General features: G+C 60.3%; 40 protein-coding genes (2 of these 40 cut by a window edge). 16 read left to right on the top strand and 24 right to left on the bottom strand.

Annotated features, from left to right (window positions below):
* Positions 1 to 6279: the 5' portion of a type I polyketide synthase gene (locus PMI07_RS18865; RefSeq protein WP_007753446.1), read on the bottom strand. 273 nt of this gene lie to the left of the window's left edge; only the first 6279 of its 6552 coding nucleotides appear in the window; it begins with the start codon at positions 6277 to 6279; its stop codon lies off the left edge, out of view.
* Positions 6280 to 6732: 453 nt separating this feature from the next.
* Here PMI07_RS18865 and PMI07_RS18860 point away from each other — a divergent pair, with 453 nt between their 5' ends.
* The 3 genes from PMI07_RS18860 (at position 6733) to PMI07_RS18850 (ending at position 13454) form a co-directional block, all read left to right on the top strand.
* Positions 6733 to 11202: a MupA/Atu3671 family FMN-dependent luciferase-like monooxygenase gene (locus tag PMI07_RS18860; protein WP_007753447.1), complete on the top strand. Its 4470-nt coding sequence runs from the start codon at positions 6733 to 6735 to the stop codon at positions 11200 to 11202.
* A gap of 3 nt (positions 11203 to 11205) precedes the next feature.
* The gene (locus PMI07_RS18855; RefSeq protein ID WP_007753448.1) at positions 11206 to 11856 is read left to right on the top strand and encodes a 4'-phosphopantetheinyl transferase superfamily protein; all 651 of its coding nucleotides are present in this window, start codon (positions 11206 to 11208) and stop codon (positions 11854 to 11856) included.
* 401 nt (positions 11857 to 12257) lie between these two features.
* Complete coding sequence (locus tag PMI07_RS18850) at positions 12258 to 13454, top strand: glycosyltransferase family 2 protein (RefSeq protein ID WP_007753455.1); 1197 nt, start codon at positions 12258 to 12260, stop codon at positions 13452 to 13454.
* A 42-nt stretch (positions 13455 to 13496) separates the two neighbouring features.
* On the opposite strand, the gene PMI07_RS18845 is transcribed toward PMI07_RS18850, so the two are convergent.
* The gene (locus tag PMI07_RS18845) at positions 13497 to 15086 is read right to left on the bottom strand and encodes a GMC family oxidoreductase (RefSeq protein WP_007753456.1); all 1590 of its coding nucleotides are present in this window, start codon (positions 15084 to 15086) and stop codon (positions 13497 to 13499) included.
* Positions 15087 to 15537: 451 nt separating this feature from the next.
* Here PMI07_RS18845 and PMI07_RS18840 point away from each other — a divergent pair, with 451 nt between their 5' ends.
* Entirely contained in the window at positions 15538 to 16881 is a 1344-nt protein-coding gene (locus tag PMI07_RS18840) for an exopolysaccharide biosynthesis polyprenyl glycosylphosphotransferase (RefSeq protein ID WP_245277191.1), read from the top strand.
* Between the two features lie 24 nt (positions 16882 to 16905).
* Here the strand turns inward: PMI07_RS18840 and PMI07_RS18835 are convergent, their stop codons facing one another.
* From PMI07_RS18835 to epsE, 6 genes are all read right to left on the bottom strand, one after another.
* A complete protein-coding gene (locus PMI07_RS18835; protein ID WP_007753458.1) occupies positions 16906 to 18144 on the bottom strand; it encodes a decarboxylase in 1239 nt (412 codons plus the stop codon).
* Entirely contained in the window at positions 18144 to 18377 is a 234-nt protein-coding gene (locus PMI07_RS18830) for a phosphopantetheine-binding protein (protein WP_007753459.1), read from the bottom strand. The genes PMI07_RS18835 and PMI07_RS18830 overlap by 1 nt, the downstream gene beginning before the upstream one ends.
* The gene (locus PMI07_RS18825; RefSeq protein ID WP_007753461.1) at positions 18374 to 20011 is read right to left on the bottom strand and encodes an AMP-binding protein; all 1638 of its coding nucleotides are present in this window, start codon (positions 20009 to 20011) and stop codon (positions 18374 to 18376) included. The genes PMI07_RS18830 and PMI07_RS18825 overlap by 4 nt, the downstream gene beginning before the upstream one ends.
* Before the next feature lie 27 nt (positions 20012 to 20038).
* The gene (locus tag PMI07_RS18820) at positions 20039 to 20668 is read right to left on the bottom strand and encodes a serine acetyltransferase (protein ID WP_007753462.1); all 630 of its coding nucleotides are present in this window, start codon (positions 20666 to 20668) and stop codon (positions 20039 to 20041) included.
* Complete coding sequence (locus tag PMI07_RS18815; RefSeq protein ID WP_037087508.1) at positions 20665 to 21711, bottom strand: glycosyltransferase family 61 protein; 1047 nt, start codon at positions 21709 to 21711, stop codon at positions 20665 to 20667. The genes PMI07_RS18820 and PMI07_RS18815 overlap by 4 nt, the downstream gene beginning before the upstream one ends.
* Positions 21712 to 21854: 143 nt before the next feature.
* On the bottom strand, positions 21855 to 23096 hold the full coding sequence (epsE, locus tag PMI07_RS18810; RefSeq protein ID WP_007753464.1) for an exopolysaccharide biosynthesis GT4 family glycosyltransferase EpsE: 1242 nt from the start codon (positions 23094 to 23096) through the stop codon (positions 21855 to 21857).
* A gap of 346 nt (positions 23097 to 23442) precedes the next feature.
* Between epsE and PMI07_RS18805 the strand changes: the two genes are divergently transcribed.
* From PMI07_RS18805 to PMI07_RS18790, 4 genes are all read left to right on the top strand, one after another.
* The gene (locus PMI07_RS18805; protein WP_024163924.1) at positions 23443 to 24702 is read left to right on the top strand and encodes a polysaccharide biosynthesis/export family protein; all 1260 of its coding nucleotides are present in this window, start codon (positions 23443 to 23445) and stop codon (positions 24700 to 24702) included.
* Between the two features lie 53 nt (positions 24703 to 24755).
* Positions 24756 to 26243 (top strand): hypothetical protein, encoded by a 1488-nt coding sequence (locus PMI07_RS18800; protein WP_007759861.1) that lies wholly within the window; start codon positions 24756 to 24758, stop codon positions 26241 to 26243.
* A 67-nt stretch (positions 26244 to 26310) separates the two neighbouring features.
* Positions 26311 to 27096, top strand: coding sequence for a hypothetical protein (locus PMI07_RS18795; RefSeq protein ID WP_007759860.1), 786 nt, complete (start codon positions 26311 to 26313; stop codon positions 27094 to 27096).
* Complete coding sequence (locus PMI07_RS18790; RefSeq protein ID WP_007759859.1) at positions 27096 to 28085, top strand: glycosyltransferase family 2 protein; 990 nt, start codon at positions 27096 to 27098, stop codon at positions 28083 to 28085. Before PMI07_RS18795 ends, PMI07_RS18790 begins: the two co-directional genes overlap by 1 nt.
* A gap of 27 nt (positions 28086 to 28112) precedes the next feature.
* Here the strand turns inward: PMI07_RS18790 and PMI07_RS18785 are convergent, their stop codons facing one another.
* Complete coding sequence (locus PMI07_RS18785) at positions 28113 to 29072, bottom strand: glycosyltransferase family 4 protein (RefSeq protein WP_348626246.1); 960 nt, start codon at positions 29070 to 29072, stop codon at positions 28113 to 28115.
* A gap of 549 nt (positions 29073 to 29621) precedes the next feature.
* Between PMI07_RS18785 and PMI07_RS18780 the strand changes: the two genes are divergently transcribed.
* Positions 29622 to 30575: a glycosyltransferase gene (locus PMI07_RS18780; RefSeq protein WP_037087621.1), complete on the top strand. Its 954-nt coding sequence runs from the start codon at positions 29622 to 29624 to the stop codon at positions 30573 to 30575.
* A gap of 38 nt (positions 30576 to 30613) precedes the next feature.
* Here the strand turns inward: PMI07_RS18780 and PMI07_RS18775 are convergent, their stop codons facing one another.
* Complete coding sequence (locus PMI07_RS18775) at positions 30614 to 32188, bottom strand: O-antigen ligase family protein (RefSeq protein ID WP_007759856.1); 1575 nt, start codon at positions 32186 to 32188, stop codon at positions 30614 to 30616.
* 325 nt (positions 32189 to 32513) lie between these two features.
* Between PMI07_RS18775 and PMI07_RS18770 the strand changes: the two genes are divergently transcribed.
* Positions 32514 to 34034, top strand: a complete 1521-nt coding sequence (locus PMI07_RS18770; protein ID WP_007759854.1) for a hypothetical protein — start codon at positions 32514 to 32516, stop codon at positions 34032 to 34034.
* A gap of 739 nt (positions 34035 to 34773) precedes the next feature.
* On the opposite strand, the gene PMI07_RS18765 is transcribed toward PMI07_RS18770, so the two are convergent.
* The 4 genes from PMI07_RS18765 to PMI07_RS33715 form a co-directional block, all read right to left on the bottom strand.
* Positions 34774 to 36114, bottom strand: coding sequence for an HlyD family type I secretion periplasmic adaptor subunit (locus PMI07_RS18765; protein WP_007759851.1), 1341 nt, complete (start codon positions 36112 to 36114; stop codon positions 34774 to 34776).
* Positions 36115 to 36124: 10 nt separating this feature from the next.
* Positions 36125 to 38164, bottom strand: coding sequence for a type I secretion system permease/ATPase (locus PMI07_RS18760; RefSeq protein WP_024163922.1), 2040 nt, complete (start codon positions 38162 to 38164; stop codon positions 36125 to 36127).
* A 126-nt stretch (positions 38165 to 38290) separates the two neighbouring features.
* A complete protein-coding gene (locus PMI07_RS18755; RefSeq protein ID WP_007759847.1) occupies positions 38291 to 40303 on the bottom strand; it encodes a hypothetical protein in 2013 nt (670 codons plus the stop codon).
* Positions 40304 to 40422: 119 nt separating this feature from the next.
* The gene (locus PMI07_RS33715; RefSeq protein ID WP_024163921.1) at positions 40423 to 42111 is read right to left on the bottom strand and encodes a hypothetical protein; all 1689 of its coding nucleotides are present in this window, start codon (positions 42109 to 42111) and stop codon (positions 40423 to 40425) included.
* A 554-nt stretch (positions 42112 to 42665) separates the two neighbouring features.
* On the opposite strand from PMI07_RS33715, the gene PMI07_RS18735 reads away from it, so the two are divergent.
* Positions 42666 to 43562, top strand: coding sequence for a response regulator transcription factor (locus PMI07_RS18735; protein ID WP_245277190.1), 897 nt, complete (start codon positions 42666 to 42668; stop codon positions 43560 to 43562).
* Complete coding sequence (locus PMI07_RS18730; RefSeq protein WP_007752509.1) at positions 43504 to 44037, top strand: hypothetical protein; 534 nt, start codon at positions 43504 to 43506, stop codon at positions 44035 to 44037. Before PMI07_RS18735 ends, PMI07_RS18730 begins: the two co-directional genes overlap by 59 nt.
* A gap of 14 nt (positions 44038 to 44051) precedes the next feature.
* Here PMI07_RS18730 and PMI07_RS18725 read toward each other — a convergent pair whose 3' ends face one another.
* The 4 genes from PMI07_RS18725 to PMI07_RS18710 form a co-directional block, all read right to left on the bottom strand.
* On the bottom strand, positions 44052 to 44318 hold the full coding sequence (locus PMI07_RS18725) for a hypothetical protein (protein WP_007752506.1): 267 nt from the start codon (positions 44316 to 44318) through the stop codon (positions 44052 to 44054).
* Positions 44319 to 44563: 245 nt separating this feature from the next.
* A complete protein-coding gene (locus PMI07_RS18720; RefSeq protein ID WP_007752503.1) occupies positions 44564 to 44839 on the bottom strand; it encodes a hypothetical protein in 276 nt (91 codons plus the stop codon).
* A 666-nt stretch (positions 44840 to 45505) separates the two neighbouring features.
* The gene (locus tag PMI07_RS18715; RefSeq protein WP_007752500.1) at positions 45506 to 47341 is read right to left on the bottom strand and encodes an ABC transporter ATP-binding protein; all 1836 of its coding nucleotides are present in this window, start codon (positions 47339 to 47341) and stop codon (positions 45506 to 45508) included.
* 29 nt (positions 47342 to 47370) lie between these two features.
* The gene (locus PMI07_RS18710) at positions 47371 to 48567 is read right to left on the bottom strand and encodes an aminotransferase class V-fold PLP-dependent enzyme (RefSeq protein WP_007752496.1); all 1197 of its coding nucleotides are present in this window, start codon (positions 48565 to 48567) and stop codon (positions 47371 to 47373) included.
* Positions 48568 to 48663: 96 nt separating this feature from the next.
* Here PMI07_RS18710 and PMI07_RS18705 point away from each other — a divergent pair, with 96 nt between their 5' ends.
* Positions 48664 to 49491 (top strand): IclR family transcriptional regulator, encoded by an 828-nt coding sequence (locus PMI07_RS18705; RefSeq protein WP_007752495.1) that lies wholly within the window; start codon positions 48664 to 48666, stop codon positions 49489 to 49491.
* 10 nt (positions 49492 to 49501) lie between these two features.
* Here PMI07_RS18705 and PMI07_RS18700 read toward each other — a convergent pair whose 3' ends face one another.
* The 5 genes from PMI07_RS18700 to PMI07_RS18680 form a co-directional block, all read right to left on the bottom strand.
* On the bottom strand, positions 49502 to 50014 hold the full coding sequence (locus PMI07_RS18700; protein ID WP_037087499.1) for a RidA family protein: 513 nt from the start codon (positions 50012 to 50014) through the stop codon (positions 49502 to 49504).
* A 19-nt stretch (positions 50015 to 50033) separates the two neighbouring features.
* Positions 50034 to 51242 carry an amidohydrolase/deacetylase family metallohydrolase gene (locus PMI07_RS18695; RefSeq protein WP_007752493.1) on the bottom strand — a complete coding sequence of 403 codons (1209 nt, stop codon included), beginning with the start codon at positions 51240 to 51242 and terminating at the stop codon, positions 50034 to 50036.
* On the bottom strand, positions 51243 to 52115 hold the full coding sequence (locus tag PMI07_RS18690; RefSeq protein ID WP_007752490.1) for an ABC transporter permease: 873 nt from the start codon (positions 52113 to 52115) through the stop codon (positions 51243 to 51245). It abuts the gene before it with no gap.
* Positions 52115 to 53056: an ABC transporter permease gene (locus PMI07_RS18685; RefSeq protein ID WP_007752488.1), complete on the bottom strand. Its 942-nt coding sequence runs from the start codon at positions 53054 to 53056 to the stop codon at positions 52115 to 52117. The genes PMI07_RS18690 and PMI07_RS18685 overlap by 1 nt, the downstream gene beginning before the upstream one ends.
* Positions 53057 to 53140: 84 nt before the next feature.
* Positions 53141 to 54667 (bottom strand): ABC transporter substrate-binding protein, encoded by a 1527-nt coding sequence (locus tag PMI07_RS18680; RefSeq protein ID WP_024163920.1) that lies wholly within the window; start codon positions 54665 to 54667, stop codon positions 53141 to 53143.
* Between the two features lie 298 nt (positions 54668 to 54965).
* Between PMI07_RS18680 and yghU the strand changes: the two genes are divergently transcribed.
* From yghU to PMI07_RS18665, 3 genes are all read left to right on the top strand, one after another.
* Complete coding sequence (gene yghU, locus PMI07_RS18675; RefSeq protein ID WP_007771438.1) at positions 54966 to 55835, top strand: glutathione-dependent disulfide-bond oxidoreductase; 870 nt, start codon at positions 54966 to 54968, stop codon at positions 55833 to 55835.
* A 78-nt stretch (positions 55836 to 55913) separates the two neighbouring features.
* Entirely contained in the window at positions 55914 to 57071 is a 1158-nt protein-coding gene (locus PMI07_RS18670) for a fumarylacetoacetate hydrolase family protein (protein WP_024163919.1), read from the top strand.
* A gap of 74 nt (positions 57072 to 57145) precedes the next feature.
* A complete protein-coding gene (locus PMI07_RS18665; RefSeq protein WP_007774275.1) occupies positions 57146 to 57391 on the top strand; it encodes a DUF982 domain-containing protein in 246 nt (81 codons plus the stop codon).
* A 40-nt stretch (positions 57392 to 57431) separates the two neighbouring features.
* Here PMI07_RS18665 and PMI07_RS18660 read toward each other — a convergent pair whose 3' ends face one another.
* Positions 57432 to 57671, bottom strand: partial view of an efflux RND transporter permease subunit gene (locus tag PMI07_RS18660; RefSeq protein ID WP_024163918.1) — the 3' portion only. Its footprint extends 2862 nt past the window's final position; only the last 240 of its 3102 coding nucleotides appear in the window; the start codon falls outside the window, past its right edge; the stop codon is at positions 57432 to 57434.

Raw genomic sequence — 57671 nt, 5'->3', positions numbered from 1 at the left:
GAACACGGCCGGCTTCGGCCGGAACAGGGTGACCGCCCCCGCATATGGCTTCACCTGGTATTGATGAGCCGCACGCCTGAACGCCACTTCTATTCTCTCGTTGTTGAAATGCTCTGTCGAGCCTACCTGGTGCTCGGCCTCCTGCTTGGCGCGGCCGTCCATCCTGTCGCGCAGACGGTCCTGGAGATACTTGGCAAGGTAATTGGCCTTGTGACGGCGGATATCCTGGAGTTTCATGCTGACACGATCCCGTAGATCCAGCCCCGGCTGCCGCGGCAGAGGCGTGTCCAGCATCACCACATGGGAAACCTCTTCTCCCGCCTCCTGAAGTTGCCGGGCCATCTCATAGGCGGTTATGCCGCCGCCCGAATATCCGGCGAGGAGATAGGGACCATTCGGCTGCACCGAGCGGATTTCGGCGATGTAATCGAGCGCCATTTCCTCGAAAGTCGCATGCGGCTCGTGGTCGCCGTAAAGTCCGCGTGCCTGCAATCCATAGACCGGCCTGTCCGCCCCCATGGTCATCGCCAGATGGCGCAGGTTCAGGATATTGCCGAACATCCCGGCGCAGATGAACAGCGGCACCGCCTTGGCGTCCTTGCCCGGATTCATCAGCACCAGATGAACCGGCTTTGCCGTCGTCGTCGGCGCATTCGCCTTGGTTTCGGACCCTGCGGCTTCCCCACCATCCGGCAGTTCGGCGGCGATCCGCTCGGCACATTGGGCAATGGTCGGCGCCTCGAACAGCGTCGAGATCGGCAGGTCGAGCGCATATTGCTTCTTGATCATCCGGAACAGGCGAACCGCAATCAGCGAATGCCCGCCCATGTCGAAGAAGCTGTCGTGGATGCCAACCTTGGCAATGCCGAGGAGCTCCCGCCAGTAACCGGCCAGCGTTTCCTCGACCGGATTGCGCGGCTCGACGAACTCGTTCTCGAGGTCCGGCCTCTCGAAATTGTCGCCGGAGGGCGTCGCGGTTTCGGCAGAGGCAGCAATCCATTCCCGCAGCGTCTCGAGATCGATCGAACTGATGATCGGCTGAGGTTCGGATGTGGCGAGCGCACGTTGCAGCGCCGAGAAGCCTTCCGCCGGGAGGATGCCGTTGCGCACCTGGGTGCCCAGCTTCAACATCGCCGGAGAAAGGGCGGCCTGCTTCGCTTTGGCGGCAGCCGGCGCATCCGCTTGGGATGCGACACCGAGCGCAAGATCGTTTTCCAGCCGGCGCATGACGAATTTCTCGGCTTCGAAGACAACATTGCCGTAAGGATCGGTGATCGTAACGTCGAAGGCCGCATAACCCTCGCCAAAATCGCTGCTGTCGGCGAGCCTGACGATACTGACGACTTCCGCCGGCAGCGGTTTATGAAGGACCACCCGGCCATAGGTTGCCGGAGCCCAAAGCGACGTCTCGGCGTCATAGTCCTTGGCGAGTTCCATGGCAAAGCCCGTCGCTATGTCGAGCAGGCCAGGATGCAGCAGAACGCCTTTCGCCAGATCGTCGGCAAACGATGGATCCAATTTCAGTTCTGCAATCGCCTTGCCGTTTCCGATCGCCATGGAGCGCAGAACCGCCCAGCGAGGGCCGAAGCGGATGTGTTTCTCCTGGACCGCACGAAGCGCGCTGCCGCCTCCGGCAACCCGCGTCTCATCGCATGCAGAGGCGGTAGCAGCGATATCGACGGTCTCGCGCCTCCGTTGCGGTTGTGGCTTGAGGACAGCTTCGGCGTGCTTGACGAACAGCGCATCCTCGCCGTCCGCCGGGCCTGCCAGAACGACGACGCGAAAATGTTCCGCAACCGGCTCCAGCCGGATACGAACGGCTTTCGTCTCTCCGTCGTTAAAGACAAGCGGTCTCAGGAATACGAGGTCCGCCACTTCCGCTTCGAACGGAAGTCCGTATTCCCGAGACGCTTGGGTAATCAGTTCCAGATAGCCGGTGCCCGGCATGACCGCCTGGCCGGAGAGAAGCCGATGTTCGTCGAGCATCCATTCCGTCTCAGGGCTGACCAGGGCCTCGAGCCACGGCAGTCCGGTCTCATCCTCTTTCCAGTTCTGGAAAAAGGGACCCACCGCCGGTCCGGCAACGGGCGTGATCCAGTCGTCATCTCCGGAATTGCCGAGCGCTCGTGCCGCCAGGCCGACCCCGTTCCAGACGCCCCAATGCAGCGCGACGGTGGCTCGGTCGGTGCGATGCGAACGGCTCTGCGCGAAGGCGTTGAGATAGGCGTTGGCGGCGACGTAATCGACCTGCCCTGCCCGCACCACGTCGGTGCTGGTGGAGGAAAACATCAGGAAGAAATCGAGCGCCACGGTTTCGAAAGCTGCATCCAGCACGGTGGTGCCGAGTACTTTCGGCGTCAGAACCCTGTCGATGCTATCGCGTGTCTTGGTCTGGATCAGGCCGTCATCGACCGTGCCGGCCGCATGGAGGACGCCGTTGATCTCCCCGAAGCGGGAAAGCGACGTCTCCACCGCCCGGCTCATCTGCTCCGGATTGCCGACATCGCCGATGAGGTAAAGAACTTCCGCGCCCCTGTCTTCGAGCCTCCGGATCGCCGAGATCGCCCGCCGGACGCCGTCATGGCCGTGGGTGCGATCGTAGAACGCCCACTCGGCTCGCGGCGGCAGGACAAGGCGGCCCACAAGTACGATCCGCGCGCGGAACTGGCCGGCGAGCTCGTCGGCAAGTGCCAAAGCGACGTCGCTCAAGCCGCCGGAGAAGAAGTAGACACCGCCCTGGCGTAGTTTCGCCTGCTCGGGTGATACGTCTTTCAATGGCATCCGTTGATGAACTTGCGACCAGCGCCGCCCCTTGCGGTATGCGACGATTTCCGATCCCGGCGTCGCATGCAGATCTTCCCAGAGCTGCTCGATCAACGCCGCCGGTTCTGCGGCATTCTTTTTCTCACTCCGCCCCGTCACACGGGTCAAGGCGAAACGTTTGCCATGCCGCTCGGCCTCGGGCGGCAGATCGATATCGATCACCCTGACCGTCGCGCCGGCCATCTCCTTCGGCAGCACCAGTCCGGGGCCCAGAACGGTCGCCTTTTCGGGATAGGGCAAGGGCTCGCCCGAGACCTGCTGCATGCCATTGCTGATGACGGTGAAATGCATTTCCGGAACGCTGGCTGCATCACCCAGCGCCTGGGCGAGATGCAGCATGCTGTCGAAACCGCATTCCTGGTTTCGATGGAAGAAATTCGAGCCCGGTCGGAAGGTTTCCGCCTGCGTCAGCAGCCACATATGCACGATGCGCGACGGCAGGCCGCCATCGCCGACAAGTCCGGCGACGAGGGCATCATATCCGGCGCGGCCCAATTCCGGGCAGAGCATATAGTCCTCGGCGCTGCGGCGAATGAAGGCGTCGCCCAAGGAGACCGTGACGACACGATGCCCCACGTTCCTCAGCGCATCGACCAGCTTCTGTCCGGCCCCGGTCTCGTCGAGGAAGAAAAGCCAGGATTGCGCTTCTTTCTCCCCACCGATTTCATAATCGGCCAGCGTCTGTTTCCAGGAAGGGCGATAGCCCCAGCGTGCAATGTCGGGTTCCTTCGAAAGGACGGGTTCGGCGTTTTTGCCTTTTTCGTTCGCTCCGGCGAGATCGATGAAGAAGCGCTTGTGCTGGAACGGATAGGCCGGCAGCCTGACCCGACGCGGCGAACGGCCCTGCCAGAGACGGTCGATATCGACATCGAGGCCGGTCGCCCAGGCACGCCCGACGGCAGAGAGGAAATAAAGCCGGTCGTCGCCAGTCTCGTCGGGATGCGGCAGGCTGTTGATCACCTGGTTTGCGGGGATCGACCCCTGCGCCTTCGTCAGTGACGACAGAACACGCCCGGGACCCACTTCAATGTAGATACGTCCCGGTTCCGTCGAAAGCGCCGCCATGCCGTTCGCGAAATAAACGGTCGAACGAAGGTGACCGACCCAATACATCGGATCGGTCGCCTCTTCGGCGCTCAGGGGCAAGCCCGTACGGTTCGATAGGATCGGAATTGCCGGGGCGCGGAGAGTAATGTCGCGCAAAAAGGCCTCGAATGCTTTCAGGATGGGCGTGACCAGCCGCGAATGGGCAGCGATGTTGATCGGCACACGCGTCGCATCAATACCTTGCCTCGCCAGGAATTCCCGGAAGAGGTCGAGATCCTCATTGAGGCCCGACACGACGCAAAGCGACGGCGCATTCACCGAAGCGATGTCGAGCGATGTCGGCAGGAGTTCGGAAAGCTTGTCGTGATCGAGCGGCACACTCATCATGCCGCTCGGCCGGATCGTCTCGAACAGTTTTCCACGCAGGTGCACGAGATTGACGGCATCCCTGAAGGACATCACCCCGGCAATGCAGGCCGCGGTGTTTTCGCCCATGGAGTGACCGATCAACGCCTTCGGCTTCACGCCCCAATCCATCCAGAGACGCGCAAGGCCGACCTCGGTGATCAGAATGGCCGGAAGCTGGAGCGAGGGACGGAGAAAGGTTTTTGCAGCCGCGGCGGAATTTTCGTCCAGCCAGGTCGCGCGGATCTCCTTCGCCGCATCGACCGGCAGATGGGAAAGCCCTTCCTCGACGATCCGCCGGAATGTCCGGTCCTCTTCGTAGAGCCGTTTCGCCATGCCGACATACTGGGCACCCCCGCCGGGAAACAGGAAAATGGCGCCCGCATTGTTCGGGACGTGCTGATGGACAAAGCCGCGGCTGCCGGGATTGGCAAGCGCGGTGACGGCGTCCTCCCGGCTGCGGACAGCCAGTACCATGCGATGGTCGAAATGCTTGCGGCCATGCTGCAGCGTATAGCTGACGTCATCGAGCGAAAGACCTGGCTGGGCAGACATCGCCAATCCGAGCCGCTCGGCCGCCTGGTCGATCGTCTTGCGCTGACGGGCCGACAGAAACAGCAGCATGGGATCGGAATCGGCACCAGTCTGCGCGTCGCCCTCAGTCGCATCGGGCACGTAGCGGGTCGGCGCCTGCTCGATGATCGCATGCGCATTGGTACCGCCGACGCCGAGCGAGTTGACCGCCGCCCGGCGAGGGCCGGGCGCATGCGGCCATTTCACCAGCTTGTTGTTGACCCGGAACGGGCTTCTTTCGAAATCGATCGACGGATTGGGGCGCTCGAAGCCGAGCGTCGGCGGAATCTCGCCCTCGTTGACGGCAAGCGTCGCCTTGATGAGACCGACGACGCCGGCTGCCGTATCGAGATGGCCGATATTCGATTTGACGGATCCCACATGACAGAAGCCGGTCCGGTCGGTGCTCTGCCTGAAGGCCGCCGTCAGCGCCTCGATCTCGATCGGGTCGCCCAGGAACGTGCCGGTGCCATGGCACTCGACATATTGAATAGTGTCGGCATCGACGCCTGCGAGCCCTTGAGCCTCGAGAACCGCCTCGGCCTGCCCACTGACGCTCGGCGCGAGATAACCCGCCTTGCTGCTGCCGTCGTTGTTGACGGCCGTGCCCTTGATCACCGCATGGATCACATCGCCATCGCGCAACGCATCCGAAAGCCGGCGAAGCACGACCACCCCGACGCCGCTGCCGAAAATGGTCCCGGCCGCACGATGATCGAAGGGCCGGCAGTGCCCGTCAGGCGAAAGGATCTCGCCCTCCTGGAACGTGTATCCGCGGCGATGCGGGAACTCGATCGTCACGCCGCCCGCAAGCGCCATGTCGCACTCCCCGGAAATCAGGCTCTGGCAGGCGTAATGGACCGCGACCAGCGACGTGGAGCAGGCGGTCTGCACGTTGACGCTCGGGCCGCGCAGGTCGAACGTAAACGAGGCGCGCGTCGCCAGAAAATCCTTGTCGTTGCCCGTGTGGCGCAACAGGAACATGCCCACCTGGTCGACCAGGTTGCGGTTGCTGCAGACGTTGAAGTAGAAATAGCTCCCCATGCCGCAGCCGGCAAAGATCCCGACCGGGCCGGGCTGATTGTTCGGCGTCCGGCCGGCATCCTCCATGGCTTCCCAGGCACATTCCAGGAAATGGCGGTGCTGGGGATCCATGATCGCCGCCTCCTTCGGGTTTAGGCCGAAGAACTCCGCGTCGAACATTTCCATATCGGGCAGGTCGGCGCCGCGGGGAACGTAATTGGGATGGTGGAGCCGCTCGGGATCTTCGCCTTCGGCGATCAGGTCTTCCGGTGAAAACGTGCGGACCGATTCCACACCGTCACGCAGGTTTTGCCAGAATTCCGCGACATTACGCGCACCCGGCACTCTCAAAGCCATGCCGACGATTGCAATATCGCTGGCACAGACCTGGTTGGACCCCTCAAGCATCGACACCGCCCTAACCGGCGGAGGTCAGCCCCTGACATCACCCCAATGAGCCATGAGCCTCGTTCCGCTTCCCATTGAAATCCGCGAGCGCAAACCCGCAGGTTCAATGTGCTTCCAGCCCGGAGGCAATCGCAATTACTCCTTTGGAAGCCATCATCATCCGTATGGGGGAGCGACGGGTACGGCCTGCGATTCAGGCTTAGGCGCGATCATCCTCATGGGTGGCCCGGCGCATGTTGAGTTTTACACCGCCCCCCGTTTCTATCGAAGTGCCTGGAACAGCAACGAGTGGGGACAAGCTTTATGGGCGAATTGAAGTGTGTTTTGATCGGTGGCGGATTATTGCTGGTTCAATGCGCTGAAATTCTGCGAGGGCGGGGACATAGGATCCAGGCCATAGCGACGTCGAACGGATCGGTCCGAAACTGGGCAGAGGCCCACGAGATTCCGGTCATGGCACCCGAGGGCGACTACGCCGGCAAGCTGACCCGATACGATTACGACTGGCTCTTCAGCATCGCCAATCTGAAAATGGTACCCGACCCGGTTTGGCAGCATGCGCGCATCGGCGCCGCCAATTTCCATGACGGCTTGCTGCCGGACATGGCCGGCCTCAACACACCCGCCTGGGCCATCCTCGAGGGCCATAATCGGCACGGCGTCACCTGGCACGCGATCACCGGAGGGATCGACGAAGGCGATATCTACGTGCAGCAGCGTTTCGAGATCGACGCGGACGAGACCGCCCTGACGCTGAATACGAAATGTTTCGAGGCCGGGATCGCGACCTTCTCCGACATGCTCGGCGATATCGAGCGCGGCACCTTGAACCCGCGCCGCCAGGATTTCGCAACCCGCACCTACTACGAACAACTCAAGCGCCCCGCGGCCGCTGGCACGCTCGATTTCACCGCCTCGGCAAGCGAGCTTTCGCGCCTGGTGCGCGGCCTGGATTTCGGCCCGACCTATCTCAACCCGCTAGCAACGCCCAAGGTCCGGTTCGGCAATCACGTCTTCACCGTCAGGAACCTTCGCGTCCTCGACGGCGAACTGAACGGTGAACCAGGCCTCGTCCTGTCGGTGGGCGCCCATGGCGTGACGGTCGGCACCGCAGACATGCCGGTTCTGCTCGAAGCCGTCCGCAAGGATGGCGTCAGGCAGATCGCCCTTTCCTCGGTGCTGCGTCCCGGCGACCGGCTGCCGCTGATGAACGGCCTGGAAAAGGACACACTGTCGCAGGCAATTTCCGCCCTTGCGCGGCATGAAGGCTTCTTTCGCCGCGCGCTCGAAACCTGCACCGATATCGCACTACCCTATGTGAAAGCACCCGAAGCCGGCCAAATGCCGGACATTCGCAGCATCCCGCTGCTCCTTTCCGGACAGCTTTCCGGGCGGGAGCGCGTCGCCCTGACGGCCGCCTTCCTGATCCGTCTTTCCGGTCAACCGACATTCGACCTCGCTTATGCCAACGACAGGATGGCGGACCTCGGTGCCCGCCATCCCGGTTATTTCGCGAAATCCATTCCCCTGCGGATCGACGCCACGGGGCAAGTCTCGGTTGATGACCTGCTCGGGCATGTCGATCGTTCGTTGAAAGCGCTGGACGAGCGCCAGGGATATTGCCGCGATCTTGCGGACAGGTATCCCGGCCTTGCAGCGCCCCAGCTGACGATCGGCGTCGCTGACATTTCCAATCCGGCGCTCGCCGACGGGATCGATGGTTGCGCCCTGACCTTCCGGCTCGGAGAAACCGGGGGCGACCTCATCTACGACCGGGCACGCATTGATGAGCGGCAGGCGCAGGATCTGGCGACGGCATTTGCGATACTTGCCTCCGCCTTCGAAGACCGCACGACGCTGCTGCAGGACCTGCCCCTGATGTCGAATGCGGACAGGAACATGGTCCTCTTCGACTGGAACCGGACAGAGCGCCCATACGAAACGGCCGCCTGCGTCCACCAGCTTATCGAGCGGCAGGTCGATCGGACACCGGATGCGGAAGCTCTGGCATTCCACGGCCGCTCCCTCTCCTATCGCGAAATGGACGAGCGGGCGAACCGCATCGCACAGGCGCTCGTGAGCCAGGGCGTCGGCCCGGACGTCACCGTCGGCCTCTACCTGCCACGTTCGCTCGACCTGGTCGTCGGCGCGCTTGCGATCATGAAGGCGGGCGGAGCCTATATTCCGCTCGACCCGCATTTCCCGGCCGATCGCCTTGCGTTCATGATCAAGGACAGCGGTGCCAAACTGGTCCTGACGGAGCGGCGGCTGGCAAAATCCGAGACGCTCGATGGTACCAACTTCCTGTGTGTCGAGGATATCCTGAGAAATCAGGCTACAGCGGACCGGCCAACAAGCGACGTGACTTCCGCCAACCTCGCCTATGTCATCTATACGTCGGGCTCCACCGGCCTTCCGAAGGGCGTGATGCTGGAGCATCGCAACGTCGTGAATTTTTTCGCCGGCATGGACGAACGGGTGCCGAACACCGCGGATCGTCGCAATGTCTGGCTGGCGGTCACCAGCCTTTCCTTCGATATCTCGGTTCTCGAACTCTTCTGGACGCTTGCCCGCGGCTTCAAGGTCGTCGTCCATTCGTCGGAAGTCATCGAGGCCAAGGCGAAGGGCATGTCTTCCGCCGGGAGAGGTACCAATCTGGATTTCGGCCTCTTCTACTGGGGTAATGACGGCGGATCCGGTCCGGACAAATATCGGCTGCTGATCGAAGGCGCGAAATTTGCCGATGCGAACGGCTTCGATTCCGTCTGGACGCCGGAGCGCCATTTCCACGCGTTCGGTGGTCCCTATCCGAACCCGGCGGTCACCGGCGCAGCCGTCGCCGCGGTCACCAAGAACCTTTCGATCCGGGCTGGCAGCTGCGTTCTGCCGCTTCATCATCCCGCGCGTGTCGCCGAGGAATGGGCGATTATCGACAATCTCAGCAACGGTCGCGTCGCCCTCGCCTTCGCCTCCGGCTGGATGCCCGAAGACTTCGTGCTCCGGCCGGAAAACGCGCCGCCGAAGAACAAGGCGAGCCTGACCCGCGATATCGAGGTCGTCCGCAAATTGTGGCGCGGCGAGAGCGTCGATTTCGACTTCGGCACCGGCACAGTCGCGGTCGTGACCCAGCCGCGGCCGGTCCAGAAGGAACTCCCTGTCTGGCTGACCACCGCCGGCAATCCGGAAAGCTATCGGGAAGCCGCTCGGCTCGGCGCCAACGTGCTGACCCACTTGCTCGGCCAGTCGGTCGACGAACTTGCGGAAAAGATCCGCATCTACAGGCAGACGCTTGCCGAAACCGGCCGCGATCCGGCTGATTATAAAGTCACGTTGATGCTGCATACGCTGATCGGTGAAGACCGCAACGAGGTGCGGGATCTGGCACGCGGCCCGATGAAGGAATACCTGCGCAGCGCGGCTGCCCTCATCAAGCAATACGCCTGGGCGTTTCCGGCATTCAAGAAACCGCAGGGCATCGCCCAGCCGATGGATATCGACCTCCAGTCGCTCGCGCCAGACGAGATGGATGCCATCCTGGAATTCGCGTTCCTGCGCTATTTCGAAGACAGCGGCTTGTTCGGCACGATCGAGGATGCGCTGGAAAGGCTGGATCAGGTCAAGGCGGCCGGCGTCGACGACATTGCCTGCCTCATCGATTTCGGCCTGGCCGACGATATCGTCCTGGAAAGACTTCCACTGCTGGCCGAAGTGGTCAAGACGAGCAAGAACCCCGTCAGCGAAGAAACCGGAGACGGTTTTGCCGAGGAGATCCGCAAACACCGCGTCACTCATCTCCAATGCACGCCCTCGATGGCCCGCATGTTCATGATGATCGACGAGGATCGCGCCGCTCTGAGCGACGTCCGGCATCTCTTCCTGGGCGGCGAGGCGCTGCAGGGCTCGCTTCTTGCAGCCTTGCGAACCGTCACCGATGCGACGATCGAGAACATGTATGGCCCGACGGAAACGACGATCTGGTCTTCGACCTTCACGGCCGGCCCATCGACGGGCGTCGTGCCGATCGGCCATCCGATCGCCAACACCCAGCTCTATGTGCTCGACAACGCCAACAATCCGGTGCCACCCGGCGATGTCGGCGAACTTTATATCGGTGGCGACGGCGTTGCCCGCGGATATCACAACCGCGAACAGCTCACCCGCGAACGCTTCCTGCCCAACCCGTTCATGGAGGGCCGGATCTATCGGACCGGCGACCTTGCACGCTTCGACCGGAACGGCGTCCTGCATTTCCTCGGCCGCACCGATCATCAGGTCAAGATCCGCGGCCATCGCATCGAGCTCGGCGAGATCGAGGCGCGGATCGGCACATTCGCCGGCATCCGCGAAGCCGTCGTGGTCGCGCGCAAGGACAATCCCGGCGACGTGCGCCTGGTGGCCTATATCCGCACCGACGGTACCACCATCTGCGAACAGGAGCTGCGGGCTTATGTCGCCGAGGCTCTGCCCGATGCGATGATACCATCGCATTTCGTGACGATGGAGGCGTTCCCTCTGACACCCAACGCCAAGGTGGACCGCAACAAGCTGCCGGCCCCGATGGAAAAGGTCCAGGCGCCGCCGGCGACGTTCATCGAGCCATCCAGCAATCTCCAGCGGGACATCAGCGAGGTATTCGCCCGCGCGCTTGGTATCGACAAGGTCGGCATATTCGACAACTTCTTCGCGCTTGGGGGGCATTCGCTATTGGCGGTCCAGGTCCATCGCGAGATGAAGGCGAAGCTGGCACCGGATCTGACGATCACCGACCTCTTCCGTTTCCCGACTGTCGCTCTTCTTGCGGACCATATTTCCGGCAAGGGGAAAGCCGAGATCCAGTTGAGCCGGGCGTCCGAGCGCGCCGCCTTGCGCCGCAACGCGATGGAACGGCGACCGACGCTGGTCCGCGTGGAGACGAAGGTCTAGCCGATGCTGCTAGAGGGCCTATTCGACCCTTCCGTTTCGGTCGCCGAGTCCGACCTTCTCGGCGATGTCTCGAAGCTTTATCCCGAAGAGAGAAGCGCCATCGTCAATGCGGTGAAGAGCCGGCAGCAGGAGTTCACCGCCGGGCGCGCCTGCGCCAGGCAGGCCATGGCCCATCTGGGCCTGCCGCACATGGCCATACCGGTGGGATCGGACCGCGCCCCGATCTGGCCGGACGGTATCGCCGGCAGCATCAGTCACTCCACCACCCGCTGCGTCGCAGCCATCGGCCGCCATTCGGACGGCATCAAGGCGCTCGGCCTCGATCTGGAGGAAGCGTCGCCGCTCGACGATACCTATGCACAGGAAATCTGTACGCCCCGCGAGCGGCAGTGGCTCAATCGACAACGATGGGGCATTCGGGGCCAGTTGGTGAAAGCGATCTTCAGTGCCAAAGAATGCACCTACAAGTGCCAGTACGGCCTGACGCGAACCATATTCGGCTTCGAGGCCATTCGCATCGAGCTGAACCTGGCGGATGGGCACTTCGCCGCCTATTTCGAGATCGACGTCCCGCCCTTCAAGACCGGTGACCGGCTTGTGGGGCAGATCCGGCTGCGCGAAGGATATGTCGTCGCCGGCATGATCATCCGCTGAAAGCGCTCAGCAGATCAAACGGCGCGCCCGGGATTTGGCGTCTGCCGGCCTCGTTTGGTGCCGCACTTCATCCGGCAGGGCATCAATGGCGGCGCCATGGACAACCTCTTTCCAGTCAGTGTCATTGTGAGGCAGAAGGCCAACGATCAGCCGCCGTGTTTTGCACGTAACCAGCTGCATTCATTCAATAATTGCATGATGGAATCGTATTGGCCGCAAATATCCGGCTTCAATTGACCCACTTGGCATCAAATGGGCGTAGACACGCTCGAGGTGGCTCTACCTGCCCCAAAATAGGATGAGCCCGCGCTCACTCGAACGGTGTAGCGTGGTCAGCTTAGAACGCTCCGCCCTGCCGCTATGATTGACCACTTGAGACGCCATGTCGAAGGGGTGAAATCATGCTACAGGACATACTGAGCTCTGCAGCGTTACTATTGTCCGTTGTTGTTTTCATTCCAACTGTCTTCTTCACGATCGAATGTCTTGCCGGAAGCATCCGCGGGCGGGGGGCGCCGCGACGTCAGAACGGGCGGCGGCCGCAAGTCGCGGTTCTTGTTCCGGCACATAACGAAGAACTCCAGATTGTCGATACCCTGCGGAGCATTCAAAGCCAGATGCGCGAGGGCGACCGGCTGATCGTCGTGGCGGACAATTGCAACGATCTCACCGCGTCGCTGGCGCGCGAAGCGGGCGCAGATGTCATTGTACGGTATGATCCGGTCCGCCGCGGCAAGGGATACGCGCTCGATGCCGGCGTCAGGTATCTCAGCCTGCTGCCGCCGGATGTCGTCATCGTCGTCGATGCCGATTGCTGGCTGGAACCGGGAGCGCTCGACAATCTCGCCCATATGGCCGCAGCAACGAACAGACCTGTGCAATCCCGCTACCTGATGGTCGCTCCGCCGGACGCAAGCATCAATCTTGCCGTGTCCGAATTCGCTTTCCTTCTCAAAAACCGGATCAGGCTTCTGGGCTTGGCGAAACTCGGGCTTCCCGCGCAATTGACCGGATCAGGGATGGCATTCCCCTGGGCCATTCTGCGGGACGCTTCGCTTGCGAACGGCAATCTGGTTGAAGATATGAAACTTGGACTGGACCTTGCGAAAGCCGGCTATGCTCCGCTTTTCTGTGATGCCGCAGCGGTCAGCAGCAGGTTTCCCTATTCGAAGAAGGGTCTCGAAACACAGTCTTCCCGATGGGATGCAGGCCGCTTCGCACTGACGGCCTTCCTTCTCTCCACTCTGCTCGACATCAACACCTTCCGGAACCGTGCCTATCTGGCACTGGTCGTCGACGCACTGATACCGCCGTTGACATTGCTGGCAGCGCTTCTGCTGCTCGCATTGTGTCCGGCAGTTCTTCTTGCCACCGCCGGAATTGCGATCTCGCCGCTGGTGGTCTCGGCCATCAGCATCCTGGCATTCGACACCGCGCTTTCGATGGCATGGTGGCGCCATGGCAGGCGCACGCTTCCCCTGCATACACTGGCAGACGTTCCGGCATATATCTTCAGGAAGCTGAGGCTCTATCCGCGCCATATCCTCGAAATCGGCGGAGCGGCCTGGATCAGAACCGACCGAAACAGGGTTCACTGATCGGCGGTCCGGTAAGGGCGCAGCCCCTTCGGAGGGCCTGGGTCAGGATACGGGGTCCGCGGCAAGGTCAGCCTGTGATCGGCTCTCCTTTGTCGCGGACAATTTCTGAGCGATATGCTCTCCGACACGCAAGGCATTTGCCGCAACCGTCAGGCTTGGATTGGCCCCTCCGCTGGTCGGGAAGAACGATGCATCGACCACATAAAGGTTGTCCAGGTCATGCGCGCGGTTGTTGACATCCAATACGGCAGTGGAGGGATCCGGCCCGAAACGGCACGTCCCACAGGCGTGGCCGTAGTTGAGATTGACTTCGGAACCGAACATCATCATCCGGTGCCGCTTGAATGCCTTTCGATACAGTTCACGGAACGCCTGCATGCGTTGCCGCAACTCGTTGTGAACCGTGTATTCGAAATAGATGCTGCCGGGCTCTTTCGGATCGGGCTTCACGCGGTTTTCGGGATAGGGCAGATCCTCGAGAATAGAAGTGAATATCGTTGCATTGCCGGAGATGAGAGCACCGATCATCGCCGGGATCCGCATCAGAGGCTTGAGCGGCTTCAGCCAGATCCAGCCATGCTGGTCGATCAGGGATTTCAGGAAGTGAAGCACGTTGCTGGCGGTCGCGGTCAATCCCGTGGATTGGATGACACCCAGCTTAAGGCCCTGATACTCATAGAAATCGCGAAGACCGATCGACTTTCCTGGCTCGGAAACACGGGTTCTGCCACGCGGCCAGACCGCAAAGAAGTCGGACGCGTGGAACATCAGGTTGCGTCCCACGAGATCAGACGTGTTTGCAAGGCCGTTGGGCCAGAACTCGTTGGTGGAATTGAGGAGCAGCAAGGGCGTTGAAAGCGCACCGGCGGCGAGAACATAGAGCTTTGCGACGATCGCCAGCTCCTTTCCATTCCTCCGGCAGGACAGTTGCTTGACCGCCTCGTCATCGGCCGAGACTTTTTCCACGTTGCATTGATCGATGATCGTCGCATTGCCCGTCGCGAGCGCCGGTTCGATGAATGCCCGCCGTGCATCCTGCTTGCAGGATTTGTGACAGATGAAGCCGCCGCATTGGCCACACCCGTCGATGTACCGACAAGCCGTGTGAACGCGATAGGGATGCATGCCATTCGACTGCGCGGAGTCGAAAAAGTGCTGGTCGCATCGCGTCATGGCGGGAGGCTCAATGACATCCGATCGCGGCTGCAGCGGGTCCTGGCTGCCACGCACGTGCAGAAGACGCTCCGCCTTGCGATAAAAGGGTTCGAGATTGTCGTAATTGATCGGCCAGGCCGGCAGGCCGGACTTATCGACGATCTTGAAGTCGCTTGGCGAAAGACGTTCGAGCGCCGCTGCATAGATGAGCGTCGAACCGCCAACACCACAACCGAGTGCAGGAAAGAAGCGCACGGGATGGGTATCGACCGTGCCGGAAATCTGCTGCGGCCACCGGCCATTTCTCAGGCGTTTCGCTTCGTCCAGACTATCAGGGTCATCATCTTCATCCTGCGAAAATTGAGCCAGGCCCTTTTCGATGAAAACTACGCGATGCCCAGCTGCTGCCAACGCGTATCCCATAGCCGCCCCGCCCATTCCGGCGCCGACGATGGCAACATCCCATTCAAACTCCATCCACACCCCCAACTCAATACAAGGGCTGTGGCCGTTAAGCCTTCAGCCGACGAGACCCCTTCGGCGGCTGAGCCCAGCATTCCAATGGTTTCCAACACCCCATTTTGCTAGCAGAACAAGGTAGTTCTGCCTTCCCATTCGAAATATAAATCGATGTATACGTTATCCTTAAAGGAAAACAGAATCGTCCATAAAATTCCAAAGGCAAGTTCGACCTTATAGCGAAACGATTGTATTCAATCGGCCCAGCAACAAAAGTAGGTAATAGGGAGATCACTCTTAGGAGGTAGGTAGGATACATTGTGCCTACCCTCTCCTCGGCTATACTCGTATCGCTGGTAGGGGTATTTTAACGATGTTCACACCGTTCGAGCCAAAAATAGGAACTGACTTCATATCATATGAGCAGAAGCCTCAACGCGGAGGTCTGGAGTATCATGTTATAGCCTATGTGGCTGCCGCGGCGGACTTCCTCTATCTTCTCGGAGCAGCCGGCGTCGGCTTCACGGGCTATCAATATGTGGTTTTCGGGTCAGCCCCCGATCCCTCGCTCTTTATCGGGATCGGCCTGGTTCTATCGACGATCTTTGTGCTCGCCATGCACAGCGCTCAGGCCTACAGCCCGGAGAACATCCAGCTCCTGAGGCCGCAAATCCGGCTCATCTGCATTCTGATCCCCAGCGCCCTGGCGTTCCTGCTGACAGTAATCTTCTTCCTGAAGATCGGCACGACCTTCTCGCGCGGGGCGATCTTGATGACCGCTGTCATCTCTCTATGTGGGCTGATCTGTAGCCGACTGTTCTGGCACTGGTATCTGCCGTCGGCGGCAGCTGCGGCTTCCTTCAAGATGAAGCGGATACTGCTGATCTGCCACGAGGAGTTTTCTACCGACCATTGGCAGCATGAGGCTGCCGCGAGCGGCATGGCCCTCGCGCAGATCATACGCCTGTCGGATGAAAATCTGCTGCCCGCAAACGCCCTTCAGAGACTGAGGCAGAGCGAGACCGGCAGCATAGATGAAGTATTCATCGTCTGGCGGGATCCGAACGTCTCCAATCTCGAATTCTACCTCGGGGAACTCAGGCGCTCCGCCTTGCCGGTGAATGTCATTTTCGATGGTGTCGTCGGCCGGCTCACCAGCGCCCCGGCCCGCAAGATCGGCAGCATGACCGCGTTCCAGACGCAGCGGCCACCGTTGAGCCTTTATGAACGCGGGACCAAACGTGCATTCGACATCCTCTTTTCGCTGACGGCCATCCTTTCGCTGTTTCCGCTGTTGCTCGTCGTTGCGATCGCCATCAAATGCGATTCCAAAGGTCCCGTTCTGTTCAGGCAGGTCCGCAAAGGATATGGCGGCCGCTCGTTCCGAATCCTGAAATTCCGCAGCATGACCGTCATGGAAGACTCAGATGATGTGCGCCAGGCAACCCGGAACGATCCTCGCGTCACGAGGGTCGGGGCCATCATCCGCGCCGCGAGCATCGACGAGTTGCCGCAATTCTGGAACGTCCTTCGAGGCGAAATGTCGATCGTCGGCCCCCGCCCGCATGCGCTCGCGCATGATGAACTCTATGACGCCCAGATCGCCAAATATGCCTTCAGACGGCATGTCAAACCCGGCCTTACAGGTTGGGCCCAGGTCAACAATTGCCGCGGCGAGACGCCAAATATCGAAAAGATGGAAGAGCGGATATTCCACGACCTCTGGTACATCAACAACTGGTCGTTCTGGCTGGACATGAAGATCATCGTCCGCACCGCGATCGAGGTCTGCGATTTCGGCAAGGCCTATTGAGATTTACTGTGAGGTTGGAAGGTTCTAAGCCGATGGCAGCGCCGGAATGTGGGTGACATCTCGCATCCCGGCGGCCTCTATGAGTATCTCGCGGGGCGGCGCGTGGCTGATGAAATGGATCGGGCTTGCCGTCAGCCCATAAGCGCCGCTGTTATGCACGGCGACGAGATCACCCTCTTCGATCCGCGGAAGCATCACCCCGACGGCGAGCCGGTCGATCGAGGTACAAAGCGGGCCGACGAGATTGACTTTCTCCGGCTCACCCTGCCCCCCAACCTTGTGCATCGTATAGTTCCGATGCATCACCATTCCGAAATGGCCGGAGGCCGGCAGATGATTGTTCATGCCGCCGTCGCAGATGCCAATCCGCACGCCGCGCGATTCCTTGACCGAGACCACGCGCGTCAGAAAATATCCGGCCTCGCCCACGAGGTATCGCCCGAGTTCGAGCACCAGTCGGGTATCGGCAAATTGCGGCAGTGCCTTCAGACCGTCGAGGTCCGGCGCGATGTCGGCAACGACAGTGGACAAGTCGAGCGGCAGATCGCCGTCATGATAGGGAATTCCAAGCCCGGAACCGAACACCAGCTTTTCCGGCCGCGGAATATAAGCTTCGCAAATCTCCCGGAAAATGCCGATGAAGTTGCGATAGTTCTCGCAGATCGCCTCGGGCTTCAGACATTGCGTGCCGGAATAGATGTGCAGTCCAACGATCTTGAGATGGGGCAGAGCTGCAATCTCAGGGATGTCTCTTGCGACATCCTCCCAATCTATACCGAAGGCTGACGGCCGGCCGGCCATCTGATCGCCGAACCCTTTGGGAACCGTGGTCGGCGCGATGCGTATCAGGACATGCTGCACACGTCCCAACTCGCCGGCAACCGCATTCGCAACCACCGCCTCGCGCACCGATTCCAGGATCAGTTCGCCAATGCCGCCTTCGATCGCCTCCCGGATTTCGAACTGCCGTTTTCCGGGGCCTGTGAAGCTGATGCGCTCGGCCTCCCATCCCACCGCAATCGCAGTCCTGAATTCGCCGATCGAGGAGACGTCGAGATATTCCGCCTGTTGCCTGATCAGGGAAAGCAAGGCCGGATTGGGATTGCTCTTCGCGGCAAAGCTCAGCGCAAACCGGCCCCCGAAGGCTTGCCTCAGGAGCGCTGCGCGGCTTTCGATTGCCGGCGCGAGATAAACATAGGACGGGGTTCCGAATGATGCCGCCGCACTCTGCAGCCAGACATCGAGCGCCGGGTAGTGGTTCATCAGGCGCTGGCTTCGGCAAAACGGATGATCCGGGCGGGCGTATCGAAATTTTCCAGCGTGACGTCCTCGGCGCGAATGGCAAGGCCGGTCGATTGTTCGACAAAGGCCAGCAGGTTCACCATCGAAACGGAATCGAGCAGGCCCGAGGAGAAGAGTTCGCTCTCGCTGTCGGCATGGGCGATATTCAGGGAATCCCGCAGATAACCAATCAACTTCCCATGGGTAAGGCTCATTGCAAGTTCTCCCTTTTTTCGGTCACTTTGATCTGGGCTGCCGGCGGAGGCGCGCTCAAGGGAACGTCCCCACCGTGCATCAACTCGCGGCAAAGGCGCACCACATCCGGCCGCGCCAGCTTGCCGCTCGACGTCCGAGGCATGCTTTCCGGCCAGACATGGAACTGACGCGGCACCATGTAGGATGGCATCGCGCGCCTGCAGTAGCGCAGCAGGGCTTCTTCATCGAACTCGCCGATTGGCGTTATCGCCACATGCACGGTCTGCCCCAGTTCCTCGTCTTCGACGCCGAAGGCAACCGCCTCCGCCACCGCACCGCTGCGGCAGACGAGATCCTCGATCTCATCCGGACTGATGCGGAAGCCGCTGGTCTTGATCATCGCGTCGTTGCGGCCGATGAACCAGAGGTCACCATCGGCATCGATCCGGACGATATCGCCGCTATAGACGACCGGTTCGTCGCCGATCAGGTGCCAGAGCTCGGGGCACGGCCTGATCTTCTGTTCCGTCACCTCCGGCTTACCCCAATATCCGAGGCTCACCAGTGGGCCGCGATGAACGAGTTCACCCTGCTCACCGGGATGGGCGATGCCCTCGCCATGCTTGATGACATAGACTTCGGCGCCGGGGATCGCCTGACCGATCGCTCCCATCTTGCGGGTAAACTTCTGCGGCGAGAGATAGGTCGAGCGGAAGGCTTCCGTCAGCCCGTACATCAAATAGACATCCGCGTCCGGGAAGACCCTGGGTATCTGCTCCAGGATGTTGAGCGAAATCTTGCCGCCGGAATTGGTGATCCGCCGGAGCGCCGGAAATTCCACGGGATTCTCCTTCAGCAACCGCACGATCTGGCTCCAGAGCGGTGGCACGGCGGCGACGCCGGTCACCCGATGCCGCTGCATCGCCAGGACGATTTCGGTGGCCATCGGCACCGCCTGGTGCACGACGGTACCGCCCATCAGCATCATCGTCGTCAGCTGGTTCAGGCCATAGTCGAAGCTATAGGGCAGGACGCTGAGCAACCTGTCGTCTTCCCTCAGGCCCAGATAGCGCGATACCGATCGGGCGCCGGCAACGATGTTGCGATGGGTCAGCATCACGCCCTTCGGCATGCCTGTCGAACCGGACGTGTAGATGATCATCGCAAGTTCCGTATCGAGGCGCGCGATCTCGTCGCCCGAAAGATCTTCCGGAAGGTGATCCCAGATATCGAATACGGTCTCGGCCGACAATTTGCCTTTGACCAGAACATTGTCGACAGTGTCGGGCAGCTTACGCGCGGCAAGAGCCTCGGCGACCCTCGGTTCGACGATCATCAGGCGTGCGCCGCAGTCATTGGCCACATATTCGAGCTGCTCGACCGTCCATTGCGTGTTGACGTTGACGATCACCCCACCGACCTTGGCGATGGCGAACATGGCGGTGACCTCCGCGAGGCTCTTGCGCAGATGCACGATCACCCGGTCGCCCGGCCGGATATTCCGGCTTTGAAGGTAACCCGCCAGTCGATCCACGTCGGCCCCGACGGCGGCATAGCTCGCTGCGCGATGACCATCGATGATCGCCGGCTTGCCCGGCCTTGCGCCGAGATTGTCGGCCAGAAGCTGATAAAAGTTGGTGGTTAACGCGTTCATGGCAAACTCCTCCAACGGGTGAGTGGATCAGGGACTGGCATCGGTCTTGGTGTGTTCGCTCGAAAACGGGCCGAGGCGCGGGTAAATCTTGGCGGGCGAGCCGACAACGATCGAATCCGACGGCACGTCGGTGGAGACGGCCGTATTGGCTCCGATCCGCACCCGGTCGCCGATCCGGATATCGCCGAGAATGGTCGAATTCACGCCAATAAAGACGTCGTCGCCGATCTTCGGCGCGCCGGCGCTCATGTTCGTGCCGATCGTAACATTGTGCATGATGCCGCATCGTTTTCCGATCACGGTATCCGGATGGATCGATATCGACCCCTCCACGTGAATGATGTGAAAACCTTCGCCAAGTGTCACCTCCGCGGGGATCCATACGCGCGTAACCGTCGAAACGACCATGTTGATCGCGCCGTAGACCTTCTGGGCGAGCCGCTTGGCCACGTAGTTTCGACGGCTGCCCGCCCATCGGCCGAAGCGATAAACCAGCAGCGAGATGAAACCGGCATTGAGGATCGTCCTCCCATGGCGCTGGTAATCCTTCCGCACCAATTCGCGAAGCGAGATGGGAGGCGTCCGCGCAGATGCCTCACTATCGTGGTCCTGCATCGCATTGGATTGAGGATAGAGAAAACGAAGCCGTGACGTCATGCGAACACCATCTCCAATGTGCGGTCGATATCGCCCCATTCGACCCTGAAGCTTTCGCAGGTTCCCTCACCGACGACGAAAGCATAGCCCTGTCCCTGGCGATCGGTGATGACCTTGAGAGCTGAAACCACCCTGTCTGCAGGCTGGATGACGAAGAGGGTCGAATCCGGCGGCATGACCGTCAGGCCGTGGACCAGATGGCTGCCTTCGACGCCGGCGACGACCCGCGCTCCGGCGCAGGCGTGGATAATCTCGTCAACCGACGAAGCCGCCGGATCGATGATCCGGAATCCGTATTTTAATGCGAACTGTTCGGCGATCTCGGTCTCGTTCGACAACAACCGGCTGTCTCCCCTGTTTCCCCGCAGGATGAAGACGCCCGGATGGACGGGAAAAGGCGGCACCGACGCCAGAAGCTTTTCACGAGCCCGATCGGCGCGTTTCTTCTTGCCCTCGTTCTGCCCCTTGTCCCTGAAGAGGATGACCTCGTCGAAATGGATGTCGCTGATATGGATCGGCTTGAGGCCGAGCTTTTGCGCATATTGCGGCTCGTGGCCCCATTTGATCGGCCGCGTCGTCACCGGCGTTTCATATTCGTCCGCCAGCGGATAGGTCAGGCAGTCATCCGAAAGCCAGTTGCCGAACCAGCGGTTACCGACCCAGCTCTCGAACAAGGCACCGCTGGTCGATTGCTTGGGGGGCACGTAGACCGGCAGCCGGCGGCTGCGCGGCCTGAGGCTCCTCGATGATCTCTGCCCATAGAGTACACCGTCGATCAGGTCGATATTCTTGAGCCGGTAACCGAGCGTTGCCTCCTGGGTGGTTTCGTAATTCCCCCTGAAACCCTTCAGGACCTCGGCGACGGAACCGAATTCGGCGCCCTTGATGCGATCGAGATGGTGCGGAAGAAATTTCGCCGGGCGGACGAAGCGTCTGGTTTGCGGAGCGATCGTCCAGCGTTCGCATGCAACCGCCTCGATATCCGGAACAGGCATCCGGGCGGCCTTTCTCAAAGAGTGCATGATCGGCAGAAACGATATCAATCAACCATCCTCGCAAGCCTTCAATCGGCGCTTCAAACGGGGAGGCTCCATGCCTTTAAACCATCGCCCCCAGCAGGATAATCGCATAGCGGCCAATGGTTTCGCCGTAGTCTTTGGGCTATCGGCCTACTCATTTCGGAGTATCAGACAACCGTCGTTTCCTCATGCTCCAGGAGTGAGGCGATCGCCTGCGCGCTGATGCGATGGTGGAACTTCGCGGCGATCTTCGCCCGTGACGCCTGCCTCAACCGAAGCGAGAGATCGCCGTTCAGCAATACTCTTTCGATGGCGACAGCCATCTCCTCCGGACGCTGCGCCTGGACCAGCATGGCGTCCACGCCATGGTCGACGAGTTCGCTGTTTCCACCGACATCGGTGACGATCACCGGCATCTCCATCGCCATCGCCTCCATGATGGCGACCGAAATCCCCTCGTTGAGGCTGGCGAGCACGAAGATGTGCGCGTCCTCCAGCCCCTGTCGCACCCGGGTTTCGGAGACCGCTCCCAGAAGCTCGACACAGCCGGCAAGCTTCTTCTCCGCGATCAGGGCTTCCAGGGTCCTGCGATAGCCGCTGCCACCCTGTTCATCTTCGCCGGCAATCTGCAGGTGGACATCGATATCGCGTCTTCGCAGGATTTCGACGGTTTGAAGCAGAAGATCATGCCCTTTCACCGGATTGAGCCTGCCGCAGGTAAAGATCCGGCAGGGCTCCCCGGGTTTCCATGGACTGTAGGGGCGGCTCCTGCGGATCTGCTCCAGATCCACGCCCATCGGCGCAATCGCAATCCGGGACGGTTTCGTGCCATTGAGTTTCACATCGATGTCGTTGAACAGCCGCTTTGATATCACCGTCGCAAAGGCGGCATTCTTCCATTTCTGCCGCTGATTGGGGCCGTAGCCCTCAAGCGTCGGGCCGTGAAGCGTAAGGCTGTAGGGTATGCCGGACAAAAGCGAGGCCAACGCTGCGACATTCGCCGCGTCTGCGCAGGAATGGACATGAATGTGAGACCACTCTCCGCGTCGGGCGAGCCGGACGAGCTTGCCGGCAACCAACAGGATGGCGAGCATCCGCAATCGACCGACGGGAGACTTGATTTCCGCGCCGAAGACAGCGGCCAGGCTCCGGCCGATCCTGCGCGGACCGGCACGAAGGATCTCCTTCATTGCGGCAAGCGCCCCGCCGAAACCAAGCGGCAGAAGATATTCGGTCTCCCGGCGGGCTTCGTCCGCCCAGGCATGCGAAGCAATCGCCCTTGGAGGATGGGCCGTCGAAACGAATTGGGCCTCGATGCCGAGCTCGGACAGGGCCTCGTGTTCACGCCACAGGAAGATATGGGTCTGGCCTGGAAATTCCGGTATGAAGAAACCTATTCGACGACCCATCACCCCTCCTTGTTCCGATGCCGCCCGATCTTGGCGCGCTGCGCGATCTTGTCGGCTGCGGCACTCGTATGATGGAGCCACGAACAGGCCGGCACCGCAGGCGTTCATCGGGTGAACGTCGGAGGATCATGGTTAGGGCCGGGTCGCCGTTTCACAAGCTTTCTTGACGGTGGATGGCCTTATCCTAAAGGGGACGGATCGCCTGAAACTCATCCGTTCGAGTTAGGCTCAAGGATCGGACACGTACCTCTTTGTGCCTTGTTTGCAGGTGCCGAACGCCGCCGTACTATAAATCTTCTTATCCCAGTTGGATGGGAAGGGGTTACCAATCATCGGGGGTCTATGGATGCGTGGGATAACGAGTCTCGCGGGGCTTTTGCTCTGCCTGACATTTGGGGACGTGGCAGCCCAGACGACAACCTATCGCCTGCAACCGGGCGATACACTACAGGTATGGATCGCCCAGGAGCCTGACCTTACCCGAGAGGCCGTCATTGCTCCGGACGGATGGCTGTCGTTCCCGCTTGCCGGCCACATTCAGAGCGCCGGGCTTTCCCTCTCGGAACTGGAGGCGCAGCTTCTCGATCGCCTCAAGGCTTATTTCAACGACCGTCCCAATCTTACGATCATGCTGCGCCCCAACGGCCAGAACCCACAGTTGATCTATGTCCTCGGCGAGGTCGCCACACCCGGTGCGTACCCGTATCGCGCCAACATGACCGTCCTTCATGGTATCAGCGTTGCCGGTGGAGTTTATCGTGCGGCATTGCTGGCCGCCGATCAGGACCGGTCCGTGGTGGTAAAACGCGAAGTCGAACACTCCCAAAAGCGTCTGCAGGAGCTGCGGGCGCGCATCATCCGCCTGGAGGCGGAAATGCGTGGAGAAAAATCCATCGGCACGGCCGAAGCCCTTGCCGCCGATCCGGCTCTTGCCCAGGAACAATCGCTCCTGAACGCCCGGACGGAAGCGCGCACGATGGAGGAAAAAGCCCAGGCCCAGGCAAACGAACTCTCGGAGCGAAACAGTCTCGCGATGCAGGAGCAGGCCGACACCATGACGAAACGCCTCGAGCTTGCCAGGCGTCGCCTCCAGAGCATCAGCGGGCTTGTCGCCAAGGGTGTGACTGAAGGCTCCCAGCAGATGGTCCAGGAAGGCACGATTGCCGAACTTGAGGGACAGATCAGCCGAATGACATCTGAAATCGCGGTCGCCGAGCGGGTGAAAATGGCGGAGATTGCCCGTTATGATAGCGCGCGCCAGGCGCAAAGGACCCAATTGCTGGTCGAGCTCAATGCAGCCCGCAGCGAACAGGAAGACGCCGCATCGCGGCTTGCCGATAGCACGCGCATCATGACGATCTATGGCCAGAGCGCCGCCTCAAGCCAGCAAAGAGAGCGGCGGGTGCTCGGCTATCACATCGTACGGACCACCAACGGTGAAACACGGGAGTTCGCCGCAACCGAGATGACCCCGATCCTGCCGGGTGACCTGCTGCGGGTCGTCTACAGTGATCCAGACAAGTCCGGGGATGCGGAAGCGACTCAGCCACTGGCCAGAGCCGAGAACCGCTCCTCCTCTGAAGTGACGACGACGGCGGCTCGATGAGGAGACTTCGTGATGACCACCAGTATCTCGTACGCGAAGCGTGAGGCGACAGCATGATCAACGAGTTGGGACGCAATATCCTCTATTTTATCGAAATCGCACTCGCCAAACCTTTATACGCCATCATACCCGGATTGATTACCGTCATGATGGGTGCCTATTTCATCTATACCATGCCCCGGAGCTACTACTCTGAGGCTCTGCTGTTGATGGAATTCCAGCAGATACCTGCGACGCTCGTATCGCCGACCGTGTCGAACGACCGCCTGCAATTCATCGAACAACGCGTATTATCGCGCAATAACCTGCTGGCGTTGGCTGACAAGTACAGTCTCTTCCCAAATCTGACGCAGAATTTGACCAAGAACAATTTTGCAGGTTTGATACGCAACCAGATCACCCTCCAGATATCGGTAACCGACGGTGCCGACCGCATTGCAAGCAATGCCTCTGTCAGGATTGGGTTCAAATATGACGATCCCGTCATTTCCGCGAATGTTGTTTCGGACCTGGTTTCGCAGATCATCGAAGAAAACCGGCGCATCCGCACGGCTCGGGCCTCGGAAGCGACGAAGTTCCTGACCCAGGAAGCCAATAGCGTCACCCAACGTTTTCGCGAGAGGGAAGGCGTATGGACCAGATATCTCGAAGAAAACAAGGAATCCCACCCGACGCGAATCCCGACCTTGCTGATTGAGCTTCAGGCAAAGGAAGTGGAACTCGCGACACTGGATCGGGCGACCATTACCCTGAATGAAGAGGTCGGGATCTACGAAGCCCAGTTGCGCATGGGCGTCGGACAGACGGTTGAGGGCACCCGTTTTCACGCACAGCTCGCCGAGCTCGAACGTGATTTTGCAGTCAAATCCGTGATTTATTCGGACACGCATCCGCAGATTCGGGCCATGAAGCAACGTCTTGAGGAGATGCGGGCGCAGGTTGCACCGGCACCGCGCGGTGCATCGGCAAACATGCCGACGCCCGAAGAAATCAAGACGCTTCCGCCCGAGCTCATGCTGATCGCCGAACGTATCGCCATGGCAAAGCCGCGACAGGAACAGAATGTCGTGCAAAGGAAAGCTATCGTCGAGCGCATTGCCCAGCTGCGGGAGCTCATCTCTCACGCTCCTGAAGTCGGCGCGCAGATCGAGGCGAACGAGGCCGAGAAGGTCTCGCTGCAGCGAAACATGGACGAGATGCAGACCAAGCTCGATGCCGCGCGTCTTGGCGAGCGACTGGAGGAAGGCGATGCCGCCCAGCAGATCGAGGTGGTCGAGGAACCGGAAGTTGCCAGAGCGTCTTCGGGACCGCGGCGGCTCCAGCTGGCAGCTATGGCTTGCGCCGCAGCGGCTATGGCAGCGGCGGCGGGGATTTATGCCGCACATCTGTTTGACCGAACCATTCGCGGCACGTTTGATCTCAGCCACGCTCTGGCGGGAGAAACACTTGTCGTCATTCCACGATGGAAGCCGAAGCGGCGCATAGCCAAGGCATTCCGCAATTCCGCATTCATGGACCCAAGTCCATTTGCGGGAGGGTGACGTCATTCGGGTGCGTCCGAGCCGCCTTTAGTTGAAAATCGTATCGATGGGACAAGGCACGAATTTCATGGAAATCATCAAGAACATTACATCTCGAAGCAGAATGCCGGATCGGTTGGATGGCGCCGGTCTCACCGATCTGAACACCGGTTACCTCAATGGATACCATGCCCACGAGGAATGTCCGCCGCTGCTGGACATCTCGCCAGTCTCTCCCACCTTTCTTTATTCCAATCGCATCATCGCCTTCGACAGCGACAGTCCGATGGCGCACTCCTACGACGTCCTGCGAAACCAGCTGCTGAACGAACACAAAGACCGAGAGACGCGGGTGATTTCCGTAACCGCCCCCACGATCGGCTGCGGCACGACCGTAACCGCGGTCAACCTGGCACTCAGCTTCGCCCGCGTGCCCGGAGCCAATGTCTTGCTGGTGGATGCGAACTCCCGGAATCCCTCGATAGGCAATATACTCGGACTATCGGCCAAACCGCCGGTCGAGGACCCGATCCGCGGGTGGCTGACGACGGTGGATATCCGGGGTCTTCGCAGCCATCTGCTGCGCGCGGCCTGGGGAGCGGGAAAAATTCCGCTGCCCGCCGACCTGGCACGCATGACGGCGCAGGTCGAATTCGCGCGCCAGCTGCTGAAACCGACAATCGTTCTCTTCGATCTGCCGCCGATGTTGAGTTCGGACGAGGTGATCCCGTTCGTCGACATGTCGGACACTGCCGTGATCGTGCTCGCGATCGGTAAGTCAAAGCTTCCCGAACTGGAGATCTGCCGGAGCTATCTCGGCTCCGAGAAAAGCATGCAGGTGGTCTTGAACAAGACGAAGAGGCACGGCCTTTGATGGATGTCGAACTTACCCGGCAAGACGATGCCTCTCGGCTGAAACTGGTCGTCGTCATCGTCAACTACCGGACGGCCGATCTGGTCATTGATTGTCTGGCGTCTCTGAGCGTCCCCGGGACCGTACCGGACGGGGCGCGGATCGTTGCCGTCGAGGGGGGATCCGGCGATCGCTCGGCCGAACTGATCTCGGCCGCCATCAGGGAGAACCGCTGGACGAACGTGGCATGCCTCCCGCTGGAGACGAATGGCGGTTTTGCCTACGCCAACAATCGCGGCATCGAATATGCCATGGCGAACTTCGGCCGCCCGGACTATGTCCTGCTCCTCAATCCCGATACCATTGCTCGCCCCGGCAGCATCACGCGTCTGGTGGAGTTCATGGACGGCAAGCCTGACGCCGGCATTGCCGGCAGCCGCCTGGAACATCCGGACGGGAGAGGCCAAGCCTGCGCTTTTCGCTTTCCCTCGATTGCGAACGAATTCGAGGGCGAGGCCAAGCTGGGGCCGGTCACGCGGCTGCTCGGGCGTTGGCGTATCGCCCCCGACATGCCGAGGGAGCCGAGCCCGATCGACTGGGTATCCGGGGCCAGCATGATGGTCAGGACCGAGGTCCTCGACCAGATCGGCACGCTCGACGAAGGATATTTCCTCTATTACGAGGAAGTCGACTTCTGTATTCGGGCGGCGCGCGCCGGATGGTCCTGCTGGCACGTGCCGCAAAGCCGCATCATCCACCTGGTGGGCCAATCGACCGGCGTGACACGGCATGTCAAACCATCCAGGCGGCCGGCTTACTGGTTCGAGTCCCGGCGGCGCTACCATCTCAAGCATCACGGAGCCACCTATTCGGTTCTCATGGACCTTGCCTGGCTTTGCGGACACATCGCCTGGCGCATCCGCCTTCTTGCCGAAGGCAAGACCTCCAGCGGACCGCCGCATTTGCTGCAGGATTTCATCCATCACTCAGGCCCGTTTCGCAGGGTCTGACCAAATTTTCCCAAGTAACAAACCGGCTCAGGCTATTCCCGGTCGGGCCATCAATATCTCCAGCGCCGCCGCCGATCTGTTGATGTCGTGCCGTTCGAGCGTCCGGCGCCGCCCCGCCTCGCCTTTGCGGAACAACTCGACATCGCTTGCAAACAACGCCTGCCGCATGGCGCCGGTCAGCGCTTCAAGGTCCCCCGCCGGGACGAGCCAGCCGTTGTCCGGTTGAACGAGTTCTGGGATGCCGGCGATATAGGTCGAGATGACCGGGCACTTCAGCGCCATGCTTTCCATCAGCACGACGGGCAAGCCTTCCGCGAAGCTTGGCAGAACCAGAGCCTTGGCGCGAAGAATTTCGCTGCGCACATCGTCCTGCGAGATCGTGCCCGTCAGGACGACGGTGTCGCCGAGATCGAGCCGTTCGATTTCATGGCCAATTTCGGCCCGCAACGGGCCATCGCCGACAAGGACAAGCTCAAAGCGCATCCCCTCTGCCCGCAGGTTTGCAGCCGCCTGAAGCAGAAGGAGATGGCCTTTCTGCTCGGACAGCCGCGCGATGCAGACAAGGCGCGGATCAGCGCCGTGCAGCTCCACATCCTCGCTCAGATAGCGCTGGTCGATGCCGCAATGAACGACCTCGACCTTGCGCCAATCTCCAAGGTCAGCCCAGCGCAGCAACTGGCTGCGGCCATAGGAGCTGACAGCCACGACGAATGACGACGCCCTGATCTTGTCGCAAAGCCCCAGCGTTTCAGGCCGGTCGAACTCCTCCGGCCCGTGGACGGTGAAACTGAACTTCACGCCGCCGATCTGATTTGCCAACGTTGCGACGGTTGCAGGGTTGGTGCCGAAATGCACATGCAGGTGATCGATCTCATCCCTACGGCACCAATCGGCCAGGATCATCGCTTCGAGGAAATAGACGAGGTGGCGCAGGTAATGCCCTCCGGACGTCCTCGCGAACCGGAACGTGCTTCCCAATGCTTTCAAAGAGGGTCTCGGGCGGCCAAACAATTGGCGAGCGACGCTTACGAAGGCCCCTATCACCGGGGTCCGCAAGATATGACGGGTGCGTCGGGCTTCCCCGATATCGTCCGGATCCTTCAATGCGCCGCGAAAGGGACGCACGGCATATCTTTCTACCCGATGCCCCCTTGCCTCCAGCGCTATGATTTCGCGCCGTATGAACGTGTGGCTCGGCGCCGGATACTGGTTGGTGAAATACGCAATCCGCATTCCACAAGCGTCCCTTCATGTTTGCCGGTCGCCGGCAATTCCATCCCAATCCGGTATAGCAAAAAGGGCTTCGAGGGCTCAGTGCGACAAAGAGCTTAAGGTCGTGGCACCGGCTTCCACCAAAGAGGTAAATTTACAGCAACGAACCGAAATTCTACAGACAGTATACGGGCTTATCCCGTTTGCGGACTGAGATCGCGACGGATGAATACCGCCAAAAACAACGGCCGGGGATACGCACATATGGACACGGATATCCTGTTGCAGCGAGGCTATTCGGGGCTCGGGGCGGATGTCTGCGTCGTGGTGATCGGACGCAACGAGGGACAGCGCCTCATCGACTGCCTCAACTCGCTCAAGACCCTTCGTGAGCGCACGATCTATGTGGATTCCGGCTCATCGGATGGAAGCGTCGAGGCGGCCGCCAAACTGTGCGCGGAGGTTGTCCCCCTGGACATGACAATTCCGTTCACGGCGGCGCGCGCGCGCAACGCGGGTTTCGATGTTGTCATGCAGCGCTGGCCGGATACGGCCTTTATACAGTTCCTGGACGGAGACTGCGAACTCGACGCCAAATGGATCGCGACGGCTGCAACCTTTCTGGTCATGCGCAAGGATGTTGCGGTGGTCTTCGGGCGGCGACGTGAACGGTATCCGGATCGGACGGTCTTCAACGCAATATGTGACCGTGAATGGGACGGCCCGCCCGGCGAAGTCCCGGCATGCGGTGGTGATATCCTCATCAGAGCGTCGGTGCTGAAGGATTTCGGCGGCTACTCCGACTGGCTGATCGCGGGAGAGGAGCCGGAGCTTTGTATCCGCCTGCGCGAGAAGGGCTGGAAGATATGGCGCCTGCCGTCCGAAATGACACGCCACGATGCGGATATAAGCCGGCTGAGCCAATGGTGGCGGAGAAGCGTCCGCTGCGGGCATGCCTATGCGCAGGTGTTCCATCTCCACCGGACATCACCATCCCGGATATGGACGAGAAATCTCCGGCGCGCGGTTTTCTGGGGCGGTCTGCTGCCGCTCGCCGCAATCGCCGGCACGGCTTTTCATCCGGCGGCGCTTACGCTTCTGCTGGTCTATCCGCTTCAGATCTTGCGTCTGGCACTCAGGAAGATGCCCAAACCGGGCAATAGATGGCTCTTCGCCGCATTCGATGTCCTGGGCAAGTTTCCCGAAATGCAGGGCATCGCTCAGTTTCATGTAAACCGGCTGATCAACCGCCGGCAACGGATCATCGAATATAAATAGTGCCTGCTACCAAAAGGGCACCGTCGCGGTTCTCGCCTTTACCGGCTCGACCCCAGAACACGCATTTTCCGAGCCCCGTCGCGAGACGGAATGGTCGGGTGCGCCTGGCCGGTTCCCAAGCTTTTCATCCTCCCTCTGACCTTCGGATAAACCTCCCACTCAATGCCGGCGCCGCGTGCCAGAAGTGCTGCGCAGAGACCCGAGAAAGGCCAATAGATATACGGGATGATCGATACGCTGCTGGTGGTCGCGATGGTGAAGAGCATCGCAGCCAGGAGCGCGAGCACGCCTTCGTAGCTGACGATATCCGACTTGCTCGTCCAGAACAAAGTACCGAGCTTGATGCCAAGCATGCCGAAGAACATCACGAACAACAGCAGACCGATCAATCCATAATGGAGTGAAATCTGCAGATAGGTGTTCACCACATCCACGATGCCTTGCCCCTGGATCATGGTCTGCATTTCCGGCTCGCGCACGAAAGTGTCCGACCCGAAGAACGGGTAACGTTCGATGACGATCATGGAGTTTTCGAAAAGCCTGGAGCGATAGGTCTCGCTGCCCCGATCCGCTGAACCGACAAATGGGAGCAGGTTGGTGAAGCGGTCGATGAATGACGGATGCAGAAATGTCAGGGCAGTGACGGCCGGGATCGTCCAGACGAGCAGCTTGACCGAGACCCGCAGATTGGTCATCACCAGCATCATCACGCAGAGTGCGAAGCCGAGCCAGGGGCCGCGCGAGACACTGGACAGAAGCCCGATCACCAGCACGCCGAGTGCTGCATATCGCCAGATCCCCAACGATTTCGGCGTTCGCAGCGCCAGAAGGCAGCCGCCCGCCGTCATGCACAGGAAGCCAAAGGCAATGGACTCCACCGATGTGGTGGCGGCACGCAGAAAGCCGTCGCGGAAAAGATAGATGGTGATCAGCACCACATCCCACTCCTGCACCACCACATAGTAGATCCGCCAGCTTCTCCAGATCTCGAAAAATCCGACCGCGGCAAGCGGCAACGCAGAGACCACGAAAGCAAGCAGGACTTGATTTATCTCCGACGCCGAGCGCAACGACCGGCTAAAGACGAAGTAAGGAAGCAGGATGTCGAGAAAATAGCCGGGTACGACGCGCAGAATGGAATTGATGTCCCCCAGACGTAGGGCGAGGATCGATATATAGCCGAAGAAGACAATGACCAGGACATCCGGGCCGCGAAGCTCCCGGTTGTCGTGCTCTCTCCAAAGCTCGATAGCGAGCGGCATCAGGATGGTGATCGCCAGCAGCCGCGGGGGATCAAGATCGATGATCCTATTGAAAACCCCGGGAATGCCAACCCCGACCGAAACACAGGGCGCCACGAACATCAGGATCACATAGAGCAGGAGGGGCTGCCTTGAGTTTCGATGGATGTATATGCTCATGATCGCGAGCGCGACCGCGAAATCGAAAAAGCTTCGCGACAGGAAAGTGACAAAAGTCGCAATGATCCAGCAATTGCGCCAAAGCCTGAACTCTACCTCGCCGATGAGGGGCACGGCGACCTTGCCGGCGATATAAAGCGCTGGAGCGCTGATGATCAGAACATAAATTAGGGCGCGGAGATATTCAGGCATTTAGAGTCTCGCGGCTGAATACCGCACCCCTGCGAAGACGTCTCACGTTGCGATTTTTCCCCATATGGCTGCCCCTTGCCACTACGCAGCCCCAGCTGCGCGCCTCCGCTTAGGCTACACGCCCGGCTCGCCTTTCCACACATATCCAAAAGAGCTAGCGCCTACGCCGATCGTACCCCCCATACCGCCATTTGCCTTGCTTGCCTGCGGTCCTGCTATGCCATTCGATTCAAGGCGACCGTCCCACAGTTCTCGCCGGCCGAAATCGACGGGCCGGCGTCAGCATCGGAAAGGATCTGCCTTGAACCGCCGAACGTTTCTCCAAATGCTGTCGAGTGTCGCAATCGCGCCGACCTTAGGTGGCATGCCTTCCGACTGCATCGCAGCCGAGGACCTGTTCCCCGCTGAAATGGGATTGAACATCACCGGAATGAGTTACTGGGCGACGGAGCAGGTCTTTTCCAACCTCGCTTATAACGCCTCCCCCTGGCGGGTGCAAATCCAAGGCGCGCCCTTCACATGGGACACCCCGCTGCCGCCGATGACGCCGGACGGGTATCCCAAGGAGGTGCCGGCAAAATCGTTCGTCGAGAGTTTTCTGATCTTTACCACGCATCGGAAGAATCTGCCTGTCCAGCTTTCGGTCCATTACGATGGCAAGGGTAAACTTGGCTATATAGCCGGTGCAGAACTGGAGTCTCGATCGCCAGGACGCGACGACGTGCGCAATCTGCGGAAAGATGCGCCCTTCACCTCGATGGTCATGGAAACCGATCCAGCTGACCCGATCCGCAATATCCGTGTCTATGAACGCGGCCCAGTGCCGAAAGAGACATTCCGGGCGCCATTTCTGGAGCGGCTGAACGGCATGTCGGCCCTGCGTTTCATGGACTGGATGGGAACCAATAATTCTGCGGTCCGGAGCTGGAGCGACAGGCAGCGACCCGGCCAGTTCGGTAAATCAGAACTTGGCGTGCCGCTCGAATACATGATCGAGCTCAGCAACCTGGTCAAATCGGATCCGTGGTTCAACATGCCCCATCTTGCGGACGACGACTATGTTCGCCGGTTCGCCGAGCAGGTCAAGAAGGACCTCGACCCGGATCTCAAAATCCATGTGGAATATTCCAACGAAGTCTGGAACACGTCATTCGATCAGGCCGACCATGCGCGCAGCCGCGGCCTTGCTCTCGGTTTTTCGAGCAACGACTATGAAGCCCAGCTCCGTTATTACGCACAACGGACAAGCGAAGTGCTGGCCATCTGGGAGGATGTTTTCGGCGCCGCGAGACAGAGGATCATCGGCGTCTATGCGGCGCAATCCGCCAACGGATGGACCAGCGAAACCATCCTGTCGTGGAAAGGCGTGAAGGCTCACGCGGATGTGCTTGCGATCGCGCCTTATTTCGGTGGGGGTCTCGGTTCGCCGGATCGCGCGGAAGAGGTTTCAAGATGGACACTCAACCGCCTCTTCTCGGCACTCGAGAACGAACTCGAGACCGACAACAAGAAAACCATCCAGGCACAGGCAGCGCTTGCCAGGCAATACGGCGTCAAGCTCTACGCCTATGAGGGAGGCCAGCATCTCGTTGGCCACAGCGGAGCGGAAAACAACGAAAGACTGACGAATCTCTTTATTGCAGCCAATCGGGACCGCCGGATGGGCGAGCTCTATCTTCGCCATCTCAAGAACTGGCGAATAGCAGGCGGGGACCTCTATGCGGCGTTTTCGTCGATGAGCGAACCCAACAAATGGGGCAGCTGGGGATTGCTGGAAGAAGAAGGCAGCACTCACCCGAAATGGCAAGCCATCCAGCAGGTGCTTAAGCGCAAACCGACCCTCTAGTTCCGCATGAAGCCGCTGAACGCCAGATGGCGAGCGTGCTGATCAAATCACGATGAAGGTGTAGGTCAAACAACTGACCGGCTGCCTGAGCTGGCAGCCGGTCAGTCTACCACGCCGATACCCGAGGCGTTCTGCTCAAGTCCGCACTACAAAATACCACAATCGCAGATCGGCGATATTGCAATCGGGCCACACCTCAAGTGTAACTTTCGAATACCTAATTTAGCCGACTGATTCCGGAGTGGATATTTATTCCAATCGATGTACAGGGGCGGGAAAAAGCCGAAATCAACCAGTGATTACTAAATCACGACATAGATACAACGATTAAGAGAAACTAATCCTTTTGATTGAGTTGATGTGTTTCGCAGATGAGGGAATAATACTTTTGCCAAACAGACTGCTGAAGGCTCGAACGGGAAAAACGGTCGGGCCTTCTCCTTTTGGTGGAACTGACATTTTTCAAGGCTCGTGGTGTTATGTGGCCTCGAGGCGTCCTGTCGGCCTCGATTTACTTCCCGTCTTGCGGGCGCCCTCGCTGTTTTCATCAGCGAGGGCTTCTTTTTGGAAATACCGAGGAGAGCAGGTCTGGCGCCCATCTTGGGAACATCCGATGGAGGCCAGGACGGCGAATGGCCCTGCGGGACATGGCCGCGGACAGCAAGCCTACGCCTTTTGAGGTATCTTCTCGATCGAGTATCGGCATCGATCACGTCCCGCCAGAGCGGAATCGTACCTGTCAGCGCTCGGTAAACGCCCTCGACATGCTGTCCACAATCGGTTTAGCCAGATAGCTGAAGAACGTTCTGACCGCAGTTTGAATCATGATTTCCGCCGGCATGCCGGGCTGCGGCGTAAATCCTTTGATACGCGAGATTTCATCCGATGAGATATTGATGCGCGCGACGTAGACATCGTGGTTGGTGAGCCCCGCCTTGCTATCTTCCAGCGCATCCGCCGAGACATAGAACACTTCGCCCTGCAGGACGGGAGTCGTGCGCTGGTTCAGCGCGATGAGGCGGACCGTGGCCTTCTGACCGACTTTGACGCTGTCGATCTCGTTGCGAGGCACCTTTGCCTCGATGATCAAAGGCACGCCGGCAGGCAGGATCTCCATGATCCCCTTACCGCTTTCGATGACGCCGCCTGTCGTATGGTAATAGGTCCGCACGACAGTGCCGGAGACGGGCGCAAGGATCGTGGCCCGGCGCAGAACGTCGTCGGCTTCACGGGATTGTTCACGCGCCGCGTCACGCTCGCCTTGGATCGATTGCAGGCGGTCGAGTGCCTCCTCCCGATACATTTCTTCCGCGCGCGATATTTCCTGCTGCCCCTTCAAGAGCTCGGCACCGGTTTCCGCGACCTCTGCCTCCAGGCGGCCGATCTGCCCTTCGGCATCGGCGATTGCCCGCTGAAGCGCCCTGACCTCGGTTGCTCGCAGCAATCCCTTTGTCAGCAGAACCCGCTTGATATCGTATTCGTCCTTGAGCAGCGCGAGCTGACGAGACATGGCCTCACGGTGCCGATTGTAACCTTCGCTACGGAACTCCATGGCTTTCATGTTCTGCTTCAGCAGCGAAAGCTCAGTCGCCAGCTTCATGCGCTGGGCCTTGAAGTTGAGCTGTTGCGTAAGGATGATCGCCGAGACATCAGGGTCATCCCTGAAATCGTTCAGATAGGTCGAAATCATCATTGAATCGGCACCTTCGGACTGAGCCGTAAGGCGGGCCGCGGTTGCTTCCAGCCTGACACGTCTGAGGAAGTACTCCCGTTTCTTCGCCTGCGACGCGGTCTCATCGAGCCTGACCAACGGCTGGTTTTCGACAACCTGGTCACCCTCGTTGACCAGCAGTTCCCTGATGATCCCACCCTCGAAATGCTGCACGATCTTGTTGCGGCCGGTTGCGACAAAACTGCCTTGGGCAATGACAGCCGCCGCAAGCGGTGCAGTCGCGGCCCAGGTGCCGAAACCCCCAAAGGCTATGGCCGTCAATGCCAGACCGGCCACCGTCTGTTTCCAGACAGACCGGGGGACCTCCGAGTACCATTCGAGATCGTGAACCTTGGCAACAGCAGACATGACACAACCCCTATTGCAACTGATGACCGAATGACCCGGTGTTGATATCGATGCCACGGGCTTCGATCGCTTTCAGCACATCCGCCCGCATCCCGAACAGCGCAACGGTGCCGTTCACCAGCAGCAGAACCTTGTCCACGCTGCTGAGGAGGGCCGGCCGCTGCGTGATCGTCGCAACGGTTATCTTGTGTTCCTTGGCATGGCGAAGTGCCTGGAGCAGCGCCGCATCGCCCGCATTGTCGAGATTGGAATTCGGCTCATCCAGCACCACCATCCTCGGATCACCGAAGAATGCCCGGGCAAGCGCGATACGCTGCTTCTGGCCGCCGGATAGCGGAGAGCCATCGGCCGCAACCACGGTTTCATATCCGTGCGGCAGGCTGGCGATCATCTCGTGGACGTCAGCCAGCATCGCGGCGCGGTAGATCTGCTCATCGTCCGCGTCCGGCCGCATGCGGGCGATATTGGCCTTGATCGTGCCGGGAAAGAGCTGCACGTCCTGCGGCAGATAACCGATATTCTCACCGAACTGGCGCTGATCCCAGTTTCTCAGATCCATCAGATCCAACCGGACGCTGCCCGACGTCGGCAGGATCGACCCGACGAGCATTTTCCCGAGAGTGGTCTTGCCGGCGCCGGAATTTCCGATGATCGCCAGGGAATCGCCGGGCTGCAGGGCAAATGCGATACCGTTGAGGACGACGCGCTTGGTTCCCTGCGGCACATAGAGGAGGCGTTCGACATCCAGGCGCCCTTCCGGCTTCGGCAGGTTCAGGCGGTCGAAATTCAACGGCGAGGATTTCAACAGCGCCGTTATTCGAGCGTAGGCCGCGCGCGATTGACTGTACTGATTCCATCCTTCGATGGCCCCTTCGATAGGCGCCAGAGCGCGACCCGCGATAATGGAGGCCGCGATCACCATGCCCCCCGTGAGTTGCCCTTCGATCGACAGGAAGGCGCCCCAGCCGAGCATCGCGATCTGCGTCAGAAGGCGGCAGGCCTTCGATATGGCCGCGATGGTGATGTTCCGGTCCTGGGCGATGACCTGCGATTTCAGCGAGGCTGCCGTATCCTTGCCCCAGATCTGCACCGTCTCGGGTATCATGGCGAGCGCATTGATGATCTGCGAATTGCGCGACATCGATTCCAGATGAAGATTGGCTTTCACCTGCGCCGTATTGGCTTCGGCAAACGGCTCCGCGGTCATGCGCTGGTTGATCTGGGTGAAGGCAAGCAGCATGATGGCCGTCAGGACAACGATGAAGCCGAGATGCGGGTGAATGAGGAAAACCGCCGCCACAAAGAGAGGTGCGATGGGCGCATCGAGGAATGACAGCAAGGTCCTGGAGACGAGAAACGAACGAACCTGCTGCAGATCGCCGAGCACCTGGTATTCGCGGCCGTTGCTCTGAAGCGAGGCGCGGGCCGCCGCGCTCAGGATCGGAGCACCGAGCTGCGCCGCGATCTCCACCGCGGTCCGCATCAGGATGAAGCGCCGAAGCGCGTCGAAGGCGGCCTGCAGAATGACGGCGCCGACGATCACGATCGTCAACATTACCAGGGTGTCGAGAGAACGGCTGGTCAGCACCCGGTCCGATATCTGGAACAGGTAGACCGGGATCGCCAGCACGAGGATATTGCTGGCAATGGTGAAAAGCATGACGATCGCCAGGTTCCGCCGCACGGCGGTGACGCCCGCCCGCAGGCTGGCCGAAAAATCGACCGGCGCGAGGCGCTTGTGAAACGTTCCGTCGCCGCCGCGCCCGCCGCCGTTGGAGGGCGACTTTCCGAAGGTCTTTGTCTCGGTCCGCAAGGGTCCGGTGTCGGCATCGATGGTGATCATGCCTTCCGGCGCCTTTGCCTCCGTCGCTTCGCGCACCGTGGGCTTCGGCTCGATTTCCGGTTCGATGATCCGGTCATTGGCAGGCATCGGCAGAATATCGGCTCCAGAAGAGCTTTCATTCACCCGCGATGGGTTCGGCGCAACGTTTCTGGGTTCCAGCCTGGATATCGTAGCTGAAGGAGCGGCACCGTCGGGCGACAGTTTCATGCATTCCTCCACAGCGCGTTCCAATTTTGCATAGATGTCCTCACCTTCAAGTTGCTGACCTTCATCGTGATCGTGGGCCCGTTCTAGGTCGGCCCTCTTTTGGGCGTCCGACATGTTTCTCCCCCGTTATCCGAGCACATGTTGTAACCCGTCGTTCTGGTACTGGCCGTCATGTTCGACGGGCATGCCGAAGCCAGGCTCGGTTGGATCGGCGTCCAGCATTGAATCGTCGAGAAACGCCACCGCTTCGTTGACCAGCGCGTCGGGATCGTGCGCGGCCCATTCCGGATGGCTCGAAATCAGTCCCGATTGGAACAGCGTTTCCTGGGAATATTGCTCGCCGCCCACATAGGTACGGCCGAGAGAATCCAGATCGGCGATCGCCGCATTGTTGATGAGCGCGTTTCCACCGGTGGAGATCGACCATGTCGCTTCCGCATGGGGATTGAAGGCATTCATCGCCAGGGCGATCTGATCGCTGTCGCCGACGATGGTGGTCTGGCTGACATACTGGATATTCAGCAGGTCGCCGCTGATATAGAGAACGCGCAATCCAGCCAATCCGGCAAAGGCCGAGTCGGTCAAAATTCCGTCGGGCAAATCTCTTCCCCCGCCGGCAAAATCATTCGCCGCATCCACGTAGGCCGAAGGCAGCGTATCGAAACGATCGGCGCCGCCGATATTGTAGATATGGGCCTGATTCCAGAGCAGATTTCCGGCGCTGGAGATCGTGCCCTCGCCGGTCGTTCCAAAACCCGTAACCGCGCCGACCACGTCGTTGTCGAACAATATGTTCGTCTGGTGGATAATATTGGCGTCGTACAGACTGCCGCCGATCAGGATCAGGTCGTAGGCGTGGCTGAGCTCGTAGATCGAGGTCTGGTTCACGCTGGTGTTGTCGCCGGCGATCACCTTGGTCGTGGCGCCGGAAGACGACAGGATGCCGACGTCATTGTCGGACATGAAAATGTACTGCTCCAGCCAGTTGGCGATCAGCAGATCACCGTGGATCTCTGTGACCGCCCAACTTCCGGGATAGCCACCGCCGGCGTGTGCCGAAGCGTTCCCGCTTTCCAACGGATCAACCCGCTGGAATGTCGCAATGTTGAATATTTCATCGGGCACGTCATCGCTCGTCCAACTGTTGATTGCCGAGGTGATGGCGTCGGTATCATGAAGGACATTGATCTGGATGATCGCGTTGATCTCGAAATGATCGCCAACGACCGCCGTTACTGTCGCGCCGGTCCAGATATTCTTGAGGACGGCATCGTTGACGGCGGTATTGTTGCCGCCAACCAATTCGACCGAGGCCTCTACTTGAACAGAACCGTCGGCAAACACCTTCACGTTGGATGGCTGAGCACTGTCCGCGGCATCGACGTCGCTGGAATCGGCATCATCATCTTCGAATGAATGATGATCCTCCAGCTTCGGCGCCTCGTCGACCAGTATGCCGTTGACGTAAATGCCATCGATTGTCGCGGACTGATGGACGAAAGCCCCCATGGGACCGCCGGACTCTGCTGAGAGAGAATCCAGTTGGTCGGCGACCGTCTTGATGATCTCGATCAGGTCCGCCCCCGACGTCGGCATTTCGAGATGGCCGATGGGCGAATCCGAAAGAACCTGTTGGGCAGTATCCAGCAGTTCGCCGTTATCGACCGGCGTGGGATTGAACGTGAGGCCATGTCCCCCGACCGCGAAGCTGTCGTTGTCGGAAAGCGAGGCGGCCTGGACGATGAAATTCGCAACCGAACCCGGAGGCTGGATCTCCCATGTGAAGGACTTGCCGCTTCCATAGAACGGGTACTCATGCTGCGGCATCTCGTGCCGGCCGTAAAGCGTCCTGATTTCCACGACGGGAATTGACGGGTGGTCGTATCCACCCACAAAGCGAGGATGCCAGAGAGGCGTGAAACTGGCTGGAGACTTGTAGGCCACGTACGGATCGAAGCCGAGCAGGTCGTAAGGCGCCTCGAAATGGGATTGTGTCACCGCCGATGGCGGGATGAATTGTTCGGGCGTGTAAAGCGAGAAATCCTTATAGGCGTCTCGCAGGCGCGCATCCTCGACGTTCGTGTGGAAGAGGCCGATGAAATGAGCGATTTCCTCGGTGATTGTGTCCATCGTCGTCATAACCGCTGCCTTTGTATGGGCATGCCTGCATTACAGGGCGTTCGGAATGAGGGACTGCGCAGGAAATCTGCGCAGTCCACGATGTGAGGTCTCTGCCTGAGAAGCGGAGAGGTGTCGGATTAGACGCCGTCGTCGGTGTCGTCTCCGGCCACAGTGCTGGTGAGGTCCCCGCCAACGATCGTCATGTCGATCGCATTCTGCTGCAGGTTCGCACCCATCACGATTTCCTGGTTGAAGGCGTGGGTTTCGATGACACCGTCAGCCGAGGCGGAACTCGTTCCGGTCACGAAACCATCGTCACCATTGCTCGAGCCCCACGTGCCGCCGTCGCCGCCGGCTCCGCCGGCACCGGTATAGGCAAGGCCGCCATCGCCGCCGGCAGCACCGGCGCCGCCAATGGCCCAGCCACCGACCGCTCCGCCACCGATACCATCGGCCCATGCGCCGCTAAGTGCCGCACCACCTTCGCCGTAGCCAGATGTAGCGTCACCGCCGGTAGCATCGCCACTGGTGGCTGCGCCGGCTGTTGCTCCGCCGCCGGTACCGTCACCGCCTGCTGCGCCGTCACCACCGAGGCCGGCGCCAAGCCCGGCACCGAAACCGGCTCCGAGACCAGCTCCGAGAGCACCGCCGCCATCGCCGCCGTCGCCGGCATCCGTGGCTTCGCCGCCATCGCCGCCGTCACCGCCGGTCGGATCGCCGCCGGCACCGCCGGTGTTTCCGCCACCGTCACCGCCAGGGCCGCCTGCGCCGCCATCACCGTCTGCGAAGATCGGATTGATAAAGCCGAGACTACCGCCAATGGCAGTTGTCGCTGCACCACCATTCGAATCTCCGCCGTCCCCGGCATCGGAAGCATTGCCGCCGGTGGAGTTGCCGGAATTGCCGCCTGAAGAGCCATCGCCGGCCGTATTGCTGCCGCCCTGGTCGCCGTCACCGGCAAATGCCAGTCCTGCACCGAGGCCGAGGCCAAGACCAAGGCCGAGACCGAGACCATCGCCGCCACTGCCGCCACGGCCGCCAATACCCTTGCCGCCATTGGCTTCGCTGTCGGCATCGCCGCTGTCGCCGTCGCCGCCGTCGGCATCGCCACCTTCGCCTTTACCGCCGTCTGCAGCGCTTGCAGCCAGGCCGCCGATGCCGATACCGCCGAGTGCGAACCCGCCAAGAGCCGCACCACCGTCACCGCCGTCACCGCCATCGGCATCGGCATGGCTTCCGCCGTCACCGCCGCCGCCGCCGGCATTGATTCCATCGGAGGCGATCGCAATGCCGCCCTCGGCAGTGGGATTCAGTTCGAAGGTCCCGTCATTGCTGACACTGGCCTTTTCGAGCTTGTCATTGTCCTGGATGTTGGCGACCTGGCTGATGACATTGCCGACATCATTGCCTTCACCGGTCAGGGCTTTATTGAGCACATCATCGATGCGGATGTTGAACATCCCGTCGATGGAACTGTCCTTCATATCGACATCGGCAAAGTCGTCGTCCGTCGGCAAGTAGTCTTCGAGGCTGACACCGACGTCGACGGTGACACCGACCGTGGTCTCATTGACGTTTTCGTTGAAGTTGCCGTTGAGATTGGCATTGCCGTTGCCATTGAGATTCAGGCTGCCATTGCCGTTCAGGTTCAGGTTGCCGTTACCATTTCCGTTGCCGTTGAGGTTGGTCGAATCGCTCCACTGGCTCTGGCTTTGGTCACTGGCCTGCTGCTGCTGTTGCTGTTCCTGCTGTTGCTGTTGTTGCTGCTGCTCCTGGCTATCAGGATCGTCGACCAGAGTGTCGAACGTGTTGCGTCTATCTACCATCACACAGTCCTCGTATGACTGCGACGGCGTGACCGCCATTCATCTTTTTGGGGTCTTTGCTCGTCGCTGTTGAAGTGAGTTATTGGCCTTTGGCAACAGGGCGCGCGTCAACGCGACCGTTCGCCGGTCTTTCTCTCGTGATGTCTGATTTTTTAGCTCTCCCCTAGTTTCCCGAGAGGTTTAGAACGAGCAGCGGCGTGGCCACATATTCGCTACATCAAGTGACGACGAACGTTCTCTAGCGCTCGTTCTTCACGTGCTTCGGGATGGGACCACTCTGTCCCGATTGCGCAGAAGAAATAAGGTAATATTTCGATCTAGCGCGACCTGATGAATACTACATGAGCATAGTCAGATGGGTTAAATGGTCTACGCAAGAAGACGTAGGCACATCGACAATGAATTTCGCCTTATGTATATAGCAACTCGTTTCGCACGGGAGGAAACGCTGCATGATCATGGTTCGTTCGCGTTAAAAGGACCTTGAAACCGGCATTCCGTCGTCGATTCGATCTATTCTGTAAATCCTTCGGTCTATTCCCACCATCCGGCTCTTGGTTTACCGTTCCAGAATAAGATCTTCGGAGCACCACTTTGCGTGTACTTTCGATCAACGACTGGAGGGGGGCCCGTCCATGCAAATTCCGCATGGTGTTTCACAACACGTCGGCTTGGATCTGGCAACAAACGCCTTGAAGAGAATGAATGCGATCCGAACACTCCTCTTCATCTGCTCGCCGGGAACAATCTCCACCGCAATGACGGCGGCTATCGAAAGCGAATTTCCGTGGCTCAGCGTCAAGACGGTTCCCGACCTGAAACTGGCCTCGACGGAGTTCGACAATCCGGTCCAGCTCGTGCTGGCAGATGTCCGTCTTGCATCCGCGCTTGCCGAATACTGGCCGGAACTCGCCCGGCATCATCCCGCGGCAACGCTCGCGCTGATGGGTACCGACGATGGGGAGATGGCTTCCGATCATCGAAGGGCTAAAGAGCTTGAAATCGTCCAGGGGATCCTGCCGTTCAACGTCAATCTCGACGTCTTTCTGTCAGGCCTGCGGATCATATTGAAGGGTGGCACATATTTCCCTTCGACGGGCTACCGAGCCCAGAGAAGTGAGCCTCTGGAAACAAGCGACGATCCGGCTGATCCCAAGCCAGCTCTATACAACGCCGGCAAGCAGGCGATCGAAAAGCTGACGAAACGGGAGAATGAAATTCTTGCCAGGATGGCCATGGGCAACCAGAACAAGATCATTGCAGCCGCCCTGGGTCTCTCCGAACATACCGTCAAGATTCATATCCACAACATCATCACCAAACTCGGCGTGCATAACAGAACGGAAGTCGTCGCTCTCTATTTTGAATATCGGCGTAAGGATATGACCGGCAATGCAGGCGACACGAACCGCGGTCAGGACGGCCGCTCCCTCGCAGGCGACAAGTACTAGGCTTCAGGACATCCTGCTCCTGATCGGACAGCTGAACTACACCTGGACCAATACGGAAAGCCTTTTGATTCACATGATCGCCGGCCTTGCCAAAGTGGACAAGGAGACGGCGATCGTCATTTTCCTGACCTTGAATACGACACGTGCCCGCATCGACCTCGTCGAGCGGCTGACCAAGATGCGCAAGACCGCACCGGCCTGCCGCAAGGAAATTCTGGAAACCACTCATCGTCTTTCCGACGAAGCCAAGCTTCGCAACAAATATAACCATTGCATCTATTCATTCGATCCCGACAGCGGCCGCAACGTCACGCAATCGATGCGGATCTTCGAAAGCAGAGACGAGATCAAATACGGAAAGGTCGAGGAACTCGACGCGCGCGAAATCGGCCGGATCCGGGAAAGCATCAATTCGCTCGTCGCGATCAACCGGATGTTCTGGGATATCACCGAACGCTACGGCTTCCCCACGTAAATCCGCACAGAGCCTCACACGAGGCTCGGCACCGCTATGCCGGGCAGGAAACCCTTCAGGGCGTCGGCCAGCGTAACGATCGACATCAGGTGCCCGGCATCATCGGTGATAGAAATCGCCCGCAATGCAAGGGCTTCTCCCTGCTGAATATGCTCGACGATGATGTCTCTCATTCCGGAGATGACTTCAGCTGTGGCTCTCTCGAGATCGATAAAGTCGAGGCCTTCGGTATCCGGAATGAAACCGTCCTTCAAATCGACATTCAGGAAATATTTCACCATGGAACGCAAACTCCCGGGGGTTAGCCTTGCGGCCGCTTGAACTGCGAAATCAACCCGTCGCGGAAGCGGGCGCCCATAAAGTTCAAGCGCTACTCCCCATCTCCCGATCTGCGCTTAGGCTCAATCAGAACATCAGCAGATATATAAATTACCCATCGCGCCGGTCAACCTGGAATTGGCAGTTCCCTTGGAAACTGGTGAAAAAATAGCCTTTTATTCCGTATTCCCCGCAATTCTGAGGGGGATCACACGGGACCCGTGGGACGTTTCTCCGTTAGCCAGCGCCTTGCCAAATGCATATTGATGCTCGCCCAATCATGGTTCAATGCGGCGATGAACAGACTGTCGTTCTGGAGGATAATTTCCTGAAGATGTTGCTGCAGTTCCGAAGCATCTCCGTCAAATTCCACCAGCCAGGTCGTTCCGGATAACTTACAATTTACAAGCGGTTGAATTCTTTTTCGTGCCCGATTGTATGATTCGACCTTCTCGCATTCCAACATAACTAGAAACACTGCCATTCAAGGTACCTCCAGGCGGAGGAAACAAATATTGATGCGCAAAAGTTCCATTCACAATCTGCAAGAATCTTTGATAGGGGCGCAAGTTTTCCTCAAGGAAATCTCGTCTTAAGGCGGGGTATGCTCCAAATCGGAGCACTATGCTGCCTATCTGGTTGGCAGATACCTCAAAGGGATATCGCCTCCCCAGAACGGTCTCCAAAACCTTTGACCGATGGGCTGATCCCGACGCCGAATAACCTAGGCAAGACCCGCACCACTTCCGGATATCCGTCCAGGTCGTGGACCGCGAAACAGCGGGGACATGGCATTTCAACCGCGCCGCAGCCGCAGCATCGGGTGCCGGTATACGGTTTGGCAGGATGAGCTTCGCAAACCCAGCCCGTGTCCTTGCAGTCTCTGCACTTGAACATGAGCGAAACCTCTCTCCGATCCGCAGGATCGCCAGGATAACACGCGCGTGAGTCGCAGGCAGTTGCGCCAAACGAGCTACATCCATAGGCCTATCGGCTTCGTACACCGGTGGGCTTTTTCGCAACTGAGGGATGAGACATGGCCCATTCCTCATCGAAACCGTTATCGACTGATCACCGGAGTTACGGCAAAGGATCTACTTTTGGCCTATGTTGGATTACGGAAACGCTCTGCGGAAACCACCCTCAGCCGTTACACCGCGACCAGATGGCCCGGTGAAACGGTCTTATAGTCGAGCGGATTCACCTTGTAGTCGACTGAACGGATCGGGCTCTTGAGTTCGTCGCTGGCGGCGATCCGCTTTTCGCGGCGGCGATCCGGGTCGGGCACCGGCACGGCGGCCATCAGTTTCTTCGTATACGCGTGCTGCGGATTGCCGAACACGGAGGCGCGCGGTCCGATCTCGACGATCTCGCCGAGATACATCACCGCCACCCGGTGGCTGACCCGCTCGACCACCGCCATGTCGTGGCTGATGAAGAGGAAGGCAAGGTTGAGGCTCTGCTGCAGGTCGAGCATCAGGTTGATGACCTGCGCCTTGATCGACACGTCGAGCGCCGAGACGCTTTCGTCCGCGACGATCACTTTCGGTTCGAGCGCAAGCGCCCGGGCGATGCAGATGCGCTGGCGCTGGCCGCCGGAGAATTCGTGCGGATAGCGGTTCACCATGTCGGGCGTCAGCCCCACCTTGCGCAGCATGTCGGCGACCACGTCCTTGGCCTGTTTCGCCGTGCCCATCTTGTGTTCCAGATAGGGCTCGGCGATCGCCTGGCCGATCGTCATGCGCGGATTGAGCGAGGCGAACGGATCCTGGAAGATCATCTGCACGGATTTGCGCATCTCCCGCATCTCCCGCTTGTCGAGCGCCAGCACGTCGCGACCCTCGACGACGACCGAACCGGCATCCGGCTCGATCAGCCGCATGATCGCGCGACCAGTCGTCGACTTGCCGCAGCCGCTTTCGCCGACCAGCGACAGCGTCTCGCCGGCATGCAGATCGAATGAGACGTTCTCGACCGCATGGACACGGCCGCTCACGCGACCGAACAGGCCGGAATGGATGTCGAAACGCTTGGTGAGGTTCTTCACCTCCAGAACCGGCCGCTCGTTGGCGGCAACGGTATCAGCCACTTCCACCTGCACATCGGATTCCCCGGTTGCCGTGTTGACGACCGGAAAGCGCAGCGGTCGCTGGTACTTCTGCATCGAGCCGAGCACCGGCACGGCGGCGAGCAGCGCCCGCGTATAGGGATGTTTGCCGCGATGGAAGATGTCGGGCGTATCGCCCGTCTCCACCTGCTCACCGCGATACATCACGATCGTGCGGTCGGCGACCTCGGCCACCACGCCCATGTCATGGGTGATGAACAGGACCGACGTCCCCTCCTCGTCCTGCAGCACCTTGATGAGGTCGAGAATCTGGCCTTGGATGGTCACGTCGAGCGCCGTCGTCGGTTCGTCGGCGATCAGCAGCTTCGGTTTCGACGCCAAGGCCATGGCGATCATCACGCGCTGTCGCATGCCGCCCGAGAAACGGTGCGGATATTCGTCGAAGCGGGAGGCCGCCGACGGGATGCGCACCTTTTCCAGCAACCGGATGGTCTCGGCCTTGGCCTCCGCCGCCGACATCGCCTTGTGGCAGAGCAGCGCCTCCGAAATCTGGTCGCCGATGGTGAAGAGCGGATTGAGGCTCGTCATCGGCTCCTGGAAGATCATCGCTACATCATTGCCGCGCACTTTGCGCATCTCGTGTTCAGGAAGCGCCAGAAGATCACGCCCGCCGAGCATGATCTTCCCCTGGATACGGCTCGTGCCCTCCTGCAAAAGCCGCATGATGGATAGTGAGGTGACGCTCTTGCCGGACCCGCTTTCGCCGACGATCGCCACGGTTTCACCAGGAGCGACAGTGAAGGAAACGTCACGCACGACCGACTTCCACTCGCCGTCCACGTTGAACGAGGTGGTCAGGTTCTCGACGGAGAGGACCGGCTGAGCGGACTGGACGGCTTGTGCTTGCGAAATGGCCATGATCGTTCCCTTCTTGTCGTTGTTTCTGCTCAGTCCGGCCAGCGAAGAGCACCGTCGAAACGGTGGCGGCTGCGTTCTTCGATCGGGGTGGCGATGATCTCGTTGGAGGCGCGCGCCTTGTCGAGTTCTTCCGTCAGGCGAGCAGCAACGATGGTTTCTTGGCCCGGATGCAGATTGCAGGGGTCGAGGTAGAAATAATGATGCTCCACCTCATGGTCGCGGACGATGATCGGCGGGTTGCCACGACCGAGCGCTGCGGCGAGATCCCAGGCGGTGATATGCGCTTCCGGAGCGGAGACGATCACCCGCATGCGGTCGAGCGGGTTGTTGGTCGGATCCGGCTCGATCAGCGCCGTGACGCCGGGTCGACCGTCGAGCGTCTGCTTCCAGAGGTTCAGGTAGCCGGTCTCGCGCTCGCGGATACCCGCATGATCGCGCTTCTCCCAGGCTTCCAGCGCCGCCATGACGCCGAAGACGCTTTCCTTGCCGACCTTCATGCCGCGGCCGATGCCCATGTTCTGCAGGAAGGCGCTGCGCACCAGCTCTTTCTTGCCGGCGACGATGCCCGAAGTCGGGCCGCCGAGGAACTTGTGGCCGGAATAGAGGACGATATCCGCACCCTGCGCCAGGAACAGCTTGAGATCATATTCGGAAGCCGCATCGACGATGACCGGTAAGCCCTTTGCATGGGCGATCTCGACGAATTCGACGAGGTTGAGCAGGCCGTAGTCGACCACATGGTGAGAGACGACATAGACGGCGGCTGCCGTCTTCTCGGTGATCGCATGTTCCATGTGGTAGCGGTGCGTCGAGGTCGCCTGGCCGATCAGCACGACCTTGCCACCGGCGAGCCGGATCGCCTGGTCCACCGGTGCGCCATAGCTCACCACATGGCCCATCTGCACGAGCACTTCGTTCTTGTCCGGCACAGAATCCGGCAGCTTCTCGATCGCCAACAGGTTATTGCCGGTAATGGCGCCGGCGACTGCGAGACTGATGCCCGAGGAGCAGGAGGCCGTCACGAAGCCCGCTTCACCGCCGGTCAACCGGGCGATGATCGCGCTTGCCTTGCGCTGCAGATCGTTGATCTCCACGAATTGCGGCAGGATAGCCGCCATCGCCTGAATCGCCTCGGGAACGACGATCGAAGCCCCGAGGCTTGTCATCGTGCCGGAAACGTTGATGACCGGGCGAAGGCCGATCTGGGTGCGGATATCATCGGACATTGTGGTTCTCCAAAGTGGCGGCCAGTGGCGAATTGCCATCGACAGCTATGCCATAGTAATGTAATAGCCTCTCAAAATCAGACGAGGAGCGTTGAATTGGACGCGAAGACTTCATCCGCAGACCTCTCCGGTGACGCCGGTTCCGAGGTGGAAGCCAAGGGTACGCGCCGCTCGCGCGTGAGCGGCATCGACCGCGCGCTGCAGGTGATCGATTATCTCTACGAAACGGGTGCGCCGACTGGCGCCTATGCGATCGCCAAGGCGGTCAAGGCGCCGCTGTCGACCGTCTACGTGATCATCGACGATCTGGTCGAGAAGAACATGCTCGCCCGCAATGCCGACGGTTCGATCTGGCTCGGCGCGAGGCTCTACCATTACGGCCTCGCCTATGCCCGGTCGCTGGATTTCATGAGCGTCGCCACCCACGAAATGCACGACCTCTGCCGCGAGGCGGGCGAAACCGTGCAGGTCTGCGGCCGCGACGGCGATTACATGCTGGTGCTCGCCATGGCTGACGGCCCGAGCCATTACCAGGTCGCATCCCGCGTCGGCACCCGCGTGCCGCTCAACTGGACGGCATCCGGCCGGCTTCTCGTCGGGCACTTGGCCGAAGCCGAGCGGATCGAGCTTTTCAAGCGCTGCGCCCGCACCTCGCCGACCGGCCGCGCCGAGATCGACGCCCGCACGCTGTCCGACTCGGCCGGCAAGGCCTTCGAGGAGCGGCTGTCGATCCAGGTGGCGGAGTCCGATTATGCGGTTGCCTGCATCGCCTCGCCGGTCTGCGACCGGAGCGGTGAATGCGTCGCCACCATTTCCATCGTGCTGCCGGAACAGAAAGTCGTCTCCGACGAGAGCCACTATACGCAGCACGTCCGTGCTTCCGCCCAGCGGATCGAGAAGCTGATGGGTTGGCGCAACCACTGACCTAACCTCCTCAGTCGTTCAGCGAGACGATCGCCTCGATCTCGACGGTGATGTTGCCCGGCAGCGAGCCGAAACCGACCGCCGAGCGGGCATGCTGGCCCGCATCGCCGAACACCGCAATGAAGAGGTCCGAGCAGCCGTTGATGACGCTCGGATGATCCTCGAAATCCGGCACGGCATTGACCATGCCGAGCAGTTTCACCACCCGCTTCACCCGCGAAAGGTCGCCAAGCGCCTCGTGCATCACCGCAAGCAGGTTGATGCCCACCAGCCGCGCATGCTGATAGGCGAGATCGACGCTGACATCGGCGCCCACCTTGCCGGCATGCAGATGGCCATCCGCCTCGCGCGGTCCCTGGCCGGAGAGGTAGAGCATGTTGCCTTCCAGCACATGCGTGACGAAATTGGCGATCGGCGGTGGCGGCGGCGGCAGTTTGATGCCGAGCTCGATCAGTCGATCGTAAGGTGTCTGTGCCGTGGGAGCGGCCTTTGCTGAAGACGTATTCACGTCAACTCCTGTCATGCGATTTCAAGAATGCGCCTCAGCGCCACGAGTAGCCGTGGCTGTGGCGAACGAGCTTGCGGGCCCGCGGGATGTAGCGGCTGGCGGTGATGGCCTCCGAACCGATGACCGCGTAACGTGGCTCGAACAGTTTTTGGAGACGTGAGACGTCACCGTTGGAATCGGTCGCCTCCAGATCGGCGTCGATGAGATCGAAGATAGTGAAATCGGCCCGTTCGCCGACCGACAGCCGGTTTTCCATTGAGAGCTTGATGACCGCGGCCGGGTGATGCGTAACCGCTTCGACGACCTTGTCGAACGGCATGCCGACCGACAGCAGCTTGGACATGGTCGTCGCCAGGTCCCAGACCGGGAAGTTCATCGAATGGCCGTGCAGGTCGGTCGAGATCGAATAGGGCAGCAGGCCACGGGCAATCGCCGCTTCCGCCACCTTGAACGAGAAAGACGCGCCGCCATGGCCGATATCGAGCCGGATGCCCTCGCCGGCGCAGCGTTCGGCGAGATTATAGAGATCCTCGTCTTCCATGATGCTCGAACCGGCCTTGCCGTTGAAGCAATGGGTGACGACGTCGCCCGGACCGAGGATTTCCAAGACTTCGTCATAGAGCGCCGGCGGCTCGCCGACATGCACCATCATCGGGACCTTGAGGATTTTGGCGATCTTCTTGCCGAGCTTGACGGGGGTGACGCCCCAGGAACCTGTGATCACATGGCTCGCCCGCACCTTGATGCCGACGATATGCTCCTTGTTCTCTGCATAACATTCGAGGATGCGGTCGAGGTCGATATCGCGGATATCACGCAATTCGGCGACGCGGTTGCAGGCGACGAGGCCGATCGAACCGAGGTTCAGGAAAGCCTTGATACGCTCCTTCGACGGCTCGATGATGTATTCGCGAAAACCATGGAAATTGGCTTCGCCGGCAGAGCCCGCATCGACCAGCGTCGTCACACCGCGCTCGGCGCCGCATTCGGACGGACGGATCGAGATATCGGTGCCGCCATGCCAGATATGCACATGCAGGTCGATCCAGCCGGGCGAGATGAAGGCGCCCTTGCCATCGATCCGGATCGCATCCGCAGGGGCCGCGAGCGACGGGCCGATCGCGGAGATTTTCCCGTCGGCGCCGACGAGGATGTCAGTGGTGCCGGAGGCCGCACTGCTGCCGAAAGCCATCGGCTTCACATTGGTGAGGAGGAGCGGTTGGCCCGCTGTTTCACCGGTCATTTACAGGTCCTTTCGAAGTCTTGGATCGAGCATGTCCCGCAATCCGTCGCCGACCATCTGCAGCGACAGAACGGAAAGAATGATGGCAAAGCCCGGGAAATAGGTCATCCAGTCGGCCTGGCCGACATACTGGCGACCGGCGGAGATCATCGTTCCCCAGGTCGGGATTTCAGGGCTGACGCCGAGGCCGAGGAAGGAAAGCCCCGCTTCGGCGAGCATGGCGCTGGCAAACAGGAACGTGCCCTGCACCAGGATCGGCGATATCAAGTTGCGCAGCACGTGCCGCGTCATGATGTGGAAGGTCGAGATACCCAGCGCCTTCGCCGCCTCCACATAAGGCAGTTCGCGGATCACCAGCGTCGAGGCCCGGACGATACGGGCGAGCCGCGGCGAATAGACGATCGACAAGGCGATGATCACCGTCACCAGCGATGGCCCGAGCGCGGCAACCAGCGCGATGGCAAGCAGGATATCCGGGAAGGCCATCATCGCATCGATCAGCCGAGCGATCGGCGTATCAAGCCTCTGGAAGAAGCCGGCAAGCAACCCGAGCGTCACGCCGATGATCGCCGACAGGGTGACGACCGCCGCCCCGACCAGCAGCGACAGCCGTCCGGCATAGATGGTGCGCGAGAAGATATCGCGGCCGAACTCGTCGGTGCCGAACCAGTAGATCTCGCTCGGCGGCCTCAGCCGGTTGACGATCGACAGTTTCGATGGCGAATAGGGCGCGATCCACGGCGCGAAGACCGCCAGCAGAACGAAGATCACGATGACGACCAGCCCGAGCGCGACCGTCTTGCGTTTCAGGAAACGGCGAAAGAACTTGGCTCCCTCGCTCGAGGCCGGTTTGGTGGTGACAATTTCCGCCATCAGTAGCGCACCCTTGGATCGACCAGCAGATAGAGCATGTCGATTGCGAAATTGATCAGGACATAGAGGGCGGCGATGACGAGCAGCGCACCCTGGATGACGGGATAGTCACGCCGCAGCACCGCCGAAACGACCAGATTGCCGACGCCCGGCAGGCCGAACACGGTTTCGGTGACGACGGCACCGGAAATCAGCACGGCAGCGGTCAAGCCCAGCACGGTGAGGATCGGGATCAGTGCGTTCTTCAGCGCATGTTTCAGCACGACGCGCCGCTCGATCAGCCCTTTTGCACGGGCGGTGCGGATATAGTCGTCGCCGAGCACGTCGAGCATCGAGGCGCGGGTGAACCGCAGGATCAGCGCCGAGGAGACGAGGCCAAGCGCGAAGGCCGGCAGCGTCAGGTGATACATGCGCTCGCCAAAGCTGGCACCTGGCCCGCCATAACCCGAAACCGGAAAGATGTTGAGCCGCACCGCGAAGAACTGCATCAGGATGAGACCGAGCCAGAAGCTCGGAATGCTGGCAGCCAGCATGGCGGCCGTGGTCGCAGCCTGGTCGACGAAGGATCCGCGCCGGTAAGCCGCATAGATGCCGATCGGCAGCGCGATGACGCTGGCGATCGCCAGCGAGAAGATCGTCAGGAAGAAGGTCGGTTCGGCGCGGTCGAGAAGCGCCGACGTCACCGGCATGTTGAGAAAGATCGACTGGCCGAGGTCACCCTTCAGAAGCTGGCCGATATAGAAGACATATTGGACGCCGATCGACTGATCGAGGCCGAGGCGCGTCCGCAGTTCGGCGACGTCCTGGGCCGTGGCATCGGGACCGAGCATGACCGCGGCCGGGTCGCCGGGCGTCACGCGAACGATCACGAAGACGATCGTGACGACGAGAAACATCACCACGATCATGCCGGCAAGGCGTTGAAGAATGTAACGTATCATACGAAGGTGTTCCTGTGTCCGGCCGTGCGGACATCATCGAAAACGGATGCCGATCCGTAAACCGGCATCCGTCCGGGAGGACTATTACTTCTTGATCGATGCGTTCCAGAAATAGGGCCACGGAGCCGGGTCGACGCCCTGAAGCTTGGTGGACATGGCGGAGACCGCATTGAAATCGCCGATCTTCATGAAAGGCGCTTCGTCATACAGGGCCTTCTGGACATTGGCCCAGAGCTCGACGCGCTTCTTCGGATCCGACTCCGCCGAGAAAGCATCCACGGCCGCTTTTCTGGCAGGCGTGTCCCACCAGCCCGGCGAACTCGGCGCCAGAGAACCGATCAGTGCCGGCTCCGGCAGGAAAGGACTGTGGGTGATGTAGATGTCCCAGAGCGCCTTGTCGGTGCGGCGCTGGGTAAGCGTTGCCCAGTCGACCACCTGCATGTCGACTGCAAAGCCGGCAAGCTTCAGATACTCGGCTGCGACCTGCGCCATCTTGTAGTGGAACTCGTACTGGCGGCTAGTCAGGATGCGGATCGGCTTGCCGTCATAACCCGCGGCCTTGGCGGCCTTGGCAGCGCCTTCCGGATCGGCGACATTGTAATTGCCCTTCACGCCGGCATCCGTGCTCCAGGTGAAGGAAGCCGGGTAGATGTTGCCGTCGAGCGCGTAGAAATCCTTGCTGCCGAAGGCGGCGGCAAGCATGTCTTCCATGCTGAGCGCCTGACGGATCGCCTTGCGGACGCCAAGGCTCTTGGCAGCCCCTTCTGCGGTGTTGAAGACAAAGACCGGATAGCCGAACGGCTTCAGGAGCAGTGGCTGAGTTGCCTTCGAAGCCTTCACCTTGTCGAAGGATTCGACCGGCAGCGAGTCGACATAGTCGTACTGGCCGGAAACGGCGGCTTCGACGCGGGTGTTCGGGTCCGGAACCGGCACGAAACGGATCTCGTCGAGATACTGGTGGCGGGCGCCGCCATAACCGTCGCTCTCGCCGGAGCGCGGCTTGTAGTCCTTGAAGCGGGTGAGCTGGATATACTGATCGGCCTTGCGCTCCTTCAGCATATAGGGGCCGGTGCCGATGAAATCGGTCATCGTATCAGCCTGCTTCTCCGCCGGGATGATGATCGCGGCAGAGTTGTTGAACGCGAGCAGCGAGGCGAGCGGCGCATAGGGCTGCTTCAGCTTGATCGTCACGGTCGCCGCGTCGGCGGCGGAAATCGACTCGATGAAGCCGGCGGCCTGCTTGCCGCGCGAGGCGAGCTTGGTCCAGCGGGTGAGCGACGCGACCACGTCTTCCGAGGTCATGTCGCTGCCGTCATGGAACTTGATGCCGGTCCGCAGCTTGATCGTATAGGTCTTGCCGTCGGCACTCACCTCCGGCAGGCTTTCCGCCAGAAGCGGCGTGACGTCCCACTTCTTGTTGAATGTGTAGAGTGTTTCGAAAATGTGCTGGGTGACGATACCCACGAGGTCGGCCGTCGACGTCATCGGATCGAGCGTCGGCGGCTCGCCGATGGTCGCAACGTTGACGACGCCGCCTTTTTCCTGCGCCATCAGAAATGACGGCGTGGCGACAAGCGCCGTTGCAACGAGGAATGCAAGTTTCAATTTCATGGTAGTCTCCCGTTTTTATGTTCCACAATTATGTTATATAGGCTTTTATAACAGAATATAGAACGCGACCGCTCTGTCAATGGGCACGTCGAAACAAGCCGGGTCGGATGCCAGCAACGAGATTTGGGATCGCCTGATATCGAAGTTTCACTGCCATCCGTCTGCCCTCAATGTTACGTGAAGTCACTGACTGCCCCTCACAAAGTTCGGCGCTCTCTGTTACGTGGGCTGGACGAATACGTCATCGACAGCGAAGTGATTTAGCCTTCGCGTACTCTTTAAATGCTAGGAGCCAGAAGTGACCGATTCCAATTACACTCCGCCGAAAGTATGGACCTGGGACAAAGCCAATGGCGGCCAGTTCGCCAGCATCAACCGCCCGATCGCCGGCCCGACCCATGACAAGGAACTGCCCGTCGGGCGCCATCCGCTTCAGCTCTATTCGCTGGCGACGCCGAACGGCCAGAAGGTCACGATCATGCTGGAGGAATTGCTGGCGCTCGGGCATTCCGGCGCCGAATACGACGCCTGGCTGATCAAGATCGGCGACGGAGACCAGTTCGGCTCCGGCTTTGTCGAGGTTAATCCCAATTCCAAGATCCCGGCGCTGATGGACCGGTCCGGGCCTAAGCCGATCCGGGTCTTCGAGTCCGGCTCGATCCTCTTCTACCTCGCGGAAAAGTTCGGCGCCTTCCTGCCGACCGACCCTGCCGAGCGCGCCGAATGCATGTCCTGGCTGTTCTGGCAGATGGGCAGCGCCCCCTATCTCGGCGGCGGCTTCGGACATTTTTATGCCTATGCTCCGACCAAGATCGAATACGCGATCGATCGTTTCGCGATGGAAACCAAGCGCCAGCTCGACGTCCTCGACCGGCAGCTTGCCGAAAGCGAATATATCGCAGGCAGCACCTACACGATCGCCGACATGGCGATCTGGCCCTGGTACGGCGGCCTCGCGAAGGGCTGGCAGTACGGCGCCGGCGAATTCCTCTCGGTACAGGAATACACCAACGTCCAGCGCTGGGCCGACGCGATCCTGGAACGCCCGGCGGTCAAGCGCGGCCGCATGGTCAACCGGCTCAGCGGCGACCCGTCCGGCCAGCTTCACGAGCGTCACGACGCCAGCGACTTCGAGACGAAGACCCAGGACAAGCTGGCGGCAAACTAAAAAACGGTGATCGCATAGACAAAGCAAGACAGATGTGGCCCATTCGGGCCGCATCTATTGGGAGGTAGCTGAACCGACATGACTGACAATCTTATCGACACGTTTGCGGACGGCCTGTTCGTCGGTCGGGTCTGGAACCCTGCGGTATCAGGCCCTTGCCTCGTCACGCTTCGCGACGGCGGTCTGGTCGATATTACCAGTAAGGAAGCCCCAACCCTCAGCGCACTTCTGGAGCGTACCGATACCGCGGATTTCGTCCTGAACGCCTCGGGCCCGGTCCTCGGCACGTTGGAAGACATTGCCAAAAACAGCACGGGCCAGCCCGACCCGTCGCGTCCCTATCTGCTCGCGCCCGCTGATCTGCAGGCGATCAAGGCCTGCGGTGTGACCTTCGCCCAATCGATGATCGAACGGGTCATCGAGGAGAAGGCGGCCGGCAATGCCGACAGGGCAGCGGCAATCCGCCAGACGGTCAGCACGATCATCGGCGGCAGCCTCAAGGACCTGAAGGCCGGCTCGCCGCAATCCGCCAAGGTCAAGGAAGCGCTGATCAAGGAAGGCATGTGGTCGCAATATCTCGAAGTCGGGATCGGCCCGGATGCGGAAGTCTTCACCAAGGCGCCGGTGCTCGCGTCCGTCGGCTGGGGTGCGGATGTCGGCCTTCATCCTGTATCCACCTGGAACAACCCGGAGCCGGAAATCGTGCTGGCGGTCAACAGCCGGGGCGAGATCAAGGGGGCGACACTCGGCAACGACGTGAACCTGCGCGACGTCGAGGGGCGCTCGGCGCTGCTGCTCGGCAAGGCGAAGGACAACAACGCTTCCTGCTCGATCGGACCCTTCATCCGCCTCTTCGAGGAAAGCTACGGATTGGACGATGTCCGCAATGCCGAACTCGACCTGCGCGTGACCGGGCCGGAGGGCTATATCCTCAAGGGCAACAGCTCCATGTCGCAGATCAGCCGCGACCCGCTCGAACTGGTCAAACATACCTGCGGCGATCACCATCAATATCCCGACGGCTTCATGCTGTTTCTCGGCACCCTGTTCGCGCCGACCGAGGATCGTGACGTACCGAACCAGGGCTTCACCCACAAGATCGGCGACATCGTCGAGATCTCGTCCCCCGGCCTCGGAACGTTGCGCAACACGGTGCGTCTCTCCACCGAGTGCCCACCCTGGAGCTTCGGCATCGCGGCGCTGATGAAGAACCTCGCCGCGCGTGGCCTGCTCTGAGCGGAGCTCAGTCTCGCCACGGCTGTCAAATCGGTCTATGAGACCGACACTGATCAGACAGGATGCTTGAAAGAATGAACACGCCTTGGAACAAGCCGGTCGTCATATCGATCGGCGAGCCGCCGGCTGAGACCGCGATCGAGACGACGCAAGGTGCCGCGTGGGCGATGATCGAAGACTGGCCGACGGAGGATGGCGCCGCCCTTGACCGGGCGCTTGCCGTCTGCGCCGACGTGGATGCCGGAAAACGCAAGCCAGAAGAAGCCCGAAAGGCTTTCGTCGAGGCCGCGACAGAAGCACGTATCCTGATCCGCGCCTAAGCCGCCGGCCGGATCGATGTCGCGCATCCCCGACTACCGACTACCGAACCGGATCGACCACTCCTGCACCCCGAACAAGCGCCCGGCGCTGCGACCGGCGGTTATGCAGCTTTGCCAGGATCAGGTAGATGATCGGCGTCGTGTAGAGGGTCAGGATCTGCGAGATGACCAGCCCACCGACAATGGTGATGCCGAGCGGGCGCCGAAGTTCCGAACCCGGTCCCGTGGCGATGATCAGCGGAACGGCGCCCATAATCGCGGCAAGCGTCGTCATCAGGAT

The organism is Rhizobium sp. CF080 (genome assembly GCF_000282095.2).
In the GTDB taxonomy this organism is placed as follows: Bacteria; Pseudomonadota; Alphaproteobacteria; order Rhizobiales; family Rhizobiaceae; genus Neorhizobium.
This window is presented reverse-complemented; position numbering and strand designations above follow the sequence as displayed.

What these genes read in the sequence shown, in the direction of transcription:
- PMI07_RS18715 (WP_007752500.1), bottom strand. Translation starts at nt 47,341, where the DNA reads ATGGCCATTTCGCAAGCACAAGCCGTCCAGTCCGCTCAGCCGGTCCTC.
- PMI07_RS18760 (WP_024163922.1), bottom strand. Translation starts at nt 38,164, where the DNA reads ATGAAACTGTCGCCCGACGGTGCCGCTCCTTCAGCTACGATATCCAGG.
- PMI07_RS18795 (WP_007759860.1), top strand. Translation starts at nt 26,311, where the DNA reads ATGGAAATCATCAAGAACATTACATCTCGAAGCAGAATGCCGGATCGG.
- PMI07_RS18710 (WP_007752496.1), bottom strand. Translation starts at nt 48,567, where the DNA reads ATGTCCGATGATATCCGCACCCAGATCGGCCTTCGCCCGGTCATCAAC.
- PMI07_RS18775 (WP_007759856.1), bottom strand. Translation starts at nt 32,188, where the DNA reads ATGCCTGAATATCTCCGCGCCCTAATTTATGTTCTGATCATCAGCGCT.
- PMI07_RS18800 (WP_007759861.1), top strand. Translation starts at nt 24,756, where the DNA reads ATGATCAACGAGTTGGGACGCAATATCCTCTATTTTATCGAAATCGCA.
- PMI07_RS18805 (WP_024163924.1), top strand. Translation starts at nt 23,443, where the DNA reads ATGCGTGGGATAACGAGTCTCGCGGGGCTTTTGCTCTGCCTGACATTT.
- PMI07_RS18820 (WP_007753462.1), bottom strand. Translation starts at nt 20,668, where the DNA reads ATGACGTCACGGCTTCGTTTTCTCTATCCTCAATCCAATGCGATGCAG.
- PMI07_RS18830 (WP_007753459.1), bottom strand. Translation starts at nt 18,377, where the DNA reads ATGAGCCTTACCCATGGGAAGTTGATTGGTTATCTGCGGGATTCCCTG.
- epsE (WP_007753464.1), bottom strand. Translation starts at nt 23,096, where the DNA reads ATGGGTCGTCGAATAGGTTTCTTCATACCGGAATTTCCAGGCCAGACC.
- PMI07_RS18720 (WP_007752503.1), bottom strand. Translation starts at nt 44,839, where the DNA reads ATGGCAGTGTTTCTAGTTATGTTGGAATGCGAGAAGGTCGAATCATAC.
- PMI07_RS18755 (WP_007759847.1), bottom strand. Translation starts at nt 40,303, where the DNA reads ATGACGACGATGGACACAATCACCGAGGAAATCGCTCATTTCATCGGC.
- PMI07_RS18695 (WP_007752493.1), bottom strand. Translation starts at nt 51,242, where the DNA reads ATGACCGGTGAAACAGCGGGCCAACCGCTCCTCCTCACCAATGTGAAG.
- PMI07_RS18765 (WP_007759851.1), bottom strand. Translation starts at nt 36,114, where the DNA reads ATGTCTGCTGTTGCCAAGGTTCACGATCTCGAATGGTACTCGGAGGTC.
- PMI07_RS18845 (WP_007753456.1), bottom strand. Translation starts at nt 15,086, where the DNA reads ATGGAGTTTGAATGGGATGTTGCCATCGTCGGCGCCGGAATGGGCGGG.
- PMI07_RS18665 (WP_007774275.1), top strand. Translation starts at nt 57,146, where the DNA reads ATGAACACGCCTTGGAACAAGCCGGTCGTCATATCGATCGGCGAGCCG.
- PMI07_RS18670 (WP_024163919.1), top strand. Translation starts at nt 55,914, where the DNA reads ATGACTGACAATCTTATCGACACGTTTGCGGACGGCCTGTTCGTCGGT.
- PMI07_RS18790 (WP_007759859.1), top strand. Translation starts at nt 27,096, where the DNA reads ATGGATGTCGAACTTACCCGGCAAGACGATGCCTCTCGGCTGAAACTG.
- PMI07_RS18685 (WP_007752488.1), bottom strand. Translation starts at nt 53,056, where the DNA reads ATGATACGTTACATTCTTCAACGCCTTGCCGGCATGATCGTGGTGATG.
- PMI07_RS18730 (WP_007752509.1), top strand. Translation starts at nt 43,504, where the DNA reads ATGCAGGCGACACGAACCGCGGTCAGGACGGCCGCTCCCTCGCAGGCG.
- PMI07_RS18860 (WP_007753447.1), top strand. Translation starts at nt 6,733, where the DNA reads ATGGCACCCGAGGGCGACTACGCCGGCAAGCTGACCCGATACGATTAC.
- PMI07_RS18680 (WP_024163920.1), bottom strand. Translation starts at nt 54,667, where the DNA reads ATGAAATTGAAACTTGCATTCCTCGTTGCAACGGCGCTTGTCGCCACG.
- PMI07_RS18700 (WP_037087499.1), bottom strand. Translation starts at nt 50,014, where the DNA reads ATGACAGGAGTTGACGTGAATACGTCTTCAGCAAAGGCCGCTCCCACG.
- PMI07_RS18825 (WP_007753461.1), bottom strand. Translation starts at nt 20,011, where the DNA reads ATGAACGCGTTAACCACCAACTTTTATCAGCTTCTGGCCGACAATCTC.
- PMI07_RS33715 (WP_024163921.1), bottom strand. Translation starts at nt 42,111, where the DNA reads ATGGTAGATAGACGCAACACGTTCGACACTCTGGTCGACGATCCTGAT.
- PMI07_RS18835 (WP_007753458.1), bottom strand. Translation starts at nt 18,144, where the DNA reads ATGAACCACTACCCGGCGCTCGATGTCTGGCTGCAGAGTGCGGCGGCA.
- PMI07_RS18855 (WP_007753448.1), top strand. Translation starts at nt 11,206, where the DNA reads ATGCTGCTAGAGGGCCTATTCGACCCTTCCGTTTCGGTCGCCGAGTCC.
- PMI07_RS18850 (WP_007753455.1), top strand. Translation starts at nt 12,258, where the DNA reads ATGCTACAGGACATACTGAGCTCTGCAGCGTTACTATTGTCCGTTGTT.
- PMI07_RS18690 (WP_007752490.1), bottom strand. Translation starts at nt 52,115, where the DNA reads ATGGCGGAAATTGTCACCACCAAACCGGCCTCGAGCGAGGGAGCCAAG.
- PMI07_RS18770 (WP_007759854.1), top strand. Translation starts at nt 32,514, where the DNA reads ATGCTGTCGAGTGTCGCAATCGCGCCGACCTTAGGTGGCATGCCTTCC.
- PMI07_RS18725 (WP_007752506.1), bottom strand. Translation starts at nt 44,318, where the DNA reads ATGGTGAAATATTTCCTGAATGTCGATTTGAAGGACGGTTTCATTCCG.